Annotated in this window: 51 protein-coding genes and 1 tRNA gene (1 of these 52 cut by a window edge); 37 read left to right on the top strand and 15 right to left on the bottom strand. The window is 72.4% G+C overall.

What is annotated here, in order from left to right; all coding sequences use genetic code 11:
* From ACZ7IF_RS10280 to ACZ7IF_RS10265, 4 genes are all read left to right on the top strand, one after another.
* Positions 1-664, top strand: partial view of a polysaccharide deacetylase family protein gene (locus tag ACZ7IF_RS10280; RefSeq protein WP_470966145.1) — the 3' portion only. It extends 113 nt beyond the left edge of the window; the window shows 664 of its 777 coding nt (coding positions 114-777); its start codon lies off the left edge, out of view; the stop codon is at positions 662-664.
* A gap of 32 nt (positions 665-696) precedes the next feature.
* Complete coding sequence (locus ACZ7IF_RS10275) at positions 697-2025, top strand: glycosyltransferase (protein ID WP_470966793.1); 1329 nt, start codon at positions 697-699, stop codon at positions 2023-2025.
* A gap of 78 nt (positions 2026-2103) precedes the next feature.
* A complete protein-coding gene (locus ACZ7IF_RS10270; RefSeq protein ID WP_470966138.1) occupies positions 2104-2793 on the top strand; it encodes a YveK family protein in 690 nt (229 codons plus the stop codon).
* Positions 2790-3932: a GNAT family N-acetyltransferase gene (locus ACZ7IF_RS10265; RefSeq protein WP_470966133.1), complete on the top strand. Its 1143-nt coding sequence runs from the start codon at positions 2790-2792 to the stop codon at positions 3930-3932. The genes ACZ7IF_RS10270 and ACZ7IF_RS10265 overlap by 4 nt, the downstream gene beginning before the upstream one ends.
* Before the next feature lie 5 nt (positions 3933-3937).
* On the opposite strand, the gene ACZ7IF_RS10260 is transcribed toward ACZ7IF_RS10265, so the two are convergent.
* Entirely contained in the window at positions 3938-5647 is a 1710-nt protein-coding gene (locus ACZ7IF_RS10260) for a glycoside hydrolase family 26 protein (protein ID WP_470966129.1), read from the bottom strand.
* Positions 5648-5797: 150 nt separating this feature from the next.
* Between ACZ7IF_RS10260 and ACZ7IF_RS10255 the strand changes: the two genes are divergently transcribed.
* The 5 genes from ACZ7IF_RS10255 to ACZ7IF_RS10235 all read left to right on the top strand — a co-directional run bounded on the left by ACZ7IF_RS10255 (position 5798) and on the right by ACZ7IF_RS10235 (position 11457).
* The gene (locus ACZ7IF_RS10255) at positions 5798-7267 is read left to right on the top strand and encodes a carboxylate--amine ligase (RefSeq protein ID WP_470966124.1); all 1470 of its coding nucleotides are present in this window, start codon (positions 5798-5800) and stop codon (positions 7265-7267) included.
* 162 nt (positions 7268-7429) lie between these two features.
* Positions 7430-8716, top strand: a complete 1287-nt coding sequence (locus ACZ7IF_RS10250) for an NAD(P)-binding domain-containing protein (RefSeq protein ID WP_470966119.1) — start codon at positions 7430-7432, stop codon at positions 8714-8716.
* Positions 8717-8739: 23 nt separating this feature from the next.
* Positions 8740-9042 carry a hypothetical protein gene (locus tag ACZ7IF_RS10245; RefSeq protein WP_470966113.1) on the top strand — a complete coding sequence of 101 codons (303 nt, stop codon included), beginning with the start codon at positions 8740-8742 and terminating at the stop codon, positions 9040-9042.
* 14 nt (positions 9043-9056) lie between these two features.
* Entirely contained in the window at positions 9057-11144 is a 2088-nt protein-coding gene (locus ACZ7IF_RS10240; RefSeq protein WP_470966788.1) for a SpoIIE family protein phosphatase, read from the top strand.
* A gap of 133 nt (positions 11145-11277) precedes the next feature.
* Positions 11278-11457 carry a hypothetical protein gene (locus ACZ7IF_RS10235; protein ID WP_470966107.1) on the top strand — a complete coding sequence of 60 codons (180 nt, stop codon included), beginning with the start codon at positions 11278-11280 and terminating at the stop codon, positions 11455-11457.
* A 36-nt stretch (positions 11458-11493) separates the two neighbouring features.
* Here the strand turns inward: ACZ7IF_RS10235 and ACZ7IF_RS10230 are convergent, their stop codons facing one another.
* On the bottom strand, positions 11494-11931 hold the full coding sequence (locus ACZ7IF_RS10230; protein WP_470966102.1) for a DUF6299 family protein: 438 nt from the start codon (positions 11929-11931) through the stop codon (positions 11494-11496).
* Between the two features lie 170 nt (positions 11932-12101).
* Between ACZ7IF_RS10230 and ACZ7IF_RS10225 the strand changes: the two genes are divergently transcribed.
* Together ACZ7IF_RS10225 and ACZ7IF_RS10220 are read left to right on the top strand one after the other, a co-directional pair.
* Positions 12102-12746: a DUF4352 domain-containing protein gene (locus tag ACZ7IF_RS10225; RefSeq protein ID WP_470966098.1), complete on the top strand. Its 645-nt coding sequence runs from the start codon at positions 12102-12104 to the stop codon at positions 12744-12746.
* A 56-nt stretch (positions 12747-12802) separates the two neighbouring features.
* Positions 12803-13294 carry a DUF5949 family protein gene (locus tag ACZ7IF_RS10220; protein WP_470966096.1) on the top strand — a complete coding sequence of 164 codons (492 nt, stop codon included), beginning with the start codon at positions 12803-12805 and terminating at the stop codon, positions 13292-13294.
* Positions 13295-13484: 190 nt separating this feature from the next.
* On the opposite strand, the gene ACZ7IF_RS10215 is transcribed toward ACZ7IF_RS10220, so the two are convergent.
* Together ACZ7IF_RS10215 and ACZ7IF_RS10210 are read right to left on the bottom strand one after the other, a co-directional pair.
* The gene (locus ACZ7IF_RS10215; protein WP_470966093.1) at positions 13485-14738 is read right to left on the bottom strand and encodes a cytochrome P450; all 1254 of its coding nucleotides are present in this window, start codon (positions 14736-14738) and stop codon (positions 13485-13487) included.
* Positions 14739-14814: 76 nt separating this feature from the next.
* Complete coding sequence (locus ACZ7IF_RS10210; RefSeq protein ID WP_470966090.1) at positions 14815-15987, bottom strand: low temperature requirement protein A; 1173 nt, start codon at positions 15985-15987, stop codon at positions 14815-14817.
* A gap of 232 nt (positions 15988-16219) precedes the next feature.
* Between ACZ7IF_RS10210 and ACZ7IF_RS10205 the strand changes: the two genes are divergently transcribed.
* The 11 genes from ACZ7IF_RS10205 to ACZ7IF_RS10155 all read left to right on the top strand — a co-directional run bounded on the left by ACZ7IF_RS10205 (position 16220) and on the right by ACZ7IF_RS10155 (position 28809).
* Positions 16220-17626 (top strand): NarK family nitrate/nitrite MFS transporter, encoded by a 1407-nt coding sequence (locus ACZ7IF_RS10205; RefSeq protein ID WP_470966088.1) that lies wholly within the window; start codon positions 16220-16222, stop codon positions 17624-17626.
* 421 nt (positions 17627-18047) lie between these two features.
* On the top strand, positions 18048-18557 hold the full coding sequence (locus ACZ7IF_RS10200) for a hypothetical protein (protein WP_470966085.1): 510 nt from the start codon (positions 18048-18050) through the stop codon (positions 18555-18557).
* A gap of 188 nt (positions 18558-18745) precedes the next feature.
* On the top strand, positions 18746-21016 hold the full coding sequence (gene pflB, locus ACZ7IF_RS10195; RefSeq protein ID WP_470966082.1) for a formate C-acetyltransferase: 2271 nt from the start codon (positions 18746-18748) through the stop codon (positions 21014-21016).
* Positions 21017-21121: 105 nt separating this feature from the next.
* Complete coding sequence (gene pflA, locus ACZ7IF_RS10190) at positions 21122-21991, top strand: pyruvate formate-lyase-activating protein (protein ID WP_470966079.1); 870 nt, start codon at positions 21122-21124, stop codon at positions 21989-21991.
* A 67-nt stretch (positions 21992-22058) separates the two neighbouring features.
* On the top strand, positions 22059-23153 hold the full coding sequence (locus tag ACZ7IF_RS10185; RefSeq protein ID WP_470966076.1) for an MFS transporter: 1095 nt from the start codon (positions 22059-22061) through the stop codon (positions 23151-23153).
* Positions 23150-25468, top strand: coding sequence for a molybdopterin oxidoreductase family protein (locus tag ACZ7IF_RS10180; RefSeq protein ID WP_470966069.1), 2319 nt, complete (start codon positions 23150-23152; stop codon positions 25466-25468). The genes ACZ7IF_RS10185 and ACZ7IF_RS10180 overlap by 4 nt, the downstream gene beginning before the upstream one ends.
* A gap of 7 nt (positions 25469-25475) precedes the next feature.
* Positions 25476-26075 carry a 4Fe-4S dicluster domain-containing protein gene (locus ACZ7IF_RS10175; RefSeq protein WP_470966065.1) on the top strand — a complete coding sequence of 200 codons (600 nt, stop codon included), beginning with the start codon at positions 25476-25478 and terminating at the stop codon, positions 26073-26075.
* On the top strand, positions 26072-26731 hold the full coding sequence (locus tag ACZ7IF_RS10170; RefSeq protein ID WP_470966062.1) for a QcrA and Rieske domain-containing protein: 660 nt from the start codon (positions 26072-26074) through the stop codon (positions 26729-26731). The genes ACZ7IF_RS10175 and ACZ7IF_RS10170 overlap by 4 nt, the downstream gene beginning before the upstream one ends.
* Positions 26728-27096, top strand: a complete 369-nt coding sequence (locus ACZ7IF_RS10165) for a hypothetical protein (RefSeq protein WP_470966059.1) — start codon at positions 26728-26730, stop codon at positions 27094-27096. Before ACZ7IF_RS10170 ends, ACZ7IF_RS10165 begins: the two co-directional genes overlap by 4 nt.
* Positions 27097-27098: 2 nt before the next feature.
* Positions 27099-28526, top strand: coding sequence for a NarK family nitrate/nitrite MFS transporter (locus ACZ7IF_RS10160; RefSeq protein WP_470966056.1), 1428 nt, complete (start codon positions 27099-27101; stop codon positions 28524-28526).
* A 61-nt stretch (positions 28527-28587) separates the two neighbouring features.
* Positions 28588-28809: a hypothetical protein gene (locus tag ACZ7IF_RS10155; RefSeq protein ID WP_007264613.1), complete on the top strand. Its 222-nt coding sequence runs from the start codon at positions 28588-28590 to the stop codon at positions 28807-28809.
* A gap of 13 nt (positions 28810-28822) precedes the next feature.
* On the opposite strand, the gene mscL is transcribed toward ACZ7IF_RS10155, so the two are convergent.
* The 7 genes from mscL to ACZ7IF_RS10120 form a co-directional block, all read right to left on the bottom strand.
* The gene (gene mscL / locus ACZ7IF_RS10150; protein ID WP_470966051.1) at positions 28823-29332 is read right to left on the bottom strand and encodes a large conductance mechanosensitive channel protein MscL; all 510 of its coding nucleotides are present in this window, start codon (positions 29330-29332) and stop codon (positions 28823-28825) included.
* Positions 29333-29455: 123 nt separating this feature from the next.
* Positions 29456-30019 carry a hypothetical protein gene (locus ACZ7IF_RS10145; RefSeq protein WP_470966048.1) on the bottom strand — a complete coding sequence of 188 codons (564 nt, stop codon included), beginning with the start codon at positions 30017-30019 and terminating at the stop codon, positions 29456-29458.
* A 139-nt stretch (positions 30020-30158) separates the two neighbouring features.
* The gene (locus tag ACZ7IF_RS10140; RefSeq protein WP_470966044.1) at positions 30159-30716 is read right to left on the bottom strand and encodes a carboxymuconolactone decarboxylase family protein; all 558 of its coding nucleotides are present in this window, start codon (positions 30714-30716) and stop codon (positions 30159-30161) included.
* A gap of 275 nt (positions 30717-30991) precedes the next feature.
* Positions 30992-31825, bottom strand: coding sequence for an S-methyl-5'-thioadenosine phosphorylase (locus ACZ7IF_RS10135; RefSeq protein WP_470966039.1), 834 nt, complete (start codon positions 31823-31825; stop codon positions 30992-30994).
* An 86-nt stretch (positions 31826-31911) separates the two neighbouring features.
* Complete coding sequence (locus ACZ7IF_RS10130; protein ID WP_470966036.1) at positions 31912-32223, bottom strand: FmdB family zinc ribbon protein; 312 nt, start codon at positions 32221-32223, stop codon at positions 31912-31914.
* A 67-nt stretch (positions 32224-32290) separates the two neighbouring features.
* Complete coding sequence (locus ACZ7IF_RS10125) at positions 32291-33601, bottom strand: MFS transporter (RefSeq protein ID WP_470966031.1); 1311 nt, start codon at positions 33599-33601, stop codon at positions 32291-32293.
* 415 nt (positions 33602-34016) lie between these two features.
* Entirely contained in the window at positions 34017-35477 is a 1461-nt protein-coding gene (locus ACZ7IF_RS10120; protein WP_470966026.1) for a potassium/proton antiporter, read from the bottom strand.
* 281 nt (positions 35478-35758) lie between these two features.
* Between ACZ7IF_RS10120 and ACZ7IF_RS10115 the strand changes: the two genes are divergently transcribed.
* Entirely contained in the window at positions 35759-38656 is a 2898-nt protein-coding gene (locus tag ACZ7IF_RS10115) for a penicillin acylase family protein (RefSeq protein WP_470966022.1), read from the top strand.
* Positions 38657-38698: 42 nt separating this feature from the next.
* Here ACZ7IF_RS10115 and ACZ7IF_RS10110 read toward each other — a convergent pair whose 3' ends face one another.
* Complete coding sequence (locus ACZ7IF_RS10110; RefSeq protein WP_470966018.1) at positions 38699-39325, bottom strand: 5-formyltetrahydrofolate cyclo-ligase; 627 nt, start codon at positions 39323-39325, stop codon at positions 38699-38701.
* A 94-nt stretch (positions 39326-39419) separates the two neighbouring features.
* On the opposite strand from ACZ7IF_RS10110, the gene galU reads away from it, so the two are divergent.
* The 8 genes from galU (at position 39420) to ACZ7IF_RS10070 (ending at position 46257) form a co-directional block, all read left to right on the top strand.
* Complete coding sequence (galU, locus tag ACZ7IF_RS10105; protein WP_470966013.1) at positions 39420-40322, top strand: UTP--glucose-1-phosphate uridylyltransferase GalU; 903 nt, start codon at positions 39420-39422, stop codon at positions 40320-40322.
* A gap of 4 nt (positions 40323-40326) precedes the next feature.
* Positions 40327-41667 (top strand): molybdotransferase-like divisome protein Glp, encoded by a 1341-nt coding sequence (gene glp, locus ACZ7IF_RS10100; protein ID WP_470966008.1) that lies wholly within the window; start codon positions 40327-40329, stop codon positions 41665-41667.
* Between the two features lie 80 nt (positions 41668-41747).
* Positions 41748-42227 (top strand): cyclic pyranopterin monophosphate synthase MoaC, encoded by a 480-nt coding sequence (gene moaC / locus ACZ7IF_RS10095; RefSeq protein ID WP_470966002.1) that lies wholly within the window; start codon positions 41748-41750, stop codon positions 42225-42227.
* Positions 42228-42277: 50 nt separating this feature from the next.
* Positions 42278-42817 (top strand): MogA/MoaB family molybdenum cofactor biosynthesis protein, encoded by a 540-nt coding sequence (locus tag ACZ7IF_RS10090; protein WP_470966781.1) that lies wholly within the window; start codon positions 42278-42280, stop codon positions 42815-42817.
* 17 nt (positions 42818-42834) lie between these two features.
* Positions 42835-43455, top strand: coding sequence for a GNAT family N-acetyltransferase (locus tag ACZ7IF_RS10085; protein WP_470965996.1), 621 nt, complete (start codon positions 42835-42837; stop codon positions 43453-43455).
* 154 nt (positions 43456-43609) lie between these two features.
* Positions 43610-44635 (top strand): divisome protein SepX/GlpR, encoded by a 1026-nt coding sequence (sepX, locus tag ACZ7IF_RS10080; protein WP_470965993.1) that lies wholly within the window; start codon positions 43610-43612, stop codon positions 44633-44635.
* 78 nt (positions 44636-44713) lie between these two features.
* Positions 44714-44787: transfer RNA gene (locus ACZ7IF_RS10075), tRNA-Ala, on the top strand.
* Between the two features lie 153 nt (positions 44788-44940).
* On the top strand, positions 44941-46257 hold the full coding sequence (locus tag ACZ7IF_RS10070; protein ID WP_470965988.1) for a CoA transferase: 1317 nt from the start codon (positions 44941-44943) through the stop codon (positions 46255-46257).
* A 24-nt stretch (positions 46258-46281) separates the two neighbouring features.
* Here ACZ7IF_RS10070 and ACZ7IF_RS10065 read toward each other — a convergent pair whose 3' ends face one another.
* Positions 46282-46785 (bottom strand): GNAT family N-acetyltransferase, encoded by a 504-nt coding sequence (locus ACZ7IF_RS10065; RefSeq protein WP_470965984.1) that lies wholly within the window; start codon positions 46783-46785, stop codon positions 46282-46284.
* Between the two features lie 38 nt (positions 46786-46823).
* Between ACZ7IF_RS10065 and ACZ7IF_RS10060 the strand changes: the two genes are divergently transcribed.
* The gene (locus ACZ7IF_RS10060) at positions 46824-47627 is read left to right on the top strand and encodes an exodeoxyribonuclease III (protein ID WP_470965980.1); all 804 of its coding nucleotides are present in this window, start codon (positions 46824-46826) and stop codon (positions 47625-47627) included.
* A gap of 19 nt (positions 47628-47646) precedes the next feature.
* On the opposite strand, the gene ACZ7IF_RS10055 is transcribed toward ACZ7IF_RS10060, so the two are convergent.
* Entirely contained in the window at positions 47647-48366 is a 720-nt protein-coding gene (locus ACZ7IF_RS10055; RefSeq protein ID WP_470966774.1) for a MerR family transcriptional regulator, read from the bottom strand.
* A gap of 234 nt (positions 48367-48600) precedes the next feature.
* Here ACZ7IF_RS10055 and ACZ7IF_RS10050 point away from each other — a divergent pair, with 234 nt between their 5' ends.
* The 4 genes from ACZ7IF_RS10050 (at position 48601) to ACZ7IF_RS10035 (ending at position 52367) form a co-directional block, all read left to right on the top strand.
* On the top strand, positions 48601-50241 hold the full coding sequence (locus ACZ7IF_RS10050) for a flavin-containing monooxygenase (protein WP_470965976.1): 1641 nt from the start codon (positions 48601-48603) through the stop codon (positions 50239-50241).
* Entirely contained in the window at positions 50238-51227 is a 990-nt protein-coding gene (locus tag ACZ7IF_RS10045) for an alpha/beta fold hydrolase (protein WP_470965973.1), read from the top strand. The genes ACZ7IF_RS10050 and ACZ7IF_RS10045 overlap by 4 nt, the downstream gene beginning before the upstream one ends.
* Entirely contained in the window at positions 51224-52108 is an 885-nt protein-coding gene (locus ACZ7IF_RS10040; RefSeq protein ID WP_470965969.1) for an SDR family oxidoreductase, read from the top strand. The genes ACZ7IF_RS10045 and ACZ7IF_RS10040 overlap by 4 nt, the downstream gene beginning before the upstream one ends.
* 76 nt (positions 52109-52184) lie before the next feature.
* Positions 52185-52367, top strand: coding sequence for a hypothetical protein (locus tag ACZ7IF_RS10035; RefSeq protein WP_470965963.1), 183 nt, complete (start codon positions 52185-52187; stop codon positions 52365-52367).
* 189 nt (positions 52368-52556) lie between these two features.
* On the opposite strand, the gene ACZ7IF_RS10030 is transcribed toward ACZ7IF_RS10035, so the two are convergent.
* Entirely contained in the window at positions 52557-55820 is a 3264-nt protein-coding gene (locus tag ACZ7IF_RS10030) for a S41 family peptidase (RefSeq protein ID WP_470965959.1), read from the bottom strand.
* 249 nt (positions 55821-56069) lie between these two features.
* Here ACZ7IF_RS10030 and ACZ7IF_RS10025 point away from each other — a divergent pair, with 249 nt between their 5' ends.
* Positions 56070-56648 carry a TetR/AcrR family transcriptional regulator gene (locus tag ACZ7IF_RS10025; protein WP_470966770.1) on the top strand — a complete coding sequence of 193 codons (579 nt, stop codon included), beginning with the start codon at positions 56070-56072 and terminating at the stop codon, positions 56646-56648.
* Positions 56649-56945 lie beyond the last annotated feature (297 nt).

Here is a 56945-nt window from a genome sequence, read left to right as displayed (position 1 = left end):
GGACCCGTACGGGATCACCGTCACCCCGGCCGCCCTGGAGGCCCAGCTGCTGTGGCTGCGCGCCCGCGGGCTGCGCGGGGTCGGCGTCGGCGAACTGCTGCGGGCCCGCGCCGCCGGGCGCGGCCGCGGACTCGTCGGGCTCACCTTCGACGACGGCTACGCCGACTTCCTGACCCGCGCCCTGCCCCTGCTGCGCCGCCACGACTGCACGGCCACCCTGTTCGTGCTGCCCGGCCGGCTCGGCGTCGACAACGTCTGGGACCCGCTGGGCCCGCGCAAGCCGCTGCTCACCGCCGAGCAGATCCGCGAAGTCGCCGCCGCGGGACAGGAGATCGGCTCCCACGGGCTGCTCCACCAGGACCTCACCGCCGCCCCCGACGACGTCCTCCAGCAGGAGCTGCGCGGCAGCCGCGAGCTGATCCGGGAACTGACCGGCACCCTCCCCGAGGGGTTCTGCTACCCGTACGGGCACCTCGACGCCCGGGTCGTCGAAGCCTCCCGCGCCGCCGGCTACGACTACGCCTGCGCGATCTCCCCCGGCCGGCTCGCCGGCCGGCACGCCCTGCCCCGCACCCACGTCAGCCAGGCCGACGGGCCCGCGCGGCTGCGCGTCAAGCAGCTGCGGCACGAGGCGCGGGAGCTGCGCAGGAGGGTGCTGCGGTGAAGGACGTCAAGGAGGTCAAAGACGTCAAGGACGTGAAGGCCCTGCACGTCATCACCGGACTGGGCGTCGGCGGCGCCGAGCAGCAACTGCGGCTGCTGCTGCGGCACATGCCGATGCCCTGCGACGTGCTGACGCTGACCAACCCCGGCCCCGTCGCCGAGGGGCTGCGGGCCGACGGGGTCCGGGTCGTGCACCTGGGCATGCGCGGCAACCGCGACCTCGGCGCACTGCCGCGGCTGGTCCGGTTCATCCGGCGCGGCCGCTACGACCTCGTCCACACCCACCTCTACCGGGCCTGCGTGTACGGGCGCCTCGCGGCCCGGCTCGCCGGCGTCCCGGCGGCGGTGGCCACCGAACACTCCCTCGGCGAGGGCGAGATCGAGGGCCGTCCGCTCACCGGCGGGGTACGCGCCCTGTACCTGGCGAGCGAACGGCTCGGCGCGGCCACCGTCGCCGTCTCCGGAACGGTCGCCGCCCGGCTGGAGGGGTGGGGCGTGCCCGCCGCCCGGGTGCACGTGGTCCCGAACGGGATCGAGGCCGCCCGCTTCCGCTTCGACGAGGGCGTACGCCGCGCCGCCCGGACCCGGACCGGGCTGCCCGAACGCGCCTTCGTGGTGGGCGGGGTGGGACGCCTGGTGCCGGGCAAGCGGTTCGACGTACTCGTCAGGGCCGTCGCGGCACTTCCCGGCGCGCACCTGCTGCTGGCCGGGGACGGTCCCGAACGGGCCGCGCTGCGGATGCTCGCCGCCGAACTGGGCGCCCAGAGCCGGATCCACCTGCTGGGCGAGCGCGACCCGCTGGGCGACAGCCCCGACGGGCGCACCCCCGGGATCCCCGCCCTGCTGGCCGCCATGGACGTCTTCGTCTCCCCGTCGCGGGAGGAGGCGTTCGGGCTCGCCGTCGTCGAGGCGCTGGCCGCCGGGCTGCCCGTGCTGCACGTGACCTGCCCCGCCATCGACGACCTGCCCGCCGTCCAGGCCCCCGGGGCCCGGCGGATCGGCACCGGCACGGAGGAACTGGTCGCCGCGCTGCGCGGGCACATGGAGGCGGGCGCGCGCCGGCTCCCGCCGCCCCCGGTGGTGCGCCGGTACGACATCGCGCGCACCGCCGCGCAGCTGCTGGACGTCTACGCCCTCGCGCTCGCCGGGCCGGGGCCGCTGCCCGCGGCGCGCCCGCAGGACTCCGCGCCCGTGCCGGTGCGCGCGTCGGCCGCGCCCGCGCCCGTGCCCGGCCCCGCGGGCGGGCCGGGCGACCGCGGCCCCGCGCCGGCCGCGGACCCGGCACCCCGGACTCCCCCAGCCCCCGCTGGGAGGTGCCCCCAGGCGGGGCCGGCTCTCGCCGAACCCGGCGGGGACGGCTGATCCCCCCCTCTCTCCACCCCCGGCCAGGGGAACGGCCGGGACCACACGAACCCCCCTCCACCCAGGAAGGCACCGCACATGGCCGACACCCCCGACCAGAAGAAGTCCGACCACCGCTCCGAGCGCAAGCGCCGGCTCCTGCCGCCGCCCGCCTGGTGGCCGCTGCCCGCCTGCGCCCTGCTCGGACTGGCCGCGGGCGGCGCGTACGGGGTGCTCAAGGCCCCCGAGTACGCCGCCACCAGCTACGTCGTGGCCGTACCGAACGAGACCACCGAGCCGGCCACCGCCCTCGGCTTCGCCCAGGCCTACGGCCGGATCGCGACCAGCAGCTCCACCCTCGCCTACGCCCAGCCCCGCGCCGGCATCAGCGCCCAGCGGCTGCGCACCCAGGTCCTCGCCGAGACCTCCCCCGACTCACCGATGATCGCCATCACCGGCACATCCAAGAGCCCCTCCGAGGCCGCCGACATCGCCAACGCCGTCGCCGACGCCCTCTCGCTGAGCAGCAACCAGGCCGCGAAGAACACCGGCGTGCAGCTGCTGCTGTTCAACCAGGCCGTCGCGCCCAGCGACCCCGCGTCCCCGTCCGCCCCCGTCAGCGGCGCCGTCGGACTGTGCGCCGGCGGGCTCCTCGGCGGGCTGTGGATGCTGGCCCGCCCGGCCCGCCGCAAGGAGCAGGGCACGGGCCGCCCGGCGGTGGAGGAGTACGCCTCGCTGCCCGCCCAGGGCGAGCACACCGAAACCAAGGAGAAGGAGTCCGTGCGATGACGCAGGGCTCCGCCGGGGCCCTGACGGTGACACTGTGCCGAGACCCCCGGCAGTTCGCCGCGCTGGAGGAGTCCTGGAACCGGCTCCTCCGGAACTGCCCCACCGCCACGCCCTTCCAGAGCCACGCCTGGCTGCACTCCTGGTGGCTGTCGTACGGGAAGGACGGCCGGCTCCGGGTCCTGCTCGTGCGGCGCGGCGAGGAACTGGTCGGCGCGGCCGCGCTGATGCTCGTACACCGGCCGCTGCCGCGGCTGGTGCCGCTCGGCGGGCCGATCACCGACTACTTCGACGTGCTCGTCGCCGCCGAGTACGCCGATCAGGTCGTGCCGGCCCTGGCCAACGGGCTGCACCGGGCCGCCCGCGCCGCCGTCGTCGACCTGCGCGAGGTGCGCCCCGGGGCCGCAGCGGAGGCGCTGTACGAGGCATGGCCCGGGGTCGCCGCCAAGGCCGCCGACTCCACCTGCATGGAGCTGCCCGCGCTGCCCTTCGACCAGCTCGTCAAGCGGATGCCGGCCTCCGGAGCGCAGCGCGTGCGGGCCAAGCTGCGCAAGACGGACGCCGCCGGGATCGAGGAGCACGAGGTCACCGAGCGGGAGGTGCCGCAGGCCGTACGCACCCTGCTGCGGCTCCACGAGAAGCAGTGGCGGGGCCGCGGGGTGACCCCCGAGCACCTGAGGCCCCGCTTCGCCGAGCACCTGACCCGGGCCACCCGGCGGATGGTGCGGGCGGGGGAGGGCCGGCTCACCGAGTTCCGGCTGGACGGGAAGGTGGTGGCGGCCAACGTGACGCTGCTGTCGGCCGCGCTGAGCGGGGGCTACCTGTACGGCGCCGACCCGGACCTGCGCGAGCGGAAGGTGGACGTCGCGACCCTGCTGCTGCGCTACGAGGCGGGCCGGGCCCTGGAGGAGGGCCGGCCGGTGGTGAGCTTCCTGCGCGGCAACGAGCCGTACAAGAACCACTGGCGGCCCGAGACGGTGGTCAACCAGCGCCTGCTGCTGGCCACGCACGCGCTCGCGCCCCTGCTGCGGCTGCACGAGTCGCAGATCACGGGGCGCGAGCGGGCGGTGGACGCGCTGCGCGAGGCGCTGCCGGCCGCCCGGGACTGGCGGGCGCGGCTGAACGAACTGCGGGTCCGATGACCCGTCTAGAAGGGCCAGAAGCCGGAGTCCTTGCCCCAGTCGAAGCGGAAGCAGAGCGACTGGTTGCCGAGGAGGCTGTTCAGCCACTCCCCGAAGTCGAGCGGGAGGCACCACTGCCTGCTGTCGTTGGGCTGGGGCCTCGGCTCGGGCTTGGGCTCGGGCCTGGGCGGCTGGGTGGGCTGCGTGGGCTGGGGCCTGGGTGCCAGGGGGCTCGGGGACAGCACCGGAGGGGCGGGCACCGAGACCTCGGGGGACGGCTCCGGGGCCGGCTCGGGCGGGAGCACGGGCGGGACCGTGACCTCCGGCGACGGGGTGACGGGCACCGGTTCCGGGACGGCCGGTGGGGGCTCGGCGGGCGCGGGAGCCGGGTCTACCGGTGCCGGGCCGACCGGCGGCACGGAGGCCTCGGGGGCCGGTGTCGGGGTCTGCGGGGCGGGCACGTCGGGCTTGGGCGCCTGGGGCTTGGGGGCTTCGGGCTTGGGCACGTCCGGCTTGGGTGCCTCGGGCTTGGGGGCGTCCGGCTTCGGGGCATCCGGTGTCGGGAAATGCGGCGTCGGGAAATGCGGCGTCGGGACCTGGGGCACCGGGACCTGGGGCACCGGGACCTGGGGCACCGGGACCTGGGGCACCGGGACCTGGGGCACCGGGACCTGGGGCACCGGGATGTCCGGCTTGGGGACCACCGGGGGCGTCGGGACCGCGGGCGGCGATGGGACGTGCGGGGTCGGCTCGGACGGCCTGTGCTCGCCCATCGCCTCGCGGAAGACCTTCGCCGACTGCGGGTTCTGCTTGCACCGCCAGACGCCGTGCGGGCAGTAGTCGGTGATGGTGTGGTAGAGCGGCTTGTGCTGGTCGATCCACTTCAGCATCTGCCGGACGTACTCCGGATTGTCCCCGTTCCGGAACAGCCCCCACTCCGGGTACGAGATCTCCTTGCCGTGTGCTTTCGCGAAATCAACGTGCTGCTGGAGCCCGTACGGCTGGCGGACGTGCTCCTCGAAGGTCCGTCCCGGACCCTGGTCGTACGAATCCATGCCGATGACGTCGACCACGTCGTCGCCCGGGTAGCACTTGGTCCAGCCGATCGCGTCCGTCCCCCGGTTGGGGGCGAAATCGAACTTGAACCGCTGCCCGGGGACGGAGCGCATCGTGTTGACGATGCGTTTCCAGTACACCTTCCAGTTCTGCGGGTCGGGCCCGCAGCGGTGGGTGTACGTGGTGCCGTTCATCTCCCAGCCGAGCACGATCACCGTGTCCGGGACGCCCAGGGTAACCAGCCGCTCGGCGAGCTTGCGGAAGTGCCGGTCGTACTGGCCCTCCGCGCCGGCCCGGATCAGCTGGACCACCTGCCAGTCCGGCACCCGGTCCTCGTTGCGGGCCTGCATGGGCACGTTGAGCACGAACATCCGGTCGTCCTCGGCCCGGCGCCACTCGGCCCAGTCCGCGAGGAAGTTCACGCCGCCCTCGATGCCCGGCCACTGGTCGCCGGGGAGATAGGTGTGCCCGACCCGGATCTCCCTGCCGCCGAGCCAGTGCGACAGGTAGGGGATGCGGGCGACCCCGGGCGGCCCGTAGCCGAGGTAGGCGCCCATGGCGGTGCCGGAGCTCCTGGGGGGCTCGTCGTCCGGGGCCGCGAGCGCGGCGCCGGTGGCGAGCAGCCCGGCCGTGACCGTACCGACGCAGGTGCTCACCAGGCGGTGGCGTGGTCTGGGCATGGCGTCTCCCGAGCTTTCGCGAACCGGTGTGCTTGCAAAAGACGTTAGACATCAGATCTGACGAATGGCCTGTCCGGTGGCCGCTGGGTAGGCCATTCGCAGGTGCGCATCTTCTCCGCTTGGTCCGACTAGGTGAAAGACACCGTTCCCATGAACGCGTTCGACGGCCATGTGCCCGCTGTTCTGCTCAGACTCGATCGGAATCCGTTCCACCACGGAACCCTCGGCGCCGTCAGATCCCTGGGGCGCAAGGGCGTGGAGGTCCATGCCGTCGTCGAAGCCGGGGGAGGTCCCGTGGGGCGTTCGCGCTATCTGCGCGCCGTGCACGCCGGCCCTGCGGGCGGGCTGGATGCGGAGGAGCCCGAGGCGCTGCTGGAGTGCCTGGTCGGGGTGTCGGAGCGGATCGGGCGGCCGGCGGTGCTCGTGGCCATGGACGACATGAGCGCGATCGCCGTGTCCCGGGTCGCGCCGATGCTGACGGACCGTTTCCGGATCCCCCATCAGCCCGACGACCTGCCCGCCCGGGTGGCGGACAAGGCGGAGCTGTCGCGGCTGTGCGCCCGCTGGGGCGTCCCGCACCCGGAGACCGTGATCCCGGCGAGCGGCGGCGAGGCGGCCCGGGCCGCGTGGCGGCTGGGGCTGCCGGTGGTGGCGAAGTGGAGCCGGCCGTGGCTGCTGCCGGCCGGTGCCGGGCTGCGGAGCACCGTTCTGGTCAACACGGCCGCCGACGCACGCCGGTTGTACGAGCGCTCCGCCGAAGCCGGGAGCCGGCTGCTGCTCCAGCGGTTCCTGCCCGCGGGGCCGGACACCGACTGGTTCTTCCACGGGGCCTTCGCCCGGGGCGGGCGGCCGCTGCTGGCCGGCTCGGGCCGCAAGGAGCTGTCCTGGCCGGTGCGGACCGGGCTGACGGCGGTGGGGCGCTGGCTGCCGGACCCGGCGGTGGAGGAGTCGGCGCTGCGGCTCGCGGAACGGCTCGGCTACCAGGGGATCCTGGACCTCGACTTCCGTCGGGACGAGTGCGGCACCTTCCGCCTGGTGGACTTCAACCCGCGTCCGGGCGCGCAGTTCAGGCTGTTCGCCGACGACTCGGGGCTGGACGTGGTCCAGGCCATGTACCTGGATCTGACGGGTCAGCGGGTGCCGGCGCCGGCGGGCGGGCCCGGGCGGGTCTTCGTCGCGGAGAACTACGCGCTGCTGGCCGCCGTACGGGGCCGCGCGCTGCCGCGCCGCGCCGCCGCCGCGCCCGCTCCGGCGGGTCCGGCGGAGACCGCGTCCGGGGAGCGGGGCCGTGACGCGCGGCCCGGCGCGGTCCGGGTGCTGCCGCGCGGGGAGCGGGGGCGGGTGGAGGCGGCCTGGTTCGCCCTCGACGACCCGTGGCCGTTCCTGGCGATGCTCGGCGCCTTCCTGGGGCGCGGCTTCGGCAAGGGGGCCCGCGCCCTGCGGGGTGTCCCCGCGCAGGGGCGGCGTACGGTCCGCGCGGTGCGGGCGCCGCGCCAGCGCGGCGGCGAACGGTCGTGGCCGCGGTCCCAGTCCCCGGGGCCGGCGGCCGGCCAGGTCCCGCCGGGGGCGCCGGGGGTGCCGGGGGCTTCGGCGGAGCCGGACGAGCTGGTGAGCCGGTGATGCGGTGACGCCGTGATATGTGACGCGGCGTCGTGTTCCGGCGGTGCGGTGACGCGGTGACGCGGTGGTGTCGTACCGCGGTGTCGTGGTGACCCGGCAACGCGGTGACTTGGTGACGCGGTGACTTGGTGACTCGGTGGCGATCTGGTGGAAGGAGTGGCCGTGAGGCGGACGGACGATCTCGTGGTGGTCGGCGCCGGCCCGTACGGGCTGTCGATCGCCGCGCACGCGGCGGCGGCCGGGCTCGGGGTACGGGTACTGGGCCGGCCCATGGCGTCCTGGCGGGACCACATGCCCGAGGGCATGTACCTGAAGTCGGAGCCCTGGTCCTCCAGCCTCTCCGCGCCCGGCGGCCGCTACACCCTGGCCGACTACTGCGCCACCCGGGGCCTGGCCGCCGAGCACGGCAACCCTTTGCCCATCGGCACCTTCAGCGCGTACGGGCTCTGGTTCGCCCGGCACGCCGGCCTGCCCGAGGTGGAGGAGGCCACCGTCACCGAGGTCTCCCCGCAGGGCGACGGCTTCCTCGTCCGCACCGCCGACGGGCCGCCGCTGCTCGCCCGTACGGTGGCCCTGGCCGTCGGGGTGATGCCCTTCACGCACTACCCCGAGGCGCTGCGCGAGCTGCCCCCGGGCCACTACTCGCACAGCAGCGGCCACCGTGACCTGTCCCGCTTCGCCGGGCGCGAGGTCGCCGTCCTGGGAGCCGGGCAGGCCGCGCTGGAGACTGCCGCGCTGCTCGCCGAGGCGGGAGCCCGGCCGTGTCTGGTGGCCCGGCGGTCCCGGCTGAACTGGAACACCGTCCCGCAGCCGCTGGAGCGGCCGCTGGCCCGGGCCCTGCGCGACCCGCACAGCGGTCTCGGCACCGGCTGGCGCAGCTGGGTGTGGTCGGAGCTGCCGTGGGCGGTGCGGCGGCTGCCCGCGCCGACGCGCGAGCGGATCGCCGCCACGGCGCTGGGGCCCGCCGGGGCGTGGTGGCTGCGGGACCGCTTCGAGCGGCGGGTGCCCGCGCTGATGGGGCACCGGCTGAACCGGGCGGTGGCGGTGGGCGGCCGTACCCGGCTGGGGCTGACGACGGCGGCCGGCGAGTCCGTCGTACTGGACACCGCGCACGTCATCGCGGCGACCGGGTTCACCCCGCGGCTGGACCGGCTGGAGCTGCTCGACGCGCGGCTGCGGGCCGCGCTGGCCACGGTGGGCGAGAGCGGCACGCCGGAGCTGAGCGCGGGCTTCGAGTCCTCCTGGCCGGGGCTGTTCTTCGCGGGACTGCTGACGGCTCCCTCATTTGGACCTTCCATGCGATTCGTGCACGGCGCGGGGTTCACGGCGGGGAGACTGGTGAAGGGAGTCCGCAAGCGCCTCGGCGCCCGGGGTCCGCTGCCGGGCTCCTCCGGCGCTGCCCGGCCGGTCCGGGCCGCCGCCGGGCGACCGGAGACGTATCTACGCTGAGATCCACCTGAGAGGGGTCCGCGATGGGCGCGGAGCGAGCACAGGGCGGCCGTGGCTGGGTGCGCATCCCCGCCAGCCGCGGGGAACAGCCCACGGCCAGGACGGCCGCGGGCCAGCCGCCCAGGACGGCCGCGGGCCCGCCGCCCCGGGCGGCGGCCGGCACACCGTACGGATGGCGGCCCTCCGGCCATTTCGGGGCCGGCGACCAGCCCTCGATCTACCTCTCCCTCGTCAAGCGGTGGCGGGAGGCCGGGCGCACCCTTCCGGGGCATCCTGACGAGGAGTGGGAGCGGCTCATCTCCCAGCCGTGCTGGCCAGGCCGTTAGGTGGTGTGTCTCTCGTGGCAGCGGCGGAGCGCGACGAACCGGAACGCGGCACTCCAAGGCCGGTGACGGGCCCGGGGGAGCGGCTCGCGCTCAACGGCATGGGCAGCTTCGAATGGGACCTGGACGCGGGCACCCTCACCCTGGACGAGGCCGGCCTGGCCGTCTTCGACCTGGAGCCGGCCGAGTTCGACCACACCCCCGAGGCCCTCGGCGCGCGGATCCCGCCGGACGACGCGGCCCGGCTCTCGGACACCGTGACCGCGGTGCTGGAGGCCGGCGGGTCGACGTACGGCTCGTACTTCACGGTGCGCCGGCGCGACGGCCGCGACCAGTGGACCCACACCACGGGCCGGGTGCTGCGCGACGAGGACGGACGGCCCCTGCGGATCGCCGGGATCGTCCGCGACGCCACCGCCGAGCTCGCCCACGCGACGGTGCTGCGGAAACTGGAGACCGCCCGCACCCAGCAGGCCGCCATCGTGCAGCGCACCACCGAGGCCCTCTCGCGGGCGGTGACGGTCGACGACGTGACGGCCGCCCTGACCGGGGCGGGCGCGCTGGAACGGCTCGGTGCGGACGGGCTGGCGCTGGGCCTCGTCGAGAACGGCACCATCAAGATCATCGCGCTCAGCGGGGAGACGCTGGAGATCCTCAGCGAGCGCAAATTCACCCGCCTGGACGGATCACTGCCGCTCTCCCAGGCCATCCTGAGCCGGCAGGCACGTTTCGTCACCTCGCTCACCGAACTCGCCGGCGAGTTCCCGCTGCTCGCCGACTACCTGCGCCGCATCCACTACGACGCGGCCGCCTACCTCCCCCTGATCGCCCAGGCCAAGGCCATCGGCGGACTCGTGCTCTTCTACCGCCGGCGCACCGAGTTCAGCCCCGAGGAACGCAACCTGTGCCTGGGCCTGGCCGGCATCGTCGCCCAGTCCCTCCAGCGGGCACTCCTCTTCGACCAGGAACGGGAGTTCGCCACCGGCCTCCAGGCCGCCATGCTGCCCCGCCGCATCCCCGACATCACCGGCGGCGAGATCGCCGTCCGCTACCACTCCGCCTGGAGCGGGCGCGAGGTCGGCGGCGACTGGTACGACGTGATCGCCCTGCCCCGCGACCGCGTCGGCATCGTCGTCGGCGACGTACAGGGCCACGACACCCACGCCGCCGCCATCATGGGCCAGCTGCGCATCGCGCTCCGCGCCTACGCCGGCGAGGGCCACCCGCCCTCAACCGTCCTCGCGCGGGCCTCCCGCTTCCTCGCCGAACTCGACACCGAACGCTTCGCCACCTGCATGTACGCACAGGTCGACCTGGAGACCGGAGGCGTACGGGCCGTCCGCGCCGGCCACCTCGGCCCGCTGATCCGCCACACGGACGGCCGAACCGGCTGGCCCAACGTCCGCGGCGGCCTCCCCCTCGGCCTGGCCTCCGTCTTCGAACAGGAGGACTTCCCCGAGACCCGCCTCGACCTGGTGCCCGGCGAGACGCTCGTGCTGTGCACCGACGGGCTCGTGGAGGAACCGGGCACCACCATCACCGCCGGCATGGACGCCCTCGCCCACGCCGTCCGCAGCGGCCCCCAGGGCGCCGGCGCCCTCGCGGACCACCTCCTGGACCGGCTCTGGGAACGCTGGGGCTCCGGCGACGACGTGGCCCTGCTCGTACTGCGCCGCGCCCCGGACCCCGGCACCCACCGGGCGCCGCGGATCCACCAGTACGTCCACCAGGCCGACCCCGAGGGGCTGTCCGAGGCCCGCTACGCCCTGCGGCAGGCCCTGCGCGACTGGGGCATGGCCGAACTCGCCGACGACGTCGAGCTCGCCGCGGGGGAGTTGCTGGTCAACGCCCTGCTGCACACCGACGGCGGGGCGGTGCTGACCATGGAGGTGCTGCCCGAGCCGGTGCGGCGGATCCGGCTGTGGGTCAAGGACCGCTCCAGCGTGTGGCCGCGCCGGCGCACCCCGGGCGAGGCGGCCACCACGGGGCGGGGGCTGCTGCTGGTGGACGCCCTGGCCACGCACTGGGGAGTGGAGTCCCGGGGCGACGGGAAGGCCGTCTGGTGCGAGTTCGACGCCGGAGGCACCCCGCGCGGCACGGGATGACGGGGCACGGCGTGACCGGACGGTCACGCCGGGTTGTGGGGTCCGGGGCGCGGGGTGATGATGCCGCCATGGAACGGATGCTGGTTCTTCGGGACGTGCCGGTCTTCCAGGGCGCCCCGCTGCTGATGGGGGTATGGTGCGCCGCCTGACCAGGGGCGCGGTCACGGGGATCGTGGCGACGCTGGCGGTACTGCTGGTGGCTGCCGGGGGCCAGGCGGTCGTCGACTGGACGACGGGGCGTCCGCACACGGACCCCGGATGCCAGACGGTCGCGTTCATGTCGATGACGGGCGTCGCGCCCGAGTGCCGGTAGCGGCGGCTACCGCACCCGCGCGGCCGGCCGCGCTCCCTACGGGTGTTCGACGATCTCGATCTCCTGGTCGTCCCGCGCGACCGTGTCGATGGCGCGGGGCATCAGACCCGAGAAGTGGATCTCCTGGAGCTCCGCGACGGCCCTGGCGGCGCCCGGGTGGATGCCACCGGTGAGCGGGCTGCCGGCCACCCACTCGTGCTCGGCGCCGTCGCAGACGACCTCGCCCGCGCCGATGCTCAGCCGGGTGCCGTCCTGGATGACGGTGGCCTTGATCTGAACCGCCCCCGAGGGTGACGCGGCCTCGCAGTGGTAGGTGCCGGAAAGGGTGATGGAACCGTCCCCGGCGATGTGAGCTTCCGACTGTACGGAAATTCCCTGATTGAAAACGGTGGCGTGGGCGGGAGCCGTGAACAGGGTGGTCGCGGCCAGGGCGGAGAAGGCCCCCAGGGCCATTCGGCGGGCGGACGTGCGCATTTTTCCTCCAGGTGGGAGCGGGCGGCGGGAATCCACCGGAACGCATTGTGCTGGCAATTGGCGGGCGACTCCTTCCGCGCGCTCGTGTCGGTGTGTGCAATTCCCCGCTCGGGCGCGTGAGACTGGCCGGGAATACTCCCCGCCCCGAAGATCCCCGAAGGGGTTCCCGCATGCGTCAGCCCGCCTCCCTCTCCACTTCGGTCTCCACCTCGGTCTCCGTCCTCGCCGCCGCCGCTCTGATGCCCTTCCTGCTGTTCACCGCCACCGCCTGCCAGAGCGCCCCCGAGGGGGCCGCGCTCGCCCCCGCCGCGGCACCCGCCGTCCCGGTCGACGACGGCGCCCCCGGCGCCGACGAGGACCCCGCCGCCCAGGACCGGTCGGGGGCGGTGCCCGGCGCGGCCAAGGACGCCCATGTGGGTGACTCCGTACGGGTGCAAGGACACGAGGTGGGCCGCCACCTCCAGGTGGTGCTGGCCGCGTTCGTGGACCCGGCGGTCAGCGTCGAACCGAACTACCAGCCGCCCGCCGGGAAGCGCTGGGTGGCCGCCTCGATGTCGTTCGTCAACGTCGGCGGAGCCTCGTACGGGGCGCTCGGGCGCATGTGGGCGTACGACGGCGCGGGCAAGCGCCACCCGGTGGTGCGCACCGGTGAACTGACGACCGGCAAACCGCTCGTCTTCGATTCGCTCGCGGTCGGCGAGCGGGCCGAGGGATGGGTCGTGTTCGAAATTCCGGAAAACCAGAAGATCGTGCGGCTCCAGTACCAGGACGCGAACATGCAGGCGAATTCCGGAGGGGGATTCTGGTCGGTCTAGCCCGCGCGGGTGAAAGGCCGTGAAAGGGCCCGGCGCCGGAGCACTAAGGTGCGCGCATGACTTCTACGCAAGCCGAAACCGACCGCAGCCTGCTCGGCACCATTTCCGTGCTCGCCTGGATCGGCGACCCCGCCGAGGGCCACGACATCCCGTACCTGCTCGCCTACACGCTCGGTGACGGGCCGCAGGGCCGGGAGGCGGGCGAGGCGGCCGCCCGCGGGCTGCTGGAGGAGATGGGCCTGGGCATCGGCGACATGGTGAACGGGACCGAGAAGCCACAGAAGTTCGACGTGAAGATCGTCCTCGCGGACAACCAGATCGCGCTGACCCTCCCCGGACTGAACGCCACCTGCACCGCCCCCGACGAATGGGTCGCGGCGGCCACCGAGAGCGGCCAGGCCTACTTCCTGTTCGCCACGCGCGCCTGGCCCGAGGCCGTCCCCGGCAAGCCGGTGAGCGCGGAACTCCTCCAGGCCTTCGCCGGCGACGAAGGAGTGCTGACCAGCAGCGCCCACTGCCTCGTCGCCGTGCAGAGCCTGCAGCGCTAGGGGGTGTCCGGCGGATCGGGGTCAGACGCCCCGGGCCCGGCCCTGACCCGCCGGACACCCCCCCCAGGGCTGGCCGACCCCTGTCCGCGGCAGCCGCCGCCGCGCCTGCGGCGGCCGCCGTGCACCGGCCGCCGGGCTCCCAGCCTGCCCGGCGGCCGGCCCCCCCGGGCCGTGTCTTTCGGATCAGGCGTCAGGGACGTTCGAAGGCGAACCGCAGCGAGCGGACCCGGTTGTCGAAGTTCGAGCCCGCCAGATCGGGCAGGCCCACCGCGCGCAGGCCCACCGGCCGGGTGAGCAGCTCACGGAAGAGCGCCTTCATCTCCACCCGGGCCAGATGGGCGCCCAGGCAGAAGTGCGGTCCGCCGCCGCCGAAACCCAGGTGCGGATTGGGGGAGCGGGTGATGTCGAACGCGTCCGGGTCGGGGAACACCGCCTCGTCGCGGTTGGCCGACGCGTAGTACAGCACCACCTTGTCCCCGGGCCGGAACACACGCCCGCCCAGAGCGTGCTCGGCGGTGACCGTCCGGCGGAACTGGATGATCGGCGTCGAGTGCCGGATCATCTCGTCCACCGCGCCGTCCGCGTGCTTCTCGAAGTCCGACAGCAGCAGGTCCCGCTGCTCCGGGAAGTCCGTCAACAGGGTCAGGCCGTGGCTGATGGCGTTGCGGGTGGTCTCCACCCCCGCCACCATCAACAGGCTGAAGAAGGCGCCCAGCTGGCGCGCGCCGAGCGCCTGGCCGTCCACGTTGGCGCACACCAGGGCCGAGATCAGGTCGTCCGTGGGGTTCTTGCGCCGCTCCCGCCCGATCCCCGCGACCATCCGCTGCATCCGGGCCAGGGCCCGCAGCCCGCGGCCGGGCATCCGCAGCCGGGCCGCCAGCCCGCGCTCCACACCGATGTTCTCGGAGGCGTGGTTGACCCGGTCCGCGATCTCCGCACGGTAGTGCTCCGGGATGCCCATCATGTTGCAGATGACCTCCAGGGGCAGCCGGGAGGACACCGCCGAGACGAACTCGTCCGGGCGCTCGGCCAGCACGTCGTCCACGATCCGGGCCGCCACCGCGTGGATGTCCTCCTCGGCCGCCGCCAGCAGCCGCGGCGTGAACGCCCGCTGCACGATCTTCCGCAGCTGCGCGTGGTCCGGGCCGTCCAGGTTGACCATGGAGTCCCCGAACAGCGCCCGCACCCACCGGGCCGGCTCCGGCGTCGTGACCCCGGGCGCGCTCGCGAACACCTTCGGCAGCCGGCTCGCCTCCTGCACGTCGGCGTGGCGTACGAGGGCCCAGTGGCCGCCCCCCTCGGGGACGAACACCGGGGAGTCCAGCGCGCGCAGCCGGGCGAAGGCCGCGAGCCGCTGGTCGGGGGGCCGCTGCCAGAAGCCCGGCTCGGCCAGTTCCCCTCCGGGGTCGGTGCCGGAGCCGTGCCGTTGCGGGGGGAGTGTCATGGGGGCTGTCTCTTCCTGTCGCCGTTCCGCTGAGCTGCTGAACGGGTTCGGGGGCGTGGGGGTGACGGCCGGAGCCTCAGACTTCGGCACCGGCGCGGGCGGGCCTCCCGCCGCGGACGGCCAGCGTCGTGCCGGCCACCACCGTGGCCGTCGCGACCAGCCCCGCGTACAGGACCGCGTACGAACCCGCCCAGGTGCAGGCGAGCAGGGCCAGCGCGGACACCGGCAGCACCAGCTGCTGGGCCGCGCCGCGCTTGAAGTGGCGCGAGTGCAGCAACCACACCATCAGCAGGAACAGCGCCGACGGGACCGTCACGGCGGCGTTCGCGGCGACCTGCGAGATGTGCGCCTTCCCCACCGCGTGCTCCACCGCGACCTCGATGCCCGCTCCGATCGCCGCACCCGACGCGAAGATCAGCAGATGGCCGTAGCCCCACGGGATCGCCTCCCGGTTGGAGTTCAGCCGCTCGTGCATCGGCACCGCGAAGTAGATCCACCACGCGGCGAAGACGATCAGCAGGCCGCCCGCCGCGATCGGCAGCAGCTCGCCCAGCGCCTCGTGCTCGTCGAGCGCCGACTTCACCGCCACCGTGCTCGCCGCGATGGTCTCGCCCAGCACGATGATGGTGAACAGCCCGTACCGCTCCACGATGTGGTGGGCGTGCCAGGGCGTCTGGTGCCGTCGCTCCGCCAGCACCGGGACCATCAGCTCGGCCACCACCAGCACCAGGAACAGCCAGCGCTTCGAACCCTCCGGAGCGAACAGCAGCCCCACCCAGCCCGCCTGACAGATCACCAGGCCGGCCGCGTACTTCAGCGCCGCCGAACGTGCCGCACCGCTCTCCCCGGCCGCCGCGCGCAGCCACTGCGCCGTCAGCGCCACCCTCATGATCAGGTAGCCGATGACGGCCACCGTCCAGTCGTTGTCGTCGAAGGCCCGGCTCACCCCCGCCGCGTAGACGAGCACACCGGCGATCTGCACCAGCGTCGCGACCCGGTACGGCACGTCGTCGCAGTCGTAGGCGGACGCGAACCACGTGAAGTTCATCCACGCCCACCACACGCCGAAGAAGACGAAGAAGTAGCCGACCACCCCGGACCCCGGATGGCCCTCCGCCAGCGCGTGCACCAGCCGCGCCCCCGCCTGGGCGATCGCGACGACGAAGCAGAGGTCGAAGAACAGCTCCAGTGAGGTCGCCGTCCGGTGCCCCTCGTCGCGGCTGCGGGCGGTCATCGGTACGTACGTCATACCGCCCAGCACACCAGGGCCCGGCCCCCCGGCCGGCGAGGCGCGCGGCCGACGGCCCCCGGGTACCCCGGGCGGACTCGTGCCCGCCCGATCCGTCCGGCCACGAGACGAAGGGACCACGGCCGGCGGGACAAGGTCCCGCCGCCCACACGACGTTCGCCCCTGCCGCGGCCCACCCCCCGCAGCGGAGCCTGGATAAGTCAGGACCCTTCTCAATGTTCAGGACCACGCCATGAGTTCCGCCACGCAGCAAGCGCCACAGGTCCTCGCCGACCCGGCGCAGTACCGCCCGGGCCGCACCATCACGCAGTGGACCCCCGAGGATCCCTCCTTCTGGCGCTCCACCGGCAAGAAGGTCGCCACCAGGAACCTGTGGATCGCCGTCCCGGCCCTGCTCGTGGCCTTCGTGGTCTGGCAGGTGTGGAGCATCACGGCGACCAACCTGAAGGACGTCGGGTTCGGCTTCTCCCAGTCGCAGCTGTTCTGGCTGACGGCCGTCCCCGGCATCACCGGCGGCACCGCCCGGATCTTCTACACCTTCCTCGGCCCGATGGTGGGACAGCGCCGCTTCACCGCCCTCTCCACAGTGGTCCTGGTCGTCCCGCTGCTGTGGCTCGGCTTCGCCGTGCAGGACCCGGACACCTCCTACACCACCATGGTCGCCATCGCCGCCCTCTGCGGAATCGGCGGCGCGAACTTCTCCTCCTCCCTCGCCAACATCGGCTTCTTCTACCCGAAGCAGGAGAAGGGCAACGCCACCGGCATCAACGGCGGCCTCGGCAACCTCGGCGTCTCCGTGGTCCAGCTGCTCACCCCCATCCTGATCACCTCCTCCGTCCTGGCCATCGGAGCGGGCCAGAAGAAGGCGAACGGCTCGGAGATCTACCTCCAGAACGCCGCCTTCGTCTGGATCCCGGTCCTGGTCGTGCTGGCGGCGGTCGCCTGGTTCGGGCAGAACGACCTCAAGGTCGCCTCCACGCCCTTCAGCCAGCAGAAGATCATCTTCAGGCGCAAGCACAACTGGCTGATGACCTGGCTCTACGTCGGCACCTTCGGCTCCTTCATCGGCTTCGCCGCCGCCCTGCCACTGCTCATCAAGACCACCTTCCCCGCGTACTCCGTAGCCACGTACGCCTGGATGGGCCCGGCCCTGGGCGCGCTGGCCCGCTGGGCGGGCGGCTGGATCGCCGACAAGCTGGGCGGTGCCCGGGTGACGATCCTTTCCTTCGTGGGCATGGGCGCGTCGATCATCGGCGTGATCAACTTCCTGCCCGGGGGCTCTGACCATGGTTCGTTCCAAGGCTTCTTCCTCTGCTTCCTGGCCGCCTTCTTCTTCTCGGGCATCGGCAACGGCTCGACCTTCCGGCAGATCCCGGTCATCTTCCGGGCGCAGCACCTGAAGGGCCTGACGGAGGGCACGCCGCAGTACGCGGCCGCCCTGAAGCAGGCGGAGATCGAGTCCGGCGCGGTGACGGGCTTCACCGCGGCCATCGCCGCCTACGGCTTCTTCTTCATCCCGGCGATGTTCGCCAACTTCTCGGTGACCAGCGCGATGTGGGGCTTCGTCGCCTTCTACGCCAGCTGCGTGGCCGTGACCTGGTGGTTCTACGCCCGCAAGAACGCGGAAGCCCCCAGCTGACCCCCGGCCCGGGCCCCGGGCGCCGCGGCCCCCACCAGTCCCGCGCCGCCCGGCACCCCACCCGAAGCCCCGGGCCCGGGCCCTGACCTCAGGGCTCCCGGGCACTGGCCTCAGGCGCCGGCCCGTGCGGCTTCGCCCGCGACCCTCCGGCCCCCGGCCCCCGGCCCCCGGCGCCGGCGTCCGGGGGCGCGGGGCCGGGTCGCGGGGCCGGGTCGCGGGGCGGGGACGCCCGGATTGCTGCGTCCGCCCGCCCGCAGGGCCCTGGCCCGTCTCCCCCCCCGGGCCCACCTTCGGAGCCGGGTGCGGCTCATGCCGCCTGCCGTACACCGCTCCCGCCCGTCGTCCACGACGTGGCCCCGGATGGCGTCATCCGGCCCGAGCAGCCCGTCACCCTCCCTCCGCCGCCGGCTGCCGTATCACCGTGTCCCCCGTCTTCGCCGCCATGGCCGCCGCGATCGGGCCGGACGACGGTGACGGCCGGCACCCGCACCGCCCCGCGGCCGTGGCGGTCCCGGTCCCGATCCCGGTGGCCCTGCCGGGCCTCCTCGCCGCAGCCGCCGCCCAGGCCGGGGCCCGCGAGGAGCTCGGCCGGGACGCCGGGGAGGCCGAGGCCCCCGTCCCCGGGGCCCCATCGCAGCCGCCGGTGCGCTGGTCCGCGTACCTCTTCCTCCTCCTCTTCCGCGGCGGGCCGGCCAGGCCCGGCCCGGTCGCCGTCATCGGTGTCTGCGGACCGTCCGGACCGTCCTGCCCCGACATCGCGCAGGACCACCCCTGGTTCTTCGCCATCATGCTGTTGCTCCTCTCCGCCTCTGCTCTCGCGCCGACTTCCTTCATGCTGCCGGGGCCGCTCAAGAGGTGCGTCGCGCTATCCACAGGCGCCGCCCGAAGGCAGATTTTCCGACTTTCCAGCCCCTGCCACGAATTCTTGTGAATGCTTTCACAAGCGCACTATGGACTTTGGTCCACGGAAAATCCCAGCTCAAAGGCGGTGGCGAAGGTCAAGGTTCGGCGGTCGGGGGACTTTTGGGCCTGAGTTCAGGACCATCGCGGCACCAAATGATCGATCAAAAGGCGTGGAATGGACACAAGCAATGAGGCGACTCGGAGAAGGAGCCGGTGATGACCGCCACCCCTGTGGAGACCACGAAGAACGGCGAGGCCTGGGAGGGCTTCAAGGGCGGTCTGTGGCGCGACGCCATCGACGTCCGCGACTTCATCCAGCAGAACTACACGCCGTACGAAGGTGACGACTCCTTCCTCGCCGGCCCCACCGAGCGCACCACCGCCGTATGGAAGGCGATCACCGACAGGTTCCCGGAGGAGCGCCAGAAGGGCGTGTACGACATCGCGTACGACATCCCGTCGTCGATCACCGCGCACGCCCCGGGCTACATCGACCGCGACAAGGACCTGATCGCCGGCCTCCAGACCGACGCCCCGCTCAAGCGCGCGATCATGCCGTACGGCGGCTGGCGGATGGTCGCCGGCGCCCTGGAGACCTACGGCTACCCGGTCTCCGAGGAGCTGGAGAAGGTCTTCACCGAGTACCGCAAGACCCACAACGCCGGCGTCTTCGACGCCTACACCCCCGAGATCCGCGCCGCCCGCAAGGCCGGCATCGTGACCGGCCTCCCGGACGCGTACGGCCGCGGCCGCATCATCGGCGACTACCGCCGCGTGGCCCTCTACGGAGTCGACCGCCTGATCGCAGTCAAGAAGGACGAGAAGGAGGAACTGAACTCCCTCCCCGCCGGCAACCGCTCGCTGGAGGAGACGATCCGCCTGCGCGAGGAACTCGCCGAGCAGATGCGCGCGCTGTCCGAGCTCAAGGCGATGGCCGCCTCCTACGGCTACGACATCTCCGGCCCCGCCGTCACCGGCCGCGAAGCCATCCAGTGGCTGTACTTCGCGTACCTCGGCGCCGTGAAGGAGCAGAACGGCGCGGCCATGTCCCTGGGCCGCACCTCCACGTTTGTCGACATATATCTTCAGCGTGACATCGCGGCCGGCCTCCTCACCGAGGAACAGGCACAGGAACTCGTCGACGACTTCATCATCAAGCTGCGCATCGTCCGCTTCCTGCGGACCCCCGAATACGACGAACTGTTCTCCGGCGACCCGACCTGGGTCACCGAGTCCATCGCCGGCATGGGGGAGGACGGCCGCCCGCTGGTCACCAAGACGTCCTTCCGCTACCTCCAGACCCTCTACAATCTCGGCCCGGCCCCCGAGCCGAACATGACGGTCTTCTGGTCCCCGCGGCTGCCGCAGGGCTTCAAGGAGTTCTGCGCCCGCGTCTCCATCGACACCTCCTCGGTGCAGTACGAATCCGACGAGCTGATGCGCCCGCGCTTCGGCGACGACACAGCCATCGCGTGCTGCGTCTCGGCCATGCCGGTGGGCAAGCAGATGCAGTTCTTCGGCGCCCGCGTCAACGTCGCCAAGACCCTCCTCTACGCGATCAACGGAGGCCGGGACGAGAAGTCCGGCGCCCAGGTCGGACCGCGGACCGCCCTGCCCGCCTCCGACGTCCTCGACTACGACGAGGTCATGGCCAAGTTCGACGAGCAGATGGAATGGCTCGCCGAGACCTACGTCCACGCCCTCAACGTCATCCACTACATGCACGACCGCTACGCCTACGAGCGCCTCGAAATGGCACTGCACGACCGCGATGTGCGCCGCACCATGGCCTGCGGCATCGCCGGCCTGTCCGTCGCCGCCGACTCGCTGTCCGCCATCAAGTACGCCAAGGTCACCGCCCTGCGCGACGAGAGCGGCCTCGCCACCGACTACGCCATCGAGGGCGAGTTCCCCGCGTACGGCAACAACGACGACCGCGTCGACGAGATCGCCGTCTGGCTCGTCGAGGAGTTCATGAAGAAGATCCGCAAGCACGAGACGTACCGGGGCGCCGAGCACACCCAGTCCGTACTGACGATCACCTCGAACGTGGTCTACGGCAAGAAGACCGGCAACACCCCGGACGGACGCCGGGCCGGCGAACCCTTCTCACCCGGCGCCAACCCGATGAACGGCCGCGACACCCACGGCTACGTCACCTCGGCCCTGTCGGTCGCCAAGCTCCCGTACGCGGACGCGGAGGACGGCATCTCACTGACCAACACCGTCACCCCCGACGGCCTCGGCCGCACCCCCGAGGAGCGGATCAAGAACCTCGCCGGCGTGCTCGACGGCTACATGGCCGTCGACGGCTTCCACATGAACGTCAACGTGCTGAACCGCGACACCCTCCTGGACGCCATGGAGCACCCGGAGAAGTACCCGCAGCTGACCATCCGCGTCAGCGGCTACGCGGTGAACTTCGTGCGGCTCACGCGGGCGCAGCAGCTCGACGTGCTGAACCGCACCTTCCACGGCGCGCTGTAACACCGTCCGCAGACCGCGCCGTCCGCAGACCGCGCGGCCGGGGCCGGGCCCTCACCCCGGCCCCGAGCCGCGCGCTCCCACCGGAACACGACTGGAGCACCTGCCATGACCGTCTACTTCGGTACGAGCCTGCCCGTCGGCCCCGAGAACGCCGCCGTCGTCAGCGCCGCCCGCCCACCGGCCGCCGCCGCGCAGCCCGCGGCCACCCCCGCGCAGACCCCGGCCGCCGCCGCGACGCAGCGGCCGAGCGAGGGCTCGGTGCACTCCTGGGACCTGTCCACCGGAGTCGACGGCCCCGGCACCCGGTTCGTGACCTTCCTCGCCGGCTGCCCGCTGACCTGCCTGTACTGCCACAACCCCGACACCATGCGGATGCGCAGCGGCCGTCGCACCTCGGCCGACGCCGTCATCGCAGAAGCCCGTAAGTACACCCGGTTCATCTCCGCCTCGGGCGGCGGCGCCACCATCTCCGGCGGCGAACCGCTGCTCCAGCCCGTCTTCGCCGGAGAGCTCCTGCACCGCATGAAGAACGACCTGGGCCTGCACACCGCCCTCGACACCTCGGGCTTCCTCGGATCCCGGGCCACCGACGCACTGCTGCGCGACGTGGACCTCGTACTGCTCGACATCAAGTCCTGGGACCGGGACACCTACAAGAAGGTCACCGGCCGGCAGCTGGAGCCCACCCTGGACTTCGCGCACCGCCTCGCGGACCTGGGCAAGGAGGTGCACTTGCGGTTCGTGCTCGTGCCCGGGCTCACCGACGCGCGCGAGAACGTCGAAGGGGTCGCCGCCTTCGCCGGCGGTCTCGGGAACGTCTCGCGGGTCGACGTACTGCCCTTCCACAAACTCGGCGAGAGCAAGTGGGAAGCCCTGGACATGCCCTTCACCCTGCACGACACGCCGTCGCCCACCGCAGCGCAGGTGGCCGAGGCCAAGGCGGTCTTCGACGCCCACGGACTGAAGGCCGTATGACCCGTCCAGGCCAATCCTGAACTCCGCATAACGGGCTGAATCGGCATAGACCACCTAGCGTGGTGCTGTGTCCGAGCCCACAGAAGTACTCGCCGCAGACCCACCCCCCGGGCCACCCGAGACCCTGCCACCGGCCGGGCGGTCCGTCACCGCACGGGCCACCGCGGCCGGCGTCGCGGTCTCCCTCCTGCTCATCGCCGCCATCGTGCTGGGCAGCCGCCTGCTGCGGGACTTCGACTCCGCCCTGCTGCCGTACGCCGTCGCCACGGTCTTCCTGGCCTTCGGCGTGGCCTACCGGTACACGGTCTGGGTGTCCGCACCCGGCGCGCGCCGGCTCTTCAAGAGGGGCTTCGGCAGCTTCTTCTCGGCCGCCAACTTCAAGAAGGCGCCCACCGCCCTCCCGAAGATGATCGCCACCTACCTCGGCTTCCAGAAATTCCTCGGCGCCCGCTCACGTGCCCGCTGGGCCGCCCACCAGCTGATCTTCTGGGGATGCCTGCTGGCCGCCGCGATCACCTTTCCCCTCACCTGGGGCTGGTTCACCTTCACCTCCGGCAGCGGCTCCGGACCCGGCTACGAGATGCGGATCTGGGGCTTCAAAGTCATCGGATTCAACTCGCTCGACATCCTGGGCTGGCTGATGTTCCACGGCCTGGACATCGCGGCCGTCCTCGTCATCCCCGGAGCCTCGTACTTCCTCTGGCGCCGCATGAAGGACCGCGGCGCCATCACCGGCCAGCGCTTCGCCTACGACCTGCTCCCGCTGATCTGCCTGATCGTGATCTCGGTGACCGGGCTGCTGCTCACCTTCTCGTCGATCTTCCTGCACGGCGGCGGCTACGAGTTCCTGGCGATCCTGCACATGGTCTCGGTGGTCTTCACCCTCATCTACATCCCCTTCGGGAAGTTCTTCCACATCGTCCAGCGGCCGGCGGCGGTCGGCATGCAGCTCTTCAAGTACACCGCCCGCCAGGACGAGGAGATCTTCGCCTGCAAGCGCTGCGGCGAACCCATCGACACCACCCCGTACGTGGAGAACCTGCGCGGCACGATGCAGGACCTCCGGCTCGACTTCAACGCCTTCGCCGAATACTGCCCCCGCTGCAAGCGGATCCTGCGCGGCAACGCCTACCTGACCCACGTCAAGAAGGGCTTCAAGTGACCGCGACGGACCCCGCCAAGCGGGCCCCCCTTCCCCTCGACCCGGCCATCGCCCCGCCCGGCACCCGCAACTTCCGCGACGCCGGCGGCATCCCCGCCGACCAGTGGCACGCCGACCAGAACGGCGAGACCCTCGTCCCCACCCACTGCTGCTTCTGCGGCGTGCAGTGCGGCATGTACCTCCGCGTCGACAAGGGCGGCAAGGTCTTCGGCGTCGAACCCCGCAACCACGACATCAACCGCATGCGGCTGTGCCCCAAAGGCATCAACGCCTACCAGCAGGTCAACCACCCCGACCGGCTGACCTCGCCCCTGATGCGCCGCTCCCGCGACGAGGAATTCAAGGAGGCCTCCTGGGACGAGGCCCTCGACTTCACCGTCTCCGAGATCCGGCGCATCCAGGCCGACCACGGCAACGACGCCGTCGGACTGCTCGGCGGCGCCAGCCTCTACTCCGAGAAGACCTACCTCGTCGGCAAGTTCGGCCGGGTCGCCCTCAAGACCAGGCACGTCGACTACAACGGCCGCCTCTGCATGGTCAGCGCCGCCGGCGCCAACAAGCTCGCCTTCGGCATCGACCGCGCCGCCAACCCCTTCTCCGACATCCTCCTCACCGACTGCCTGCTGATCGCCGGGTCGAACGTGGGGGAGTGCTTCCCGGTGATGACCCAGTACCTCTGGGGCGCCCGCGACCGGGGCGCGTCGCTGATCGTCGTCGACCCGCGCGAGACGGCCGTCGCCCGCACCGCCGATGTCCACGTCCCCGTCAAACCCGGCACCGACTCGGCCTTCTTCAACGCCGTGCTCCACGTGATCGTCGCCGAGGGCCTCACCGACGAGGCGTACCTCGCCGCCCACACCACCGGCTGGGACGAGGTCAAGAAGACCGTCCAGGAATACCCGCCCGCCCGGTCCGCCGAGATCTGCGGCATCCCCGCCTCCCAGATCGTCCAGGTCGCCCGAATGTTCGCCGGCGCGGACAAGGCGATGGCCTTCCACGCCCGCGGCATCGAACACCACTCGCAGGGCGTCGAGAACTGCCTGTCCGTCATCAACATGTGCGTGGCCACCGGCAACCTCGGCAGACCCGGCGCCGGCTACGGCACCATCACCGGCCAGGGCAACGGCCAAGGCGGCCGCGAACACGGCCAGAAAGCCGACCTCCTGCCCGGCGGCCGCTCCATCACGAACGAGGAGCACCGCCGCCAGATCTGCCGGATCTGGGGCATCGACGAGGCCGACCTCCCGCCCGCCGGCACCTCCATGATGGAAATGGTCTGGCAGATGCAGCGGCAGGAGATCCGCGGCCTGATCGGTATCTGCAACAACCCGTTCGTCTCACTCCCCAACTACGGGGCGGTCAAGCACGGCTACGACACCCTTGAGTTCCACGCGCAGTTCGACTTCTTCCTCTCCGAGACCGCCGTCAACGCGCACGTGGTCTTCCCGGTCACCGTCTGGGCCGAGGACGAGGGCGTCATGGCCAACACCGAAGCCCGGGTGGTCAAGCACAACAAAGCACAGGAGCCACCCGCCGGGGTGCGCACCGACACCTGGGTGATGTGCGAACTGGCCAGACGCCTGGGCGCCGGCGACAAGTTCGACTTCCCCGGCTCCCGCGAGGTGTTCGAGGAACTGCGCGTCGCCTCCGCCGGCACCGTCAACGACTACTACGGCATCACGTACGAGCGGCTCGAAGCGAGCGGAGGCATCGCCTGGCCCTGCCCGTCCACCGAGCACTCCGGCACGCCCCGGCTGTTCGAGGACGGCCGGACCTACCACCCCGACGGCAAGATCCACATGCAGGTCGTGGAATGGCACCCGCCCATGGACGCCTACACCGAGGAGTTCCCGCTCTCCCTCACCACCGGCCGCACCGTCGCGCACTTCCTGTCCGGCAACCAGACCCGCCGCCTGGGCGCCCTCGTCGAACAGACCCCGCGCCCGTGGGTGGAGGTGCACCCCTCCCACGGATTCCGCGACGGCGACCCCGTCCGGGTGGTCACCCGACGCGGCAGCGAGGTCTTCCCGGCCCTCGTCACGGAGGCCATCCGCCCCGACACCGTCTTCATCCCCTACCACTGGCCCGTCCCGACGGCCGCGAACGCCCTGACCATCGACGCCCTCGACCCCCGCTCGAAGATCCCCGAGTACAAGGTCTGCGCCGCCCGGATCGAGGCGGCGGAGCGGGTCGACGAGGTCCCCGCACCGCCCACGGCCCCCGGCCACCAGGCCTACCCGGAGACCCAGGTCTCCCGCACCGACCCCCTGCCCCCCACGTCCTCGCAGGGCCGTGGCACGGCGGAGAGGAGCTGACACCCCCATGATGGGCCGCACGATCTTCATCGACCCCGGCCGCTGCATCGGCTGTCAGGCCTGCGTATCCGCCTGCCGCGAATGCGACTCACACCGCGGCAAGTCGATGATCCACCTGGACTACACCGACACCGGCCGGTCCGTCGCCTCTCTCCCCACCGTCTGCATGCACTGCGAGGACCCCGTCGCGCCCTGCGCCGAGGTCTGCCCCGCCGACGCCATCCTGGTGACGGCGGACGGCGTGGTCCAGCAGGCCGACACCACCCGCTGCATCGGCTGCGCCAACTGCGTCAACGCCTGCCCCTTCGGCGTCCCGAAGATCGACCTGCAGGCGAAGCTCCAGATGAAGTGCAACCTCTGCTACGACCGCACCGCCTACGGCCTGGCCCCCATGTGCGCCACGGTCTGCCCGACCGGGGCCCTCTTCTACGGAACCCTCGAAGAGCTCCAGGCCGAGCGCCCCGGCGTCCAGGTCGCCGACTCCTTCGCCTTCGGCGACGTGGTCGTCTCCACCGGCGTGGCGATGGTCGTCCCCGCAGACAAGGTCCAGTGGCCCGTGCCCGGAGGCCTGCCCGTCGTGGAGGTGAATGGGGTGGATGTCCGATGAGCGTGACCCAGCAGCCCGCACCCGGCTCCGGACCGGGCCCGGACGCCGGTGGCGACGCCGCCGCCAACCAGCTGCGCGACCGGATCAGCGCCGACTCCCTCACCACCCGGCGCGACTATCTGCGGATCGTCGCCACCGTCTCCGGAGGCCTGGCCATCGGAGGCGTCGGAGTCGCATCCGGCATCCTGCACCGGCACGGGGACAGCGGGACGATGCCCGAGGCCAAGAAGGTCACCGACCAGCTCGCACCGGGCGAGTCCGTGGCCTTCCGCTTCCCCGGCGACGAGGACCGGGCCCTCGCCGTCCGGCTCGGCGACGGCAGCCTCGTCGCCTACTCCGCCGTCTGCACCCACCTGGCCTGCGCCGTGCTCTGGCGTGAGGACCGCGGCCCCGAAGGGGAGCTGTACTGCCCCTGCCACGAAGGCGTCTTCGACGCCCGCACCGGTGAGGTGACCGCAGGCCCGCCACCCCGCCCACTCCCGAGGATCTTCCTGACCGAGCAGGCCGACGGCAGCGTCTGGGCCATCGCCACCGCCCGCTCCGGGGAGCCCGCCAAGGAAGCCCTGTGCCGGCAGTTCGGCGACTCCCGGCCCGAGACGGCCCAGCGCCTGGGGTGCCCCGGAGCAGCCCGCGCCGCCGAAAGCAGGCGGACATGAGCGACGCGCAGCTCCCTCCCCGCGCCGAATACCACCCGGGGAGCGCCCACCCCCGGCTGAACCGGCCGGTCCACGAGCGGTACCCGCAGATCCGCCCCACCAGTGGCTACGGCGACCCGCGCACCCGGCACACCGGCCCCGGCCCGGGCGCCGGCACCGAACAGGAGCCGGAGCGCTCCTCCAAGCTCAACGCCCGCCTGGTCCTCGCCCTCACGGTCGTGATCGGGCAGCTCTGGGCCCTGACCGTCACCGTCAACGAGTGGATGAAGGGCAACACCGCCACGGCCTGGTGGGGGGCGGGATTCCTGGTCCTGTCCTTCCTCGTCGTGATCGCCCTGTGGCTCCTCGACCCGAAGGACCGATGACCATGTCCATACCCACGCCCATCCCGCCCGCGGTGCGCTCGCACCGCGCGGAGACCTACAAGCCCGGTGCCGTCATCGGTGACTGGCGTCCCGAGGACGAGGCCTTCTGGCAGGCCACCGGCCGCCGGGTCGCCCAGCGCAACCTCTGGGTCTCCATCCCGGCGCTGATGCTCGGCTTCGTGGTCTGGCAGGTCTGGTCGGTCACCGTGGTCAAGCTGAACGACGTCGGCTTCGGCTTCTCCAAGTCGCAGCTGTTCTGGCTGACCGCCATCCCGGGCATCACCGGCGGCACCTTCCGGATCCTCTACACCTTCATCGGCCCGATCTTCGGCGAGCGGAAGTTCACCGCCTTCAGCACCTTCATCCTGATCGGCCCCATGCTGTGGCTGGGCTTCGCGCTCCAGGACACCGGCACCCCGTACTGGGAGCTGGCGCTCATCGCGGCCGTCTGCGGAATCGGCGGCGCGAACTTCGCCTCCTCCATGGCCAACATCGGCTTCTTCTTCCCCAAGCGGGAGAAGGGCAGCGCCAACGGCCTCAACGGCGGCCTCGGCAACCTCGGCGTGAGCGTCGTCCAGCTGGTCGCGCCGCTGGTGGTCACCGCCGCCGTGCTCGGCGCCCCGGCGGGCGGCCCCCAGCACGACGCGAAGGAGAACACGGACATCTGGCTCCAGAACGGGGCCTTCCTCTGGGTGCCGCTGCTGGTGATCATGGCGTTGCTGGCCTGGTTCCTGATGAACGACCTCAAGGTGGCCGCGGCCCCCTTCAGCCAGCAGAAGGTCATCTTCAAGCGCAAGCACAACTGGCTGATGACCTGGCTCTACGTCGGCACCTTCGGGTCCTTCATCGGATTCGCCGCCGGCCTGCCCCTGCTGATCAAGAACAACTTCGAGACGCAGGGCTACCAGGCCACCACCTACGCCTGGATCGGCCCGTTCATCGGCGCGCTCATGCGCTGGGCCGGCGGCTGGCTCTCCGACAAGATCGGCGGCGCCAGAGTGACCATGCTGTCCTTCGTCGGCATGACGGCGGCCCTGGTGGTCGTGATCTTCGCGCTGCCGTCCGGCGGCGACCAGGGAAGCTTCTGGGTGTTCTTCACCGGCTTCCTGGTGGCCTTCGCCTTCTCCGGACTGGGCAACGGCTCGACCTTCCGGCAGATCCCGGTGATCTTCCGCGAGCAGCACATGCGCCAGGCGGAGGGCCAGGGTCCCCAGGCGCAGGCGGCCGCGCTGAAGCAGTCGGAGATGGAGGCGGGCGCCGTCACCGGCTTCTCCTCCGCCATCGCCGCCTACGGCTTCTTCTTCATCCCCGCGATGTTCGCCGCCATGGCGGTCACCCACGCGCTGTGGCTGTTCATCGGCTTCTACGTGACCTGCCTCGCGGTCTGCTGGTGGTTCTACGCCCGCAAGGGCGCGGAAGCCCCCAGCTGACCCGGGCAGCGGCCGCGGCAGCAGCAGGGGCCGGGGGCGCGGGCGGCCGTACCCTTGGGGCATGAGCACCGCCCCCGCCTCCGACCCGCAGTCCCCGAAGCCCGAAGCCGGGGCGAAGCCCGAGACGAAGCCGAAGCCCAGGCCGAAGCTCGTCTTCGACGACCCGCTGGACCAGCAGTCCTCGGACGACACCGACCGGGGCTGGGGCGAGCGGCCGCCCGCCGGAGGGAGCGCGGCCGACCTGGCCCGCTTCCTCGACGAGAAGCCCCCGCACCACATCTGACCCTCCGGGGCCGTCAGAAGGCGTCGCGCGCTCCCGGCGTCCCCTGCGCCCTGGTGCCCTCGCCGTTCGCGCTCCGCTGCGCGACCAGGACGTCGCGGATGTCCTTGAGCACCTCCAGCTCGGTGATCTCCATGCTCTCCTGCACGCCCTCCTTGGCCTTGCGGCGCGCCTCCACCTTGGCGAGGTACTTCGCCATGGGCAGGACCATCAGGAAGTACACGACCGCCGCGGTGATCAGGAAGCTGAGCGCGGCGTTCAGCACGGAGCCCCACATGATGTTGACGCCGGTCGGCTCGCCCTTCGCGTCGACCCCACAAGGTGCCTTCAGGCACGAGGTGTAGACATCCAGGTTCTTGGTGCCGATGGCGCCCACGAGAGGGCTGATGATGCCCTTGACGATCGAGTTCACGATGTTCGTGAACGCCGCGCCGATGACCACGGCCACCGCCAGGTCGACCACGTTCCCGCGCATCAGGAAGGCCTTGAAGCCCGCCAGTACGCTCTCCTTCTTCTTCTCGCTCACCACTGAGCCTTTCTTTGTGCCTGCTGTAGACGGAGCCAACGGTTCCGAAAGCTACGGCAGGCACGGCACGGCGTGTCCAATCAGCACCCACGCCAGGGCGACTTGACTGCTCCTCAGTGCGAATCAGCACACCGTCACCGCCAGACGTGCCACGGCGCCCGCCCCCACCAGGGCACGCGCCGTGTCCCGGGGCACGGACAGCACCACCAGCGCCCCACCGTCCCCGACACCCGCCTCCACAGCGGGCACTTCAGCCACCCGGGCACCCGTCGCCACCACCCGGGGCGCCCCGGTGCGCTCCGCCACGACCACGTCGACCCGGTCCCCGGGACGCAACAGCCGCACCGTTGCGGCATCCGCGATGCGCACGGGCGCCGACACCATCCGTACCGCCGCGGGTGCCGGTTTCACCAGGGGCGCGGGCGTGGGCGCGCCCCGGGAGGCCTGCGCCTCCGTTCCGCCCACCGCCAAGGCGGCCGCCACCACGGCCAGCCCGGCCGAGGCGACCCGCCGCCTGCGGCGCACCGCACTCCGCAGCCGGCCGCCGGCCCGGCCCACTCGGAGCGGGGGAAAGGGAGGCACGGGGCGCGCGGGGGGACACGTGGAAGAGCAGACGGGACGGGAGCCCGCGGAAGAGGAGGAAGTCAGAGAGGAGGAAACGGGGGACGGGAGAGAGGTCCTGGACATGATGGGCACCGCCAAGCTGGTCGTGGTCCGCCGTCCGGACCCACTGCCCGGACCTCCCCCACGATCCGCCTCCCCGCCAGGGCCCGCTCCGGCCTGTGGACAATCCCCAGGCTGTGGACAACGCCGTCACCCTCAGGTGTCAGCGCCCGGCCGGTACCTGGCAGGCCTCCGAGAAGCCCTGGCTGGTCAGGCCGAACGCGCTGTTGACGCGCGAGCGCCAGTTCTCCAGCGCGACCATGGCGGTGAGCTCGACGAACGCCGCCTCGCCGAGCCGGGCGATCAGCTCGGCGGCCAGTTCGTCCGTGACCGACGGCTCGGTCTCGGTCATCGCCTCGGCGTACTCCATGACCAGCAGCTCCAGCTCGGTGAAGACCTCGCGCGACTCCCGCCACTGCGGCACCCGCTCGATCTTCTCCGGCGAGAGCCCCTTCTCGTGGCCCTCCCAGTAGCCGAAGTCCATGCACCACGAGCAGTTGATACGCGCGGCCGAAGCCATTACGGCCAGGTGCTTGAGGCCGGCATCGAGCTTGTTCCACTTCGCCGCCTGCTGCTCCATGCGCACGTACGAGAACAGCACGCGCGAGTTGTGCCCGTAGGCCTTACCCGGGTCCAGCACCTTGCCGTAGGTGCGGCGCGAGTACCAGGCGCCGATGCGCATGAGCAGGGTGCGGGGCGGGGTGAGCGAGATGCGCGGCATGACTGGCCTCTTCCGGCTCGGGGGTCCCGGTGACCCCTTCGCCATGGAGACAGGACAGCCCCGCGGAATGTGACACCGCCCGGGAAGTTTTCTCGCCGGGCGGTCGCCGGGCGGTCGCTGGGCGGTCGCCCCGCGGTGCTCGTACCCCGGCAGGCGGCCGGAACGGCGCCCAGGGCCGCCCCGCCGGCCCGTCACGGGCCGGCGGGAGGGGCCGGGAGAGCGCGGGAGGCGGCGCGGAGGCGCCGGGCAAGGGCTCCACCGGCCCTCAGTCGCTGCTAAGGCAGTTCGATGCCCAGGTCCCAGCCGTCGTGGACGTGGGTGCACAGGCAGTCGCGGGCTTCGGTCGGCGGCAGCGCCGCCACCGCGTCGAAGAGGACCTCGCGCAGTCGGCCGACGTTCTCGCCGAACACCTTGAGGACCTCCGTGTGGGACACGCCCTCACCCGTCTCGGCGCCCGCGTCCAGGTCCGTGACCAGGGCCATCGAGGTGTAGCAGAGCCCCAGCTCGCGGGCGAGCACCGCCTCCGGGTGCCCGGTCATGCCGACCACCGACCAGCCGGCCGCCGCGTGCCACCGCGACTCCGCCCGCGTCGAGAACCGCGGCCCCTCGATGACGACCATGGTGCCGCCGTCCACCGGCTCCCACTCCCGCCCCCGAGCCGCCGCGAGCGCCACCGACCGGCCGACCGGGCAGTACGGGTCGGCGAAGGTGGTGTGCACGACGTTCGGTACGGTCCCGTCCGGCAGCGGCTCACCGTCGAAGAAGGTCTGCACGCGGGACTTCGTACGGTCGACCAGCTGGTCCGGCACCAGCAGCGTGCCGGGCCCGTACTCCGCCCGCAGGCCGCCGACCGCGCAGGGCCCCAGCACCTGGCGGACGCCGACCGAGCGCAGCGCCCACAGGTTGGCCCGGTAGTTGATCTTGTGTGGCGGCACGGTGTGGCTGCGCCCGTGCCGCGGCAGGAACGCCACCTGGCGTCCGGCCAGCTCACCCACGTACAGGGAGTCGCTCGGGGGCCCGTACGGCGTCTCCACCTGGATCTCGGAGACGTCCTCGAGGAAGGAGTAGAAGCCCGACCCGCCGATTACACCGATCTCTGCGTTCACCATGGCCTCACCCTAACGGGGGACGCACAAGGCCCCGCCGCCCAAGAGGGCGGCGGGGCCTTGCGGAAAGCGGAAGACGTACTACGGGATCAGGCGGCCGAGGTGGAGCTGCTGCCCGTGCTCGAAGTCGCCGAGGAGGTCGAAGAGGCAGGGGCGGCGGCAGCGGCCGACGTCGTCGTGGACGACGAGGACGACTTCGAGGCAGGGGTGCTGCTCGACGAGGCGCCACGGCTGTCGTTCCGGTAGAAACCGGAGCCCTTGAAGACGATGCCGACCGCGGAGAACACCTTCTTCAGGCGTCCGTCGCAGCTCGGGCACACGGTCAGTGCCTCATCGGTGAACTTCTGCACGGCCTCAAGGCCCTCACCGCACTCGGTGCACTGGTACTGGTAGGTCGGCACGAATTTCCTCCTGGCACTCTGACTCAATGAGTGCTAACGACGCTCCATGGTGACGTATTCCGGCGGATCAGTCCACCGTCACAGGCGTGCGGTGACCGATCCCACGCTCGTTCGCCGCGTTGCGGGCGGCCGGCGCGGACGAGTTCACGATCCTGCTCGGGGCCTTCGGCGCCAGCTTCGCGCGCAGCGCCACCAGCGTGACCAGGGCGAGGGCCGTGGCCACCAGCGGGACCAGGAAGCCGTACGAGGACCCGTGCGCGTCCGTCAGACGGCCGGCCAGGGTCACGGCGGCGGCCTGCCCGAAGGCGACCGCTCCGGTCAGCCAGGTGAAGGCCTCGGTCCGCGAGGCGGCCGGGACCAGCTGCTCGATCATCGTGTAGCCGGTGATCAGTGCGGGGGCGATGCACAGCCCGACGACCAGGCCGAGCGCGCCCAGCAGGACCATCGAGTGCGCGGCCCACAGCACCGAGGCGGCGGCGGTCAGGCCGATGTAGCCCAGGATCAGGCGGCGGCGCGGGCCGATCTTCCAGGCGACGGCGCCCATCGTGATGCCGGCGACCATGTTGCCGGCCGCGAAGATGCCGTACAGCAGGCCGTTGGCGCCCGGGTTGCCGATCTCGTTGGAGAAGGCGGCGAGCGAGACCTGCATGCCGCCGAAGACGGCGCCGATGCCGATGAAGGCGACGATCAGGACGCGCAGGCCCGGGAAGGACAGCGCGGACTGGTGCTTGCCGTCGGCCGCCGAGAGCGGGGCGACCTGCGGCTCGGTGGCGCGCTGCGCGGCGAAGAACAGGCCGCCGAGCAGGGTCAGGGCCGCCTCGGTCGCCAGACCGGCGGCCGGGTGGACGCCGGTGCACAGCGCGGTGGCGAGCACCGGGCCGACGACGAAGGTGAACTCGTCGGTGACGGACTCGAACGCGGCGGCCGTCGGCAGCAGCGGGGAGCCCTCCAGCTTGGCCGCCCAGCGGGACCGGACCATCGGGCCGACCTGCGGGACGGAGGCGCCGGCCGGGACGGCGGCCAGCGCCAGCGCCCACAGCGGGGCGCCGAGGAGTGCCAGCGCGGTCAGAGCGGAGACCGCGGCGGCGTGGACGAGGACGACCGGCACGAGGACGGCGCTCTGGCCGCGGCGGTCGGTGAACTTGCCCATGACCGGCGCGAAGAGGGCCATGGAGACGCCGGTGACGGCGGCGACGATCCCCGCGTCGCCGTAGGAGCCGGTGGCGTGCTGGACGAGCAGCAGGATGCTGATCGTCAGCATGCCGAACGGCAGACGGGCGGCGAAGCCGGGGAGGACGAAGGAGAGGGCGCCGGGTGTGCGCAGCAGCTGCCCGTAGCCGGGTCGGGCGGACTTGTCGGTCGTGACCGCGGATGTCACGGCCTGGCCTTTCCGCTGCCTGGTAGAGCGTCCCCGTCTGCGGACGGCGGGCCGCCTTGTGAGCGACCGCACCCGTACATGTGGGAGCCCCGAGAGCTGTCCTCTTGCGCAGAACCGAGTGATACCTGGGCGCCCACTGCGGGAGGGAGCCACGGCCGCTTTGCGGTCGCGCCAGCTCTGCGTCAGGCAGAGTTGGTTCGATGTGGTGTGCCTTCATCGTACAGGGGAATCCACTACCACGCCCTGTGATTACGGTGACAAGGCATGTCTTCACCTGCGATTAACTGGAACTTTGCATTCCGCGCCCCGTGAAATGGGTGCAAGCCCGGTCACAAGCCAGCGAAAATGGCCGAATTAGAACGCCGCTCTAACCGAAAACGATCATCCGGGCGGTGTTCCGGGCACCCTCCGTCACCTAGAGTGACGTTCCGCCACCGGTCCCCAGCCACCCCGCCAGCTTGCCGCCGCGCGCCACCGCCCGCAGCCGGGCCTCCGCCGCGTCCCGCACCGGATCCGTGGCCACGACCAGGAGCTCGTCCCCGCGCCGCAGCACGGTCGACGGCGCCGGCACGAAGCTCTTCGCGTCCCGGACCACCAGCGTCACCGACGCGCCCGCCGGCAGCCGCAGCTCGCCGACCTCCACACCGTGCATCCGCGAGGCGGGCGGGATCGCGAAGGACAGCAGGTGCCCGCGCAGCTTCTCCAGCGGCGCCGACTCGATCCCGAGGTCGGCGGCCGCCTCGTCGGTGTCGCGCAGGTTCAGCTCGCGCGCCAGCCACGGCAGGGTCGGCCCCTGCACCAGCGTGTAGACGACCACGAGCACGAAGACGATGTTGAAGACCCGGTCGCTGCCCTCGATCCCGGTCACCAGCGGGATCGTCGCCAGGATGATGGGCACGGCGCCGCGCAGGCCGGCCCACGACATCAGGGCCTGCTCCTGCCAGGGGATGCGGAAGGGCAGCAGGCTGACGAAGACCTCCAGCGGCCGCGCCACCATGGTCAGCACCAGTCCGATGATCACCGCGGGCCAGAAGTCGTTCACCAGCTCGTGCGGGGTGACCAGCAGGCCCAGCAGCACGAACATGCCGATCTGGGCGATCCAGCCGAGCCCGTCCGCGAACCCGCGCGTGGCCGGCCAGTGCGGCAGCTTCGCGTTCCCCAGCACCATCGCCGCCAGGTACACCGCGAGGAATCCGGAGCCGTGCGCCATCGCGCCGGCCGCGTACGCGGTCACGGCGATCGCCATCACCGCGATCGGATACAGGCCGGAGGCGGGCAGTGCCACGTGCCGCAGCCCGTACGCCCCCAGGAAGCCCACCGCCAGGCCGATCGCGGCGCCGATCGCCAGCTCAAGCGCGATCTTGCCGAGCAGCACGTACCACTCGTCCACCGGTCCGACCGCCGCGAAGGCGACCACCAGGATCACGACGGGGGCGTCGTTGAAGCCGGACTCGGCCTCCAGCACGCCCGTCACCCGCGACGGCAGCGGAACCTTGCGCAGTACGGAGAAGACGGCCGCCGCGTCGGTCGAGGAGACGACCGCGCCGATCAGCAGCGCCTGGCGCCACTCCAGCCCCACCAGGTAGTGCGCGCCCGCCGCCGTGACACCCACGCTGACCGCGACGCCGACCAGCGACAGGACCACCGCCGCCGGCAGCGCGGGCTTGATCTCTTTCCACTTGGTGCCCAGACCGCCCTCGGCAAGGATGACGACGAGCGCCGCGTAACCGATGACCTGCGTCAGCTCGGCGTTGTCGAACACGACGTTGCCTATGCCGTCCTGGCCTATCGCGATGCCTATGCCGAGGTAGATGAGCAGGCTGGGGAGGCCGCTGCGTGAGGAGATGCGCACCGCCGCCACGGCGACGAGCAGCACGAGCGAACAGACCAGCAGGAGCTCATTGAGCGTGTGGACAGTCAGCGGGCGGCCCTTTCCTCAGAGCGTGCCTGGTGGATCGTTCCTCCGGCGGCGCATTCGGCAAGTACTTCGTTACCTTACCTAATCTTTGACGGACTCTTTACGCGATAACCACATTGTGAAACGTCGTTTCCCGCCTGTCCTACGGACCTCGACCCCTGGCGGATCAACGAAGGCGGTCCTGCGCCTATGGTTGCTCCCAGCAATCCCAGGACCACCCTGCCCCTCTAAGGACAGCGATGCCCGCCAATGAATCCGGACCTTCCGTCAAGAAGAAGGGACGACGCGCACGCCTGCTCGTGCTCGTCATGGTCCTGGCGCTCTTGGCGGGCCTCGGCTACGGCGCGTACTGGAGCGTGGACACCGTGCGCGCCTCCTTCCCGCAGACGACCGGCTCCCTCAAGGTCCCAGGCCTGACCGGGACGGTCGATGTGAAGCGCGACGAGCACGGCATTCCGCAGCTCTACGCCGACAACGACGAGGACCTCTTCCGCGCCCAGGGCTTCGTGCACGCCCAGGACCGGTTCTGGGAGATGGACGTCCGGCGCCACATGACCTCCGGCCGGCTGTCGGAGATGTTCGGCTCCGGCCAGGTCGAGACCGACGCCTTCCTGCGCACCCTCGGCTGGCGCCACGTGGCGCAGGAGGAGTACGACAAGAAGCTCTCGCCGGAGACGAAGAAGTACCTCCAGGCCTACGCCGACGGGGTCAACGCGTACCTGAAGGGGAAGTCCGGCAAGGACCTCTCCGTCGAGCACGCCGCCCTCAAGCTGACCGACGACTACAAGCCGGAGCAGTGGACACCGGTGGACTCGGTGGCCTGGCTCAAGGCGATGGCCTGGGACCTGCGCGGCAACATGCAGGACGAGATCGACCGCTCGCTGATGACGAACAAGCTCTCGCAGGCGCAGATCGACGAGCTCTACCCGCCGTACCCCTTCGACCGGAACAAGCCGATCGTCGAGGGCGGCACCGTCGCCGGCGGCAAGTACGCGCCCCAGGGCACCGCCGGCGCCGGCTCTTCCGGTACCGGCAAGGGCACGGGCACCGGAAACGGCACCACCCAGGGCACGGGCACCGGCACCGGCGCGAGCACCACCCCCGGCGCCGGCTCGCAGGCCACCCCCAACGGGGGCACGGGCAACGCCACCGGCCTCGCCGACAACGCCACCGCCCAGGGCGCGACCGTCGGCCTGCGCACGCAGCTCGGCTCCCTCGCCAAGACCCTGGACGAGATCCCGGCCATCCTCGGCCCCAACGGCAGCGGCATCGGATCGAACTCCTGGGTCGTCTCGGGCCAGCACACGACCACCGGCAAGCCGCTGCTCGCGAACGACCCGCACCTGTCCCCGCAGCTGCCCTCGGTCTGGTACCAGATGGGCCTGCACTGCCGCGCCGCCTCGCCCCAGTGCCAGTACGACGTGGCCGGCTACACCTTCTCCGGCATGCCCGGCGTGGTCATCGGCCACAACGCCGACATCGCCTGGGGCATGACCAACCTCGGCGCCGACGTGACCGACCTCTACCTGGAGCAGGTCCGTCCCGAGGGCTACGTCTACGACAACAAGGTCGTCCCCTTCGCCACGCGTGAAGAGGAGATCAAGGTCGCGGGCGGCAAGAGCAAGAAGATCACCGTCCGCACCACCAACAACGGACCGTTGATCTCCGACCGCAGCGACGAGCTGGAGACCGTCGGCTCCCGCGCCCCCGTTCCCAGCTCGGCCCCCGACCGCGGCAACGGCTACGCCGTCGCCCTGCGCTGGACCGCTCTGGACCCGGGCAAGTCGATGGACGCGGTGTTCAAGCTCAACCGCGCCAAGGACTTCAACAGCTTCCGCGCAGCGGCGGCCGACTTCGAGGTCCCCTCGCAGAACCTGATCTATGCCGACAACAAGGGTGCGAACGGCAACATCGGCTACCAGGCCCCGGGCCGCATCCCGGTCCGCAACCAGGGCGACGGCCGCCTGCCGGCGCCCGGCTGGGACCCCAAGTACGCGTGGAAGGGCGGCCGGGACGGCAACGCCGGCTACATCCCGCAGAACGAGATGCCCTGGGAGCTGAACCCGGCGCGCGGCTACATCGTCACCGCCAACCAGGCCGTCACCGAGTCCGGCACCGGCACCGGCACCGGCAAGTACCCGTACGTCCTGACCACGGACTGGGGCTACGGCGCCCGGAGCCAGCGGATCAACGACCTCATCGAGGCGAAGACCAAGGACAACGGCAAGATCTCCACCGATGACATGCGCACCATGCAGATGGACAACAGCAGCGAGATCGCCGCGCTGCTGACCCCGATGCTGGCCAAGATCCAGGTCTCGGACCCGGACGTGCGCTCGGCGCAGAAGCTGCTCGAAGGCTGGAACTACACGCAGGAGCCCGACTCCGCTGCGGCCGCGTACTTCAACGCGGTCTGGCGCAACATCCTCAAGCTGTCCTTCGGTGACAAGATGCCGAAGGAGCTGCGGGTCGAGGGCAGCTGCATGAACGTCAGCGAGGAGAGCACCGGCCCGAACGACGACCTCACCAAGACGGTCCGCGAGTGCGGTACGCGCGGCCCCGACTCGGCGCAGCCGGACGGCGGCGACCGCTGGTTCGAGGTGGTCCGCCGGCTGGTCAAGGACGAGAAGTCGCCGTGGTGGACCGCCACCCCGAAGACCGTCCACGACAAGCCGATCAAGACCCGTGACGAGCTCTTCGCCCGGGCCATGGAGGACGCCCGCTGGGAGCTGACCGCCAAGCTCGGCAAGGACCAGTCGACCTGGAGCTGGGGCCGGCTGCACCAGCTGACGCTGAAGAACCAGACGATCGGCAAGGAGGGCCCGGGCTTCATGCAGTGGCTCCTCAACCGCGGCCCGTGGAACGTGGGCGGCGGCGAGGCCACCGTCAACGCGACCGGCTGGAACGCCTCCAGCGGCTACGAGGTCACCTGGGTGCCGTCGATGCGGATGGTCGTCAACCTCGGCGACCTGGACAAGTCCCGCTGGATCAACCTGACCGGCGCCTCGGGGCACGCGTACGCCGGCACGTACACGGACCAGACGGCGTTGTGGGCCAAGGGCGAACTGCTGGAGTGGCCCTTCGGGAAGGGCGCCGTCGACAAGTCGACAGTGGACACCCTGACGCTCAAGCCGTGACCGCGACCGTGACCGTGACCGTGACGCCGGACGACCGGCTGATCACACGGTAAAGCGCACCACCCCCGACGGGGTGGCCACCGCCTGGACGGGGTGGTCGTGCGGTTCCTCCGGGACCCGCGCGACCACCTCTTCGTCGTACAGGAGCACCACCAGCGCGGGATGCGCGCCGGCCCGCTCCAGCCGCGCGAGCACCCGGTCGTACGAGCCCCCGCCGCGGCCGAGCCGCATCCCGCGCCCGTCCACCGCGAGCCCGGGCAGCAGCACGGCGTCGACGCCGGTCACGGCCTCCGGGCCGAGCGGTGCGCCGGAGGGCTCCAGCAGCCGCATCTTCCCCGGGTGCGCGGCCTCGGCGAGGCTGTCCGGGCCCTCGTACGCGGCCCAGTCCAGGTCGTTGTCGGGCAGCAGCAGGGGCAGCAGCACCCGCTTGCCGGCGGCCCGCAGTGCGTCGAGCAGCTCGCGGGTGCCCGGTTCGGCGCCGACGGAGACGTACGCGGCGACCGTGTGCGCGCCGGCCAGTTCGGGCAGGGTCAGGGCGGAGCGGGAGAGCGCACGGGCCGCCGCGTGGCGGGCCTCGGGGGACAGGGCGCGGCGGGCGGCGAGGAGGTCCCGGCGCAGGGGGGCCTTTTCGGGTACGAAGGGGTGGTTCCCGGGCGGGTTCTCTACCACGGTCTCGTCACAATTCCTTTCACATATGGATCAAGTCGGGCATATTCATCGGAACCTCGCTGGGCCTCCGGTGTGACCCACTATCGTTCTGCCCATGACTCAGTCGCACCCAGTGATCAAGAAAGCCGTCATCCCGGCTGCGGGGCTCGGCACTCGGTTCCTCCCGGCGACCAAGGCGACCCCCAAGGAAATGCTCCCGGTCGTGGACAAGCCGGCCATCCAGTACGTCGTCGAGGAGGCCGTCTCGGCCGGCCTGGACGACGTACTCATGATCACCGGCCGTAACAAGCGGGCCCTGGAGGACCACTTCGACCGGAACTACGAGCTCGAATCGGCTCTGATCGCCAAGGGTGACGACGACCGGCTGAAGAAGGTCCAGGAGTCGAGCGACCTGGCCACCATGCATTACGTCCGCCAGGGCGACCCGCGCGGCCTCGGCCACGCCGTCCTGTGCGCGGAGCCGCACGTGGGCGACGAGCCCTTTGCCGTCCTCCTCGGCGACGACCTGATCGACCCGCGCGACCCGCTGCTGCGGCAGATGGTCGACGTCCACGCGCGCACCGGCGGCACCGTCATCGCGCTGATGGAGGTCGACCCGTCCAGCGTGCACCTCTACGGCTGCGCCGCCGTCGAGCCGACCGGCGAGGACGGCGTCGTCCGGATCACCGGACTCGTCGAGAAGCCGGAGCCCGCCGAGGCGCCCAGCAACTACGCGGTCATCGGACGCTATGTCCTCCACCCGGCGATCTTCGGCATACTGCGGGAGACCGAGCCGGGCCGCGGTGGGGAGATCCAGCTCACCGACGCCCTGCAGAAGCTGGCCGCCGACGAGAGCGTGGGCGGCCCGGTGCACGGCGTGGTCTTCCGCGGCCGCCGCTACGACACCGGGGACCGGGGTGACTACCTGCGGGCCATCGTCCGACTCGCGTGCGAACGTGAGGACCTGGGCCCGGAGTTCCGCACCTGGCTTCACCGTTACGTCACGGAGGAGATGTAGCACCTTGAGCAGTTCCGCACCGCAGGACACCGGCCGGCACCGTCTGTGGTCGGTGGACGAGCACCTCGCGGACGTACTCGCCGCCGTCCGGCCGCTGGAGCCCATCGAGCTCCAGCTGCTGGACGCCCAGGGCTGTGTCCTGGTCGAGGACGTCACCGTGCCCGTCGCCCTGCCGCCCTTCGACAACAGCTCGATGGACGGGTACGCCGTCCGCACGGCCGACGTCCAGGGTGCGAGCGAGGAGTTCCCCGCGGTGCTCGCCGTCATCGGCGACGTGGCGGCGGGCAGCGGCGAGCTGCCCACCGTCGGCCCCGGCCAGGCCGCCCGCATCATGACCGGAGCCCCGCTGCCGCCCGGCGCGGAAGCCGTCGTACCGGTCGAGTGGACCGACGGCGGCACGGGCGGCGGCGCAGCCGCCGGTATGACCCCGGCCAGCGCCGCCCCCGAGGGCGCGGCCGGCGAGGTACGCGTCCACCGCGCGGCGGAGGCCCGGGCGCACGTCCGCTCGCGCGGCAGCGACGTACAGGCCGGCGACCTGGCGCTCGCCGCCGGCACCGTCCTCGGCCCGCCGCAGATCGCGCTGCTGGCGGCGATCGGACGCGGCACCGTACGGGTCCGGCCGCGCCCGCGCGTGGTCGTCATGTCCACCGGCAGCGAGCTGGTACAGCCGGGTGAGGCGCTGTCCGCCGGGACGATCTACGACTCGAACAGCTTCGCGCTGGCCGCCGCCGCGCGCGACGCCGGCGCCATCGCCTACCGCGTCGGCGCGGTCGCCGACGACGCCGACACCCTGCGCTCCACCATTGAGGACCAGCTGATCCGGGCCGACCTGCTCGTCACGACGGGCGGGGTCTCCGTCGGCGCGTACGACGTGGTCAAGGAGGCCCTGACCGCCGCCGGCTCCGGCGACGGCGGCGAGCCCTCCGGCAGCGTCGACTTCCGCAAGCTCGCCATGCAGCCCGGCAAGCCGCAGGGCTTCGGGACCGTCGGCCCCGACCACACCCCGCTGCTGGCCCTGCCCGGCAACCCGGTGTCCTCGTACGTCTCCTTCGAGCTGTTCGTGCGCCCCGCGATCCGGGCGCTCATGGGCCTGCCGGAGTCCGAGGTGTCCCGGCCCAGCGTGCGCGCCGTGCTCAAGGCCGACGAGCCGCTCGGCTCCCCGGCGGCCCGCCGCCAGTTCCTGCGCGGCAAGTACGACGCCGAGGCCGGCACCGTCACCCCGGTCGGCGGATCCGGCTCGCACCTGATCGCCGCGCTCGCGCACGCCGACTCGCTGATGGTCGTACCGGAGGACGTCACCTCGGTGGAGCCCGGGGCCGAGCTGGAAGTGATCCTGCTCGGCTGAGCGGCGGCCAGTGCGGGTAGCGTGTTGCATCACACAGGCCCCAGGCTCCAGGGGGCCCGGAGCGGGAGCGGCACGCAGACATGAGTACGCAGAGCAGGCTGACGCACATCGACGAGGCCGGCGCGGCCCGGATGGTCGACGTGTCCGAGAAGGACGTCACCACCAGGACGGCGCGCGCCAGCGGACGCGTCCTCGTTTCGCCGCGGGTGATCGAGCTGCTGCGCGGCGAGGGCGTGCCGAAGGGCGACGCCCTCGCCACCGCGCGGATCGCCGGGATCATGGGGGCCAAGAAGACCCCCGACCTGATCCCGCTCTGCCACCCGCTGGCGGTCTCCGGGGTGAAGGTGGAGCTGGAGGTCGCCGACGACGCCGTCGAGATCCTCGCCACCGTCAAGACCGCCGACCGTACGGGCGTCGAGATGGAGGCGCTGACCGCGGTCGCCGTCGCCGGCCTCACCGTCATCGACATGGTGAAGGCCGTCGACAAGGGCGCGGTCATCACCGACGTACGGGTGGAGGAGAAGACCGGCGGAAAGTCCGGCGACTGGACCCGCGCGTGACCCCCCCGCGCGGCGGCGAGGTCCACAGCCACAGCCACACCCACAGCCAGGTGACGGCGTCGGCGGACGCGGCCGCGCAGCCTCCGGTGGGGCGCGCCCTGGTCGTCACCGCCTCGAACCGGGCCTCGCAGGGCGTGTACGCCGACAAGGGCGGCCCGCTGCTGGCCGAGGCGCTGGAGAAGCTCGGCTTCACGGTGGACGGCCCGCGCGTGGTGCCGGACGGCGACCCCGTCGAGCGGGCGCTGCGCGAGGGCGTGGCCGGCGGCTACGACGTCATCCTGACCACCGGCGGCACCGGCATCTCGCCGACCGACCGGACCCCGGACGCCACCGCCCGCGTGCTGGACTACGAGGTCCCGGGCATCCCGCAGGCCATCCGCGCGGAGGGCCTGGCCAAGGTGCCCACCGCCGCCCTGTCGCGGGGCCTGGCGGGCGTGGCCGGCCGCACCCTGATCGTGAACCTGCCCGGTTCCACGGGCGGGGTGAAGGACGGCCTCGCCGTGCTGTCGCGGATCCTGCCCCACGCCGTCGACCAGCTCCGGGGCGGCGACCACCCCAGACCTGACGCGGCGCCCGGGAGCCCGAGCTGAACGGCCCCTCCTGGCCGGTGGTGCTGGCGGACGGCGATGTCACGCTCCGGCCGATAAAGCTGCGGGACCAGCGCGCCTGGCGCGAGGTCAACCAGCGCAACCGCGACTGGCTGCGGCCGTGGGAGGCGACGATCCCGCCGCCCGCGCCGTGGGGGCCGGTGATCCACCGGCCGACGTACCGGCAGATGGTGCGCCATCTGCGGGCCGAGGCGAACGCGGGCCGGATGCTGCCCTTCGTCATCGAGTACCAGGGGCGGCTGGTCGGTCAGCTGACGGTCGCCGGGATCACCTGGGGCTCGATGTGCGCCGCCCACGTGGGCTACTGGGTGGACCGGGACGTGGCCGGCCGCGGGGTGATGCCGACGGCGGTCGCGCTCGCGGTGGACCACTGCTTCCAGAAGGTCGGGCTGCACCGGATCGAGGTGTGCATCCGCCCCGAGAACGGCCCCAGCCGCCGTGTCGTGGAGAAGCTCGGCTTCCGTGAGGAGGGGCTGCGGCCGCGTTACCTGCATATCGACGGGGCGTGGCGCGACCACCTGGTCTTCGCGCTGACGGCCGAGGAGGTCCCGCAGGGGCTGCTGCGCCGCTGGCACCGCACGCGCAGGCGGGAAAGCCCGCCGCCGACACCCACCCCGTAAAGCAGGTAATCGCAAAAGCGTTCGAATTGCTGGCCGATTCGCCCATAACCTGATCCGAAGAATCACAAAAAAAGTCGGTGATATCAGCCGGATCGTGCGACACACCGGCCCAATTGGCTGATCCCCCCGGGCGCGCCCCTCTACGGTGTGAGGTGTGAGCAGCAGCGGCCTCATCTACGCAGTCATTGTCGGGGCCTGGGCCGCCTACTTGGTGCCCATGTGGCTCCGGAGGCAGGACGAGCTGAACGAAGCGCGTCCGACGGAACGCTTCTCCACCGCCATCCGGCTGCTTTCCGGCCGGGCGGGAATGGAGCGCCGTTACGCCAAGGGGCTGCGTGAGCGCGGTGACGATCAGGCGGAGGCCCAGCCCCACGCGGACCCGGACGCGGCGACGGAAACGGTTAATTCCGTGGACGCCGACGCCCGGGCCGTCGGCGTGTCCCCGACCAGGGCCGAACCGAGATCGGCCGAGGCGGAGCGGGTCCGCCGGCAGCAGCGCCTCCAGGTGCTCGCGCGCCGTCGGCGCACCACGGCGCTCCTCTTCCTCGCCTTCAGCGGCGGCGCGGTCGCCGCGGCCGTCGGCGGGATCCGCTACCTGTGGGCCCCGGCCGTCCCGGCCCTGCTGCTGAGCGCCTACATCGTGCACCTGCGGGTCCAGGAGCGGCGGCGCTACGAGTTCACGATGGACCGGCGGCGCGCCGAGGCGGCCGCCCGCAGCCTGCGCGAGAACCGCTCCCAGCGCCACCGCGAGCAGCCCGAGCCCGCCGTCGGTGCAGGCGCCCAACCGGATCCCGCCCCGCCGGTCTCCCCGCAGGAGGCCGGGCGCCGGGCGCTCGTCGAGCAGACCGACCACGCCGAGTGGGTGGACCAGCAGCGCGAGCGCGAGCGCGGCCCGGCCCGCGGCGACAGCTGGGAGCCGGTACCGGTTCCGCTGCCGACGTACGTGACGGCCCCGGTCGCCCCCCGCGCCACCGGCCCCGTCAACCCGGACGGCTGGAGCGCGGCCCGCTCCAGCACCGCCGAGCCGACCGACCCCCGCCTGCGCGCCCAGCCGGCCGTACCCAAGCCGGACCCGGGCCCGCAGCCCGCCGCGCCCCGCCCCCGGGGCCGCGATCTCGGCCGCACGCCGCTCTTCGACCAGTACGAGAGCGACGACCGCCCGCGCGCCGCGAACGAGTGACGGGTGACCTGCGCGGACCTTCCGGACAACGCGTTTTGGAGCACCCGCGCGGGGATGCTAATGTTTCACACGTCGCAAGGGCCTGTGGCGCAGTCTGGTAGCGCACCTCGTTCGCATCGAGGGGGTCTGGGGTTCAAATCCCCACAGGTCCACAGACGACAGTTCTCGGATAGCTACCGGGAATCGTCACGAGATCCCGTCCGGTCGAAAGACCGGGCGGGATCTCGGCGTTTCCGGGGTCGTAGCCGAAACCCGCCGGGGACCCAGCCGGTTGGGCGGCGGGCGGACATCGCGACAATGGCCGCATGGTGAATGGGGACGGGGCCGTCGCGCAGGCGTGGGAAGCGCTGGGCGGGGCAGGCGAATTGGCGGGACGGGTGGGCTTCCATGGGCCGAGCGGGCTGGAGGGTCCGCTGCCGGTACGGGAGTTGGCGCGGGCCTGCGTCGGGGTGTGCGGGCTGGCGGCGGCCGAGCTGGCCGCCGTACGGGCCGGCGGCACGGCGCTGGACGCGGCCGCGGTCGTGGTGGACGAGGGGGCCGTGGCCACGGCGTTCGTCAGCGAGCGGCACCTGCGGGTGGAGGGCCGGGCGCCGGTGAGCTTCGCGCCGCTGTCCGGGTTCTGGCGGGCGGCCGACGGGTGGGTGCGGACCCACGCGAACTACCCGCACCACCAGGCGGCCCTGGTACGGGCGCTCGGCGTGCCCGGGACCCCGGAGGCGGTGCGGGAGGCCCTCTCCGGGCGGAGCGCGGCCGAGGCGCAGGAGGCGGTCTACGCGGAGGGCGGGCTCGCCGTCGCGGTCGCGCGGGAGTACGGGGAGCCGCAGCCGCTGGTGGAGTGGGTACGGGGGCCGGGGCGCGGCCGGCCGCCGGGGCCGGGCGCGCTGCCCGCGTCCGGGGTGCGGGTGCTGGACCTGACCCGGGTCATCGCCGGCCCCGTAGCGACGCGGACGCTGGGGCTGCTGGGCGCCGACGTGCTGCGGATCGACTCCCCGGGACTGCGCGAGGCGGACGACGCGCACGCGGACACCGGCTTCGGGAAGCGCTCCGCACTGCTGGACCTCGGCGACGCGGCGGACCGGGAGGTACTGGAACGGCTCCTCGGCACCGCCGACGTGGTGGTGACGGGGTACCGGCCGGGCGCGCTCGAGCGGTTCGGGCTGGGCGCCGGGGAACTGCTGGAGCGGTTCCCGCGGCTGGTGGTGGCACAGCTGTGCGCGTGGGGGTGGAGCGGGCCCTGGGCGGGGCGCCGGGGCTTCGACTCGCTGGTGCAGGCGGGGTACGGGATCGCCGCGCGGTGCGCGGGCGAGGACGGCTCCCCGGGGGTGCTGCCCGCGCAGGCGCTGGACCACGGGACGGGGTACCTCGTGGCCGCGGGCGTGCTGCGGGCGCTGGCGGAGGGCGGCGGCAGCGCGCTGCGGTTCTCCCTGGCCGGGACGGCGTCGTGGCTGGTGCGGGAGGTTCCGGCGGCGGGGGCGGCGGTGCCGGGGTACTCGCCGGAGCCGTGGCTGCGCGAGGCGGAGTCCGGGTACGGGGTGCTGCGGTACGCCGCGAGCCCCTTCGGGGACTGGGGGCGGGGGCCGTCCCGGTGGGGCGCGGACGGAGCCGGCTGGCTCGGCCGCTGACCGGGGGACGGCCCCGCGGGGCGGTCAGGAGCCGGCGGCCCGGAGCGGCTTCGTCATGCAGCGGCTGGACTCGTAGAAGCGGTAGTAGCCGAACTTCTCGGACAGGCCGTAGCCCGACGAGAGGTAGAGGGCGATGGCCTCCGGCTGCTTGTCGCCGGTCTCCAGGACCATGCGGCTGCGGCCCGCCGCCAGGGCGTCGGCCTCCAGCTCCGCCAGGATGCGGCGGGCCAGGCCCAGGCCGCGCGCCTGCGGGACGACGTACATGCGCTTGATCTCGGCGTCGCCGTCCGAGTAGCCCTCTTCGTTCTTCTCCTGGCCGCGCCAGGCGCCGCTGGCCACCGGGGTGCCGGCGGCGTCGTAGGCGAGCAGGTAGAGGCCGTTCGGCGGGAGGAACATCGCGGGGTCGAGGAAGGTGGCGTCGCCCTCGCCGTCGTAGCGCTGCCGGTACTCGACCTGGACCTGCGCGTCGAGCGCCGCCGCGTCCGGGTGGTCGTACGGCACGGCGCGGATGTTTATACCGTGAGACATTCGAATATCGTACGGATCCATCCCGCTATGGTGCAGGGATGCTCACCGTGACCTCCGTGAATGTGAATGGGATCCGCGCCGCCGCCAAGAAGGGGTTCGTGGAGTGGCTCGCCGGATCCGACGCCGACGTCGTGTGCCTCCAGGAGGTGCGCGCCGAGGAGGCGCAGATCCCGGCGGAGGCCAGGGAGCCCGAGGGCTGGCACACCGTGTTCGCGCCGGCCGCCGCCAAGGGCCGGGCCGGCGTCGCGCTGTACACGCGGCGGGAACCCGAACGGGTGCGGGTGGGCTTCGGGAGTGACGAGTTCGACGCGAGCGGGCGCTACATCGAGGTCGACCTGCCCGGCGTCACCGTCGCCAGCCTGTACCTGCCCTCCGGGGAGGCGGGCACCGCGAAGCAGGACGAGAAGTACCGGTTCATGGAGGAGTTCCTCGGCTACCTCGGGGAGCTGAAGGCGCGGGCCGCCGCCGACGGGCGCGAGGTCGTGGTGTGCGGCGACTGGAACATCTGCCACCAGGAGGCCGACCTCAAGAACTGGAAGACCAACCGCAAGAACGCGGGCTTCCTGCCCGAGGAGCGGGAGTGGCTGGGGAAGGTGTACGAGGACGCCGGCTACGTCGACGTCGTGCGCGGGCTGCACCCGGACGCGGAGGGGCCGTACTCCTGGTGGTCCTACCGGGGCCGGGCCTTCGACAACGACGCGGGCTGGCGCATCGACCTCCAGGTCGCGAGCCCCGGGCTGGCGGCGAAGGCCGTGAAGGCCTTCGTGGAACGCGCCGAGACGCACCCCGAGCGCTGGTCGGACCACGCGCCGGTGACGGTGGTCTACGAGCTCGGCGTCTGAGCGGCTACGGCGACGGCGGCTACGGCGCCTGAGGGGTCTGGGCGTCCTGAGGCTGCCCGGGCTCGGGCTCGGGCTCGGGCGCCTGGGCGCGCTGCTGGTGCAGGCGGTCCATCGCCATCGTCAGCTCCGCCTCGACCACGCTCTTGGCCAGCGGGCGCAGCCGCGTGACGGCCTCCCGCCCGAGGTGGGCGGAGATCAGCCCGGTGAACAGCGCCGCCAGCGCGTCCGCGTGCTCGCGCACCCGGCGGCCCGTCTCCAGCACCGCGGACAGCGGTACGCCTTCGCGGACCAGCGCCGAGGAGACGTCCAGCAGGCGCCGGCTGACGTGCACGATCTCCTCGCCGTCGGTGGCGACGTAGCCGAGGTCGAGCGCGGCCGCCAGGTTCTCCGGGGTGACCTCGCCCTCGAAGTAGTCGGCCAGCAGTTCGGGCGAGAGCCGGACCGGGGTCTCCTCCGACCCGCCGATCCCGAGCAGCTCGCCGAGCTGGCCGACGTCGCGGCCCTTCTCGAAGGCGGCGGTCAGCTCGGCGATGCCACCGAGGGTGTGGCCGCGGTCGAGCAGGGCGGCGATGGTGCGCAGCCGGGCCAGGTGCCGCTCGTCGTACCAGGCGATGCGGCCCTCGCGGCGCGGCGGCGGGAGCAGCTTGCGCTCGCGGTAGAAGCGCAGGGTGCGCACCGGGATGCCGGCCGCCTCGGCCAGTTCCTCCGTCCGGTACTCGCGCTGGTACTCGCGGTCCACGGGCTCCACTGCGGGCCGCGCCCCTCTCGTCGCCGGTCTGTCCACACCCGCAGCCTAGGGGGTGTCCTGTGGATCATGCCGGGCCCCGGTCCGCGGGGCGTCCACAGGGAGTACTCGCGGTAACTTTCCGGGCGCGACCCCTACCCATGGGTACGGAGCTGCTCTACCCTCCCGATTGTGCCAGTGATTGCTGGCAACGTTGCGGTTCGGATTGCGGTGCGGAAGGCGGCGGGCATGGGCGGCACGGTCGGCAAGGGCAGGAAGGTCGGCAAGGGCGCGCGCGAGCACGTACGGGTGGCGGTGGTCGGGTCCGGCTTCGGCGGGCTCGGCGCGGCCGTCCGGCTGCGGCGCGAGGGGATCACCGACTTCGTCGTACTGGAACGGGCCGGCTCCGTCGGCGGCACCTGGCGCGACAACAGCTATCCCGGGTGCGCCTGCGACGTGCCCTCGCACCTGTACTCCTTCTCCTTCGCCCCCAACCCCGACTGGCCGCGGACCTTCTCCGGACAGCCCGCCATCCGCGCCTACCTGGAGCACGTCGCCGACACCTTCGGGCTGCGCCCGCACATCAGGCTCGGCCACGAGGTCCTGATGATGCGCTGGGACGCGCAGGAGCTGCGCTGGGAGATCGAGACCTCGGCGGGCGAGCTGACCGCCGACGTCGTGGTGTCGGCGACCGGTCCGCTGTCCGACCCGAAGATGCCCGAGATCCCCGGGCTCGCCGAGTTCCCCGGCAAGGTCTTCCACTCCGCCCGCTGGGACCACGACTACGACCTGAGCGGCAAGCGCGTCGCCGTGATCGGTACGGGCGCCTCCGCGATCCAGATCGTGCCGGCCATCGCGCCGAAGACGGCGCACCTGACGCTCTTCCAGCGCACCCCGCCGTGGGTCATGCCGCGCACCGACCGCGCCATCGGCACCGCCGAGCGCTGGCTGCACCGGCAGCTGCCCTTCACCCAGTCGGCCCGCCGCGGACTGCTGTGGGGGATTCGCGAACTCCAGGTCAGCGCGTTCACCAAGCGGCCGAACCAGCTCGGGCTGATCGAATCCCTGGCCAAGGCCAATATGGCGCGCTCCATCAAGGACCCGGAGCTGCGGGCCAGGCTCACGCCCTCGTACCGGATCGGCTGCAAGCGGATCCTGCTCTCCAGCGAGTACTACCCGGCGCTGGCCCGGCCCGACGTGGACGTGGTCGCCTCGGGGCTCAAGGAGATCAGGGGCTCGGTGCTCGTCGCCGCCGACGGGACCGAGACCGAGGTGGACGCGATCGTCTTCGGCACCGGCTTCCACGTCACGGACATGCCGATCGCCGACCGGGTGGTGGGCGCCGACGGGCAGACCCTCGCGGACGCGTGGAAGGACGGGATGCAGGCGCTGCGCGGGGCGACCGCGGCGGGCTTCCCCAACTGGATGACGATCATCGGACCGAACACCGGCCTCGGCAACAGCTCGATGATCCTGATGATCGAGTCCCAGCTGAACTACATGGCGGACTACCTGCGCCAGCTCTCCCTCCTCGACGGCGGCAGGCTGGGAGGGCGCACCGCCCTCGCGGCCCGGCCCTCCGCCGTCAACCAGTGGAACCGGCGCGTCCAGGCGCGGATGGAGCGGACGGTGTGGAACACCGGCGGCTGCACCAGCTGGTACCTGGACTCCCAGGGCCGCAACACCACCGTCTGGCCGGGGACGACCGGGGAGTTCCGGCGCGAGACGCGCACGGTCGACCTGGCCGAGTACGAGGTCGTACGCGTCCGCGACCGCGAGCGCGGCCGAGTCCCGGCCCCCGCCGCCGCGGCGGCCGGCCCCGCCGCGGCCGCTCCGGCGAGCGCCGCCCCGGCCGCCGCCCCCGCTTCCGCCGGGGAGGGGGCCGCGTGAGCCGGCCCGGGCACGTCACCGCCGGGCGGTACGCGCCCCCGGCCGCGGCCCGCGAGCTGGTCGCCGTGTCCGCCGACGGGTCCCGGCTGCACGTGGAGGTGCACGGCGCGGAAGGGGCCCCGGCCGTCGTGCTCTCCCACGGCTGGACCTGCTCCACCGCCTTCTGGGCGGCGCAGATCCGCGACCTGGCCCGCGACCACCGGGTCGTCGCCTACGACCAGCGCGGCCACGGCCGCAGCCCGGCGGCCGCCGCCTACAGCACCACCGCCCTCGCCGACGACCTGGCCGCCGTGCTGGAGGCCACCCTGGCCCCAGGGGAGCGGGCGGTGATCGCAGGGCACTCGATGGGCGGCATGACCGTCATGGCCGCCGCCGGCCGCCCCGAGTTCGCCGAGCACGCCGCGGCCGCCCTGCTGTGCAGCACCGGCAGCTCGCGGCTGGTCGCGGAGGCGACCGTACTGCCGCTGCGCGCCGGGCGCGCGAGGACCCGTACGACCCGCGCCGTATTCGGCTCGCGCGCCCCCCTCGGGCCCGTCACGCCCGTCGCCCGCGCGGTGCTCAAGTACGCCACCATGGGCCCCGGGTCCGCGCCGGACCGGGTGGAGGCCTGCGCCCGCATCGTGCACGCCTGCCCGGCGGGGGTGCGCCACGCCTGGTCCGAGGTGCTGGCGGGGCTGGACCTGGACGCCGGGCTGGCCCGGCTGACCGTGCCGACCGCCGTCATCGCCGGCCGGGACGACCGGCTCACCCCCGTCGCGCACGCCCGGCGGCTCGCGGTGGCGCTGCCGCACTGCGTGGGCCTGACCGAACTCACCGGCATGGGGCACATGACCCCCGTCGAGGCCCCCGAGGCCGTCACCGGCGCCGTGCGCGAGCTGACGGGCCGCTACCTCGGCGCCACCTCCGAACCGTCCGCCGCATCCGAACCGTCCGCCGCATCCGCCGCATCCGCCGCATCCGCCGCAGAGAAGGAGAAGACCGCGTGAGCGCTCGCAGGAGTCTGGAAGGCCAGGTCGCCGTGGTCACCGGCGCCGCCCGCGGGGTCGGCGAACTGCTCGCCCGCAAGCTGTCCGCGCGCGGCGCCAGGATCGCGCTGGTGGGCCTGGAGCCGGAGGCGCTCAAGGAGGTCTCCGGGCGGCTGCACACGGACAGCGACCACTGGCACGCCGACGTCACCGACCACGAGGCCATGGCCAGGGTCGCGCGGGAGGTCAAGGAGCGCTTCGGGAAAGTCGACATCGTCGTCGCCAACGCGGGCGTCGCCGCCGGCGGTCCGTTCGGGGACTCCGACCCCGAAGCCTGGCGCCGCGTCATCGAGGTCAACCTGATCGGCGGGGCCGTCACCGCCCGCGCCTTCCTGCCCGTACTCATGGAGAGCCGCGGCTACTTCCTCCAGATCGCCTCGCTCGCCGCGATCACCCCGGCGCCGATGATGACGGCGTACTGCGCCTCCAAGTCCGGCGTCGAGGCCTTCGCGCACTGCCTGCGCGCCGAAGTCGGCTACAAGGGCGTCAAGGTCGGCGTCGGCTACCTCTCCTGGACCGACACCGACATGGTGCGCGGTGCCGACCAGGACGAGGTCATGCGCGAACTGCGCCGGCGGCTGCCGTGGCCCTCGAACCGCACCTACCCGCTGGGGCCGGCGGTCGACCGGATCGTGGCCGGTATCGAACGGCGCTCGGCGCACGTGTACGCGCAGTGGTGGCTGCGCGGCATGCAGGGCGCCCGCGGCTACCTGCCGGCGGTCGTCGCGGCGGCCGGGAAGCGCGAGATGAAGCGCTTCGAACCGAGGCTCGCCGAGGTCTCCAAGGGGCTCGTCGGGGCCGGCGGGGCGGCCGACGAACAGGAGCGTTCCGGGCACCGCTGATCGAAATGCGTGCTCTGTCCCCCCGTGTCAGTCTGGTCGAGGCCCAACCACCGACACCCCGTACGGAGTGAGAAGCATGGGTATCAAGGACCAGTTCCAGGACAAGGCCAACGAGATCAAGGAACGGGCGGAGCAGGCCAGGCAGGGCGCCAAGGACGAGATGTCCGAGCGCACCTCGAAGGCGAAGCAGAAGAAGGACACGAGCTCGAAGTCCAAGCCGCTCGACGACATCAAGGACGAGCTCGACGACCGGACCTGAGGTCCGGGAACGAACCTCAGGGCCTGACTGCTACCAGGCCCTGGCACACCGGCACACCCGGCGCCGACGCACACGGCGCCGTTGCACACAGCGCCGAGGGGCGCGATCCGCACCGAGGAGGTCCGGATCGCGCCCCTTCCGCGTTCCGCGTACACAGCGTTCCGCGTACACCGTGCGTTCCGCGTGCGCCTACTCCCGCGGCGGCAGCTTCGGACGCCGGCGGTCCGGTACGTCGGTGTAGCCGGGCGGCACGGCCGCCGGGTCCTGTTCCAGCAGCTCCAGCGCCAGGTTCACGGCGTCGTCCAGCTGGGCGTGCCGCCCCTCCGCCCAGTCGAGCGGGGTGCGCAGGATCGCGAGGTCCGGCTCCACGCCGTGGTTCTCCACCGACCAGCCGTACTCCGGGAACCAGGCGGCGTTCATCGGCACGGTGATCACCGTCCCGTCGCCCAGGGTGTGCCGGCCGGTCATCCCGACCACCCCGCCCCAGGTGCGCTGGCCCACCACCGGGCCCAGGCCCAGCAGTTTGAACGCGGCGGTGATCATGTCCCCGTCGGAGGAGGTCGCCTCGTCGGCCAGCGCCACGATCGGGCCGCGGGGCGCGTTGGACGCGTACGAGACCGGCTGCGCGTTGCGCGTCAGGTCCCAGCCGAGGATCGAACGGGTGAGCTTCTCCACCACCAGTTCGCTGATGTGCCCGCCCGCGTTGCCGCGTACGTCCACGATCAGGGCGGGCCGGGACATCTCCATGCGCAGGTCGCGGTTGAACTGCGCCCAGCCCGAGCCGCCCATGTCGGGGATGTGCAGGTAGCCGCAGCGTCCTCCGCTGACCTCGCGGACCACGGCGCGGCGTTTGGAGACCCAGTCCTGGTAGCGCAGCGGACGCTCGTCGATCAGCGGCACGACCGCGACCCGTCGCGCCCGGCCCTCGCCTTCGGCGGGCTGGAAGGTGAGCTCGACGGTGGTGCCGCCGGCCGCCGACAGCAGCGGGTAGGGGCCGGCGACCGGGTCCACCGGCCGGCCGTCGACGTGGGTGAGGACCGCGCCCTCGCGGATGCCGGTGCCCGCGAGCGGGGAGCGGGCCTTGGAGTCGGAGGACTCGCCGGGCAGGATCCGCTTGACCACCCAGCCCTCCTCCCGGTGCACGAGGTTGGCGCCGAGCAGCCCGATGGCCCGCTGGTAGTGGGGCGGCCCCTCGTTGCGGCGGGCGGGGGAGACGTAGGCGTGCGAGGTGCCGAGTTCGCCGAGCACCTCGCGCAGCAGGTCGGCGAACTCGTCCGGCGAGGCGACGCGTTCGACGAGGGGGCGGTACTGGCGCAGGATCGCGTCCCAGTCGATGCCGCACATCTTCGGCTCCCAGAAGTACGCCTGGATGAGCCGGCCGGCCTCCTCGAAGGCCTGGCGCCACTCTGCCGCCGGGTCCACCTCGTGCAGGATGCGCCGCAGGTCGAGGTAGACGGTGGAGTCGCCGTCACCCGATTCGGTGGCCGGCACGGCGCGGAGGTCACCGTCGTCGTTGACGACGAGCCGGGTGCCGTCGCCGCTGACCGCGAACCAGTCCAGTCCCGACGCCAGTTCGGTCTTGCGGGCCTTGGTCATGTCGAAGTGTTCCAGCGTCGGCTTGCCGCTGGTGTCGGCCGGGTTGGCGAAGGTCTCGCCGAGAGCGCCCGAGATCGGCCAGCGCAGCCAGACCAGTCCGCCGCCGTGGACCGGGTAGAGGGCCGAGTACTTCGACGCGGAGACGGGGAAGGGCGTGACCCGGTTCTCCAGGCCCTCCACCTCCACCGTGACGGTGCCGTCGCCCTCGCCGGACTCGCTCTCGACCGGGTCGAGCCCGCCCGCCGCGGGCCGGCCGTCGGGGGAGAAGGCGAAGGGGGAGGGGGTGGCCGAGGAGAGCGGCACCAGGTAGGGGCGGCAGCCCAGCGGGAAGGACAGGTCGCCGGTGTGCACGTCGTACACCGGGTCGAAGCCGCGCCAGGACAGGAAGGCGAGGTAACGGCCGTCCCGCGTGAAAACCGGGTTCTCGTCTTCGAAGCGGCCGTTGGTGACGTCGACGATGACGCGCGCGCCGGGACCGGAGATCTTCGCCATCTTGATCTGCCGCAGGGAGCGTCCGATGCCGGGGTGCGACCAGGTCAGCCAGCAGCCGTCGGGGGAGAAGGCGAGGTCGGTGACGGGTCCGTTGATGGACCGGATGAGCTCGGTGACCTCGCCGTTGGACTCCTCCGTCGCGTCGAGCAGCAGCAGCCGCCCGTCGTTGGAGGCGATGGCGAGCCGCTCCCCGTCGGGGTCGGACAGCAGTTCCGTGACGCGGCCCAGCTCGCCCGAGGCCAGCCGGCGGGGCTCGCGGTCGCCGGAGGCGCGCGGCAGGTAGGCGATCTCGATCGCGTCCTCGCCCTCGGCGTCGGTGACGTACGCGACCTGCCCGCCGCTGCCGAGCATCTCGGGCAGCCGTACCCGTACGCCGGGGGTGTCGGCGATGGTGCGGGCCGGCCCGTCGCGGTGGGTGAGCCAGTACAGGCTGCCGCGTACGACGACGGCGCTGGCCCGGCCGGTGGTGTCCACGGACAGCGAGTCGACGTTGCTCGCGGCCGGGACCTGGTACGTACGCCGCCCCGCGCGCGGGCCGCCGAGGCGGACCTGCAGCTTGCGCGGCGAGGCCCCCTCGGCGAGGGAGTCCACGAGCCAGATGTCGCCCGCGCACTGGTAGACCACGCGGGAGCCGTCGCTGGAGGCGTGCCGGGCGTAGAACTCGTCGTGGTCGGTGTGGCGGCGCAGGCCGGTGCCGTCGGGCAGGCAGGAGTAGAGGTTGCCGATGCCCTCGTGGTCGGAGAGGAAGGCGATCCGGCCGTCGACGAACATCGGCGATTCGAGGTGTCCCTCGATGTCCTCCAGGAGCCGCTGCCCGTGCAGCCAGAGCCGGCCGGTGGCGCCGCCCCGGTACCGCTTCCAGGCGGCGGGCTCGTGCGGGGGCTTGCCGGTCAGCAGCAGGCTGCGGTGCTCGCCGCCGGTGTCGGCGACCTGGATGTCGGAGACCGGGCCCCAGGGGAGGCGGCCGCCGGGGCTGCCGTCGGTGGGCAGCTTGTACGCCCAGGAGTAGTAGGAGAAGGGCTGCCCGTGCGAGGAGACGGCCAGGATGTTGCCGTCCGGGTCCCAGCCGCAGACCCGGGTGTCGGTGGAGCCCCAGTGGCTGAGCCGGCGGGCGGGGCCGCCGTCGACGGGGGCGAGGTGGATCTCCGGGTCGAGGCTGCGCCAGGTGGTGAAGGCGATGTGCCGGCCGTCGGGGGAGAAGCGCGGGTGGCCGACCCGGGTGCGGTCGACGGTGATGCGCCAGGCCCGGCCGGGCGTGTGGCCCTCGGGGACCAGGGGGGCGACCCAGAGGTCGTCTTCGGTGGCGAAACACAGCAGTTCGTCGTGGAGGTGCGGGAAGCGGAGGTACGCGACGTCGTGACTCACCCCCCAATGCTTTCCGTGCCGACGGGGCCCGGCAACTCGTACAGGTGACCAAGCGGCACCCGGGCGGGTGACGTGCGGGGTGCCCGTGGGGTGACGGCGCGGGCGTGACCCGTGGCGTGACCCACGCCACGCCGCTATCGAAACGGAACGGTTTCGTTTCGTTAGTTGTGGGGGTAGGCTCTGAAGAGTACGGAACCGTTTCGTTCGGAGGAGGTCGCGATGAAGGCGAGTTGCCGGGTGACCGACGTCATGTCGGCCCGTCGCAGCCGGATCACCCCCGAACGGGAAGCCGAACTCCACGGGGCGGTCCTCGACCTCCTGCGCGAGGTCGGCTACGAGGCGCTGACCATGGACGCCGTCGCCGCCCGTACGAAGTCCAGCAAGGCCACCCTCTACCGCCAGTGGGGGAGCAAGCCGGAGCTGGTCGCCAAGGCCCTGCGATGCACCCAGCCGGTCTCTCTGCGGGAGATCGACACGGGCACCCTGCGCGGGGACTTCGCGATGATGGTCGAGTGCTCCGACGACGCGCAGATGGCCAAGGACACCGCGCTGATGCGGGGCCTGGCCCATGCCGTCCACGAGAGCCCGGAGCTGCACCGGGCGCTGCGAGACCTGCTGGTCGACCCGGAGATCAACGGTCTCCAGGTGATGCTGCAGCGCGCCGTCGAGCGGGGCGAGATCCGGCCGGACTGCCCGGCCCTGGACTTCGTGCCGCACATGCTCATCGGGGCGTTCATCGCACTACCGCTGATCGAGGACCGGTCCGTCGACCGGGCCTTCCTCGGCCAGTTCATCGACGCCGTGGTCTTCCCCGCCCTCGGCGTCTGACGTCCCGCCCGGGTACTTCGCCCGGGGCCGGATCCCCGGCCGCACGACCGCGCGAAGTACAGCTCCCCAGAAGTACAGAACGTCCTTCCTGCTGCTCCTGACACGCCGCTCTCGTCGTCGGGCCGGCTTTCCACGCCCTGATCCGTCCCGGATCCATCCCACGACCTGAAACGGGAGAACCACGACGTGGCCACCTTCCTCTACCGGCTCGGGCGCGGGGGGGGGGGGGGGGGGGGGGGGGGGGGGCGGGGGGGGGGGGGGGGGGGTGGGGGGGGTGGGGGTGGGGGGGGGGGGGGA

The sequence above is a fragment of the Streptomyces sp. NPDC037421 genome, from assembly GCF_055602105.1.
Note: the sequence above shows the minus strand (reverse complement) of the source record. Positions and strands in the feature narration are given on the sequence as shown.

Bases quoted from the DNA above. Each gene is read 5' to 3' on its own strand.
- ACZ7IF_RS10270 (WP_470966138.1), top strand. From the start codon at position 2,104: ATGGCCGACACCCCCGACCAGAAGAAGTCCGACCACCGCTCCGAGCGC.
- ACZ7IF_RS10265 (WP_470966133.1), top strand. From the start codon at position 2,790: ATGACGCAGGGCTCCGCCGGGGCCCTGACGGTGACACTGTGCCGAGAC.
- ACZ7IF_RS10260 (WP_470966129.1), bottom strand. From the start codon at position 5,647: ATGCCCAGACCACGCCACCGCCTGGTGAGCACCTGCGTCGGTACGGTC.
- ACZ7IF_RS10255 (WP_470966124.1), top strand. From the start codon at position 5,798: ATGAACGCGTTCGACGGCCATGTGCCCGCTGTTCTGCTCAGACTCGAT.
- ACZ7IF_RS10245 (WP_470966113.1), top strand. From the start codon at position 8,740: ATGGGCGCGGAGCGAGCACAGGGCGGCCGTGGCTGGGTGCGCATCCCC.
- ACZ7IF_RS10235 (WP_470966107.1), top strand. From the start codon at position 11,278: ATGGTGCGCCGCCTGACCAGGGGCGCGGTCACGGGGATCGTGGCGACG.
- ACZ7IF_RS10230 (WP_470966102.1), bottom strand. From the start codon at position 11,931: ATGCGCACGTCCGCCCGCCGAATGGCCCTGGGGGCCTTCTCCGCCCTG.
- ACZ7IF_RS10225 (WP_470966098.1), top strand. From the start codon at position 12,102: ATGCGTCAGCCCGCCTCCCTCTCCACTTCGGTCTCCACCTCGGTCTCC.
- ACZ7IF_RS10220 (WP_470966096.1), top strand. From the start codon at position 12,803: ATGACTTCTACGCAAGCCGAAACCGACCGCAGCCTGCTCGGCACCATT.
- ACZ7IF_RS10215 (WP_470966093.1), bottom strand. From the start codon at position 14,738: ATGACACTCCCCCCGCAACGGCACGGCTCCGGCACCGACCCCGGAGGG.
- ACZ7IF_RS10210 (WP_470966090.1), bottom strand. From the start codon at position 15,987: ATGACGTACGTACCGATGACCGCCCGCAGCCGCGACGAGGGGCACCGG.
- ACZ7IF_RS10205 (WP_470966088.1), top strand. From the start codon at position 16,220: ATGAGTTCCGCCACGCAGCAAGCGCCACAGGTCCTCGCCGACCCGGCG.
- pflB (WP_470966082.1), top strand. From the start codon at position 18,746: ATGACCGCCACCCCTGTGGAGACCACGAAGAACGGCGAGGCCTGGGAG.
- pflA (WP_470966079.1), top strand. From the start codon at position 21,122: ATGACCGTCTACTTCGGTACGAGCCTGCCCGTCGGCCCCGAGAACGCC.
- ACZ7IF_RS10175 (WP_470966065.1), top strand. From the start codon at position 25,476: ATGATGGGCCGCACGATCTTCATCGACCCCGGCCGCTGCATCGGCTGT.
- ACZ7IF_RS10170 (WP_470966062.1), top strand. From the start codon at position 26,072: ATGAGCGTGACCCAGCAGCCCGCACCCGGCTCCGGACCGGGCCCGGAC.
- ACZ7IF_RS10165 (WP_470966059.1), top strand. From the start codon at position 26,728: ATGAGCGACGCGCAGCTCCCTCCCCGCGCCGAATACCACCCGGGGAGC.
- ACZ7IF_RS10160 (WP_470966056.1), top strand. From the start codon at position 27,099: ATGTCCATACCCACGCCCATCCCGCCCGCGGTGCGCTCGCACCGCGCG.
- ACZ7IF_RS10155 (WP_007264613.1), top strand. From the start codon at position 28,588: ATGAGCACCGCCCCCGCCTCCGACCCGCAGTCCCCGAAGCCCGAAGCC.
- ACZ7IF_RS10145 (WP_470966048.1), bottom strand. From the start codon at position 30,019: ATGTCCAGGACCTCTCTCCCGTCCCCCGTTTCCTCCTCTCTGACTTCC.
- ACZ7IF_RS10140 (WP_470966044.1), bottom strand. From the start codon at position 30,716: ATGCCGCGCATCTCGCTCACCCCGCCCCGCACCCTGCTCATGCGCATC.
- ACZ7IF_RS10135 (WP_470966039.1), bottom strand. From the start codon at position 31,825: ATGGTGAACGCAGAGATCGGTGTAATCGGCGGGTCGGGCTTCTACTCC.
- ACZ7IF_RS10115 (WP_470966022.1), top strand. From the start codon at position 35,759: ATGCCCGCCAATGAATCCGGACCTTCCGTCAAGAAGAAGGGACGACGC.
- galU (WP_470966013.1), top strand. From the start codon at position 39,420: ATGACTCAGTCGCACCCAGTGATCAAGAAAGCCGTCATCCCGGCTGCG.
- moaC (WP_470966002.1), top strand. From the start codon at position 41,748: ATGAGTACGCAGAGCAGGCTGACGCACATCGACGAGGCCGGCGCGGCC.
- ACZ7IF_RS10070 (WP_470965988.1), top strand. From the start codon at position 44,941: ATGGTGAATGGGGACGGGGCCGTCGCGCAGGCGTGGGAAGCGCTGGGC.
- ACZ7IF_RS10065 (WP_470965984.1), bottom strand. From the start codon at position 46,785: ATGTCTCACGGTATAAACATCCGCGCCGTGCCGTACGACCACCCGGAC.
- ACZ7IF_RS10060 (WP_470965980.1), top strand. From the start codon at position 46,824: ATGCTCACCGTGACCTCCGTGAATGTGAATGGGATCCGCGCCGCCGCC.
- ACZ7IF_RS10050 (WP_470965976.1), top strand. From the start codon at position 48,601: ATGGGCGGCACGGTCGGCAAGGGCAGGAAGGTCGGCAAGGGCGCGCGC.
- ACZ7IF_RS10035 (WP_470965963.1), top strand. From the start codon at position 52,185: ATGGGTATCAAGGACCAGTTCCAGGACAAGGCCAACGAGATCAAGGAA.
- ACZ7IF_RS10025 (WP_470966770.1), top strand. From the start codon at position 56,070: ATGTCGGCCCGTCGCAGCCGGATCACCCCCGAACGGGAAGCCGAACTC.